Here is a 57671-nt window from a genome sequence, read left to right on the forward strand (position 1 = left end):
GAAATATCAGCCAGGGTCAGGGGCTTAACAGCAGCAAGGGAACTGCCGGTCAGGCTGCCCCTGGGCGGTCGTTACCTGCCCGTTGTGCTGGAAGAGCAGCGGGCAGCTGAATATTCGTATTATGATCTGCTGAACCGAACTGTTCATCTCGACAGAACAAGGGCCGTGAAATTAGGAGGGCTGGGCGCCGCCGGATACAGCAATACGTTGAATAGCATTTATAAGGAAGACAGGCAGTACGTTCGGGTGGTAGGATTCGAGTTTAACGGAACGGCGGCATTCGGTAATTCCTTCACGAAAGATCTCGTAAAGGAGGTAGCCGTTGAGTTGCCCCTCGGCTATTCGATCGAACAGCAAAACTGGAGCGGGATACAGGATATGGCTAGCAGCTTTTGGGTGGTATTGTTGGCGCTGGTTGCCGTGCTTTTCTTTATATATAGTGTAATGCTGGAGAATTTAAGGAAGCCTTTCTTTATCATTATCATGATCCCTGTCTCCTTCATTGGTATATTGCTTACGTTCTCTTTGAACAGCTTTTGGTTTGATCAGGGGGGCTATGCAGCATTTGTGATGGTTGGGGGGCTGGTTTCCAATGCAGGTGTTTTTATTGTGAATGATCTCAATAAACTGAAGAAGGCCGGCGGGAAACGGAATGAGAACAAGCTTCTCGTCAAGGCGGTCCTGCACAGGTCAGGCGCCATTTTGCTTACCATTCTTTCCACCTGTTTGGGTTTATTGCCTTTTCTTATGGACGGGCCTGCCGAAGCATTTTGGTTTTCCCTTGCCGCGGGTACCATTGGGGGATTGCTGTTCTCTCTGCCGACAGTTTTCGTCATTTTGCCCGTTTTGCTTTGGAAAAAAGTCCAGGCCAGCGGTGAATTTTACCCATAATTTTTTTCAATGTCATACGACAATCAGAACTTTATTGCCAGATCTATTGAGAAGTTCCTTGTTGGATAGTAGATGCCGTAAGAATCCCAGTATTGCGCATCTCCGATGTTGTTCAGCTTAAAACCTGCGCGCCATTTGGTATTTTCATAAAATAGCGTTCCGTTCACTACGGTATAAGCCGGTATTGTCAACGTATTGCCATCGTCAAAAAAGCTTTTGCTTACGCTATTGCCGCCGGCTCCTATGCCCCAGTTTTGCAGTACGCTGTTGTGAAATTTATAGCTAACCCAGTAAGTGGCTATATTACGCGGCGCGCCGGCAACTATGTTGCCCTGGTTTTTGGCAGCTTTAACGATCTTGTTTTCATTATAACCGTAACCCAATATCACGTTAAGACCTTCCACCGGGTTAGCCAGCACATCCAGCTCAAACCCGCTGCTTTGCTGCTGCCCGTCCTGCCTTGTAAATTGCTTGTTATCGATGATCTCATTGCGCAGGGCATTGTCTATATTGATTGTATAATAGCTAAAGGTTGTATTGACCTTCCCATTCAGCAACTCGCTTTTTATACCCACTTCCCATTGATTGGCATAAACGGGCTGGACATTCAGAACAGATCCATCCGGCTGTTCTATCTGCGGATTGTTGTTCTGGAAGCCGTTCATATAGTTGCCAAACAGGGATACTTTATTTTTAACTACCTGGTAAACCAGTCCTAATTTGGGAGAAAGGGAGTTTTGCTCATATCCACCCGGATTAAAACCGCCCGTTTTCTGTATGAATCTGTCAAAACGGAGGCTGAGCATAGCATACAAGCGGTCGCTTATATTCAGCACTTCCGATACATAAGCGCCTATATACTGATTTTGCGAAGTGCCGCGGCTGGAAACCCGCTCCGGTTGCAACAGTATCTTGTTTGCATGTTCCTTGGTGATGAGCTTGTAAGTATTGTGAATGTTGATCGTGTCAAAATTCGGAGCGCTCTTGCTCATACCATTTGCATAGTAATCGGTATAGCTTACCCCCAGCAGTAAAGTATGTTTCAGCGCGCCCGTATTGAACTTACCGACAAAATTCTGTTGTGCGTTGGTGAATGTATTCTTTATTGGTCCCCATATACCTACATATCTCGCCAGACTATCCTTGGCAACCCAGGTATTATACGTTTGATAGCTATATTCTGTAAGCTCGTTTACATAGGAAATATTGGTGGATGAGGTCCACTGATCGCTGATCCTGTATTTAGCTTCTACAAAGTATTTCTGGGATTGCGTTTTGGAATCAAGATCATTGTCGTATACCGAGGCGCTGTATGGCAAGGGAATGTCTTCAAAGCTGGTATAGCCGGTTTTGGCAACATTCACGGTAGTATAAGTTGGTCTTGATGAATTTGCGTTAAATATTTCCGCATCAAACAGCACCGTCAGCTTTTCATTCACTTTATACAATACACTCGGCGCAAATGCAAAACTGCTCACCCGTCCGAAATCGCTAAAGCTGTTTTGGCGTTGAATCGCCGTGTTGACACGTGCCAGCACGGTTTTGTCTTTATTCACAGGCGCATTGATGTCGGCCGTTAGCCTTGAAAGCCCGAAACTTCCTACCGTTAACCCGGTAGTACCGAAGAAGGTTTCGCCGGGCTTTTTCGTTACCAGGTTTACCACACCGCCAAATGATGATGCTCCGGTACCGAACAATGTTCCGGAAGGCCCCTTTATAAATTCAATACGTTCAATATTGGACACGTCGGCGCTGGACCGGCCCAGGTCTGAGCGTAATCCGTTACGGGCGCCAATACCGGTACTAAAGCCGCGGGACATTGTACCAACGCCTCCGCTGGGATAGGAAACAGGCACTACGCCGGGAGCGGCCTTCAGAGCATCCTGCATGTTCGTCACCACCTGTTCTTTCAGCAGCTCGTTACTCACAATATTATACACCTGTGGGTTTTCGAGATTATTGATGGGCATTCTTGCCACATAATCCGTCTGCTTATCCACTATTTTATGGCGACCGCCTGTAATCACAACTTCATCCAGCTGCTTTTTGGAAATGGTCAATTCCATGGTAACGGCAACCGTTCTGTTATTCTCTACAGTTACGCTACGGGTAATGGTCTCATAGCCTGGCAACGATATTTGCAGTTCATAGCTTCCTTCATTTATATTGCGCAGCGTGAATTTCCCTTTCTCGTCCGTTAATGTGCCGCGGTTGGTTCCCTTTAAGGCTACTCTAACACCGGGCGCGGGGTCACCATCGACCGTAAATACCTGTCCGGTTACTATGCCCTTTCCGTCTTCAGTATTGGCAAAAGAGAGTACTGTAGCTGATATACAGCATAGCAATAGTATAAAAAATCTCATGTTGATATATTTGGCACGAAAGTATACAAGACTCCGGTAGATGGTTTACGAGATGCGGAAAAAAAAGTTTCATAGCGGGGGCGACGCGGGGATGGGGTGGGAGCGGGATTTACGAGATGCGGAAAAAGATTTACATAACTGGATAGGTGTATTTTTGATACTGGTTCTGATTCCTTTCGGAAGTCGTGAACCGACCCTGGTTTATAAGGGAGTTGCCAACTTTGTTTATTGATGAGTTTGTCTATATCTAAATGGGGCGTTTGGGCATGAATCGCTCTAAATAAAACATATTTGATTGGCTTTTTCATTTGAATTTGTTATATTTGGTTAGCCCATAATATATGTCCATGCTTCAATAAATCCCTATGAAAAAGGTCATTTTATCACTGTTTGTTTTATCCGTTATCGTGACAAGTTTACATTGTAAAAAGGAGAGAGGTTCCAAGCCTCCGGCTGGGGATCAGCTTCCTCCTATTACCCAGGAAGGTAAACATACAATCGGATTTAAGATAGGTGATGAAGTAATAATACCAAAAGGCTTTACGGGAGTCAGTAATCCAACTGTGATCTACGATCCTACCCTCGAAGGCGGGTCGCTTAGTATTAGCATGTACCATATTAATAAGAAAGATTCCATTGAACAGTTCCTTATCATCGGTGCCAAGAACCTATATAAAACAGGAACCTATCGGATTGCCTCCCCCATGGAAGATGTAGGCATCAAGTTTTCAAAGATTTTCGTTAACACAAATACAGGCTGCGATTACAATTTCCGGGATGATGATGTTAAGCAAACGGGTAGTTTGAAAATTACACGCCTGGACCTTTCTGCGCAGATTATTTCAGGGACCTTTTCCGTTGTGATGATCAAAAGTGGGTGCGATACTATATCTATTAAAGACGGCCGCTTTGATCTCAGACTATAAATGCTGGCAATTTTCATTAACTAAATAATATTTTTGCCATGACCCGAAAATTTACCCTTTTCGTATGCCTGATTGTGTACGCAAAGATCGCTTTATCCCAAACCTCTGCTGACTCTCTGCGCCAGGACATTAACCGGATTGTACAGCCGCTCGACAAGTCCCAGGTACCCTTTGGGATGCTTGAAGAATATGGCCTGGGACTACTCCCACTGGATGTATTTAAAGGCACGCTTACTGACAGTACCGTGGCAGATATCAAAATCTGGCGCGGTTTGTATGCGAGCCTGTATACCAGCAGAATTTATGGAGCGAATCCGATGGCTACCTTGCAGGCAGTCAATACTACATTGCAAACGGAGTTGCAGTCGGACAGTACCTCAATTCCGGTAGCCATCATGGATTATAACTATAGCGCATTTCGACCTGATGCCATCAGTGCTGGCTTGATATCGTCACAGAATGGACAACTTTTTGATGTTCCCAACAGACCTGTAAGCCCATATTTACAAAGGAACTGTTTTGCAGCGGCACCTCTTAAATACTGGAGTAGTGGACAACCTTCCCTTCTTTTTAAGCAAAATTTATACTATAGTAATCGTGGAAAAACGATATCGACTATCAAAGTCAATTTTGGAGACGGAGGCGGGCTACGTACCGCTTCATTTGGAGTGCCTTTGACGGCAAATTATGCTAATAATGGAACCTATAATATCGCAGTGCAGGTTACTTATACCGACAACTCTATCATGCAATGTTATGCCAAGCTTGAAGTAGTAGACGTAGGAATAGGAACCGCACGGTATAATCAATTTCCAGATGACCAACAGTTTTTCTTTGGGACGGTAAATCATAGCGGAGCCACCGTTTCCATTGCCTATAGCCAAAGTAATACAACATGGCAGATCAGGAAGCCGCTGATCGTTGTGGAGGGATATGATGTAAGTGCCATTGCGCCAAACGTACAAAGTAATTATGAATATCGCCATTTTATAGCTGCCTTAGAGGGACCGGGAGCCACTTATGATTTCAATGATGAGCTGGATATGGCAGACTACGACATTGTGTTTGTTGATTTTTGGGACGGCACTGATGATATCAGGCGCAATGCAGTTTTGGTGGAGGAGGTAGTTACCTGGGTTAACCAACAGAAAGCACTTGCCGGCAGTACGGAGCAAAATGTTGTACTTGGACTCAGCATGGGCGGTTTAGTAGCCAGATATGCGTTGGCAAATATGACAAAACAAAGTATCAATACGGGCACGCGCCTGCTGATCACACATGATAGTCCTCATAGAGGCGCTAATGTTCCTATCGGGGTACAGCACCTGATCTCCATTCTGAATTTGGCTGATTTCTTGCCGGACGGTATGAAAATCACCGACTTGGTACCCGAACTAACCGAAGCTCAGGCGGTAGCAGATGCGCCTGCTACGCAACAGCTGCTGCTATTGCGATCAGAGATCACAGTTCCCGGTTTTTATAGTGTTGCGTTTAATACCTTTTTGGATAATGAGTATCGTACGATGATCACATTCCCGACTACTGGTCCGCAACCAACCTACCGGATGATAGCAACCAGCCTTGGATCACAATGCGGTAACCCAATACTTGCACCCGCAACAAAATTACTGGATATAAGAGGTAAATTTCGTTTATCTGTCCTGATATTTAGGTCGAACTATTATCTGGATTTACAAGCATGGGCGTTAAATGGTACCAATGGGCTGTCTGATGTAACGGACATCAGGTTTCATACGAATAAGACACTATTATTTCTACCGATTAGCCGCACTCTTTACCACAGAAATATAAAATGGGATCCGGGAGCTAATAATGTCCCTGCCTGGGATATTCTCCCCGGGGGAACACAAAGCACACTATCGCAAGTAGGGGGCGCCCCATCACAGATACCTGACCATAGAAAGAATGTTTTTTGGTTTATCTGGGCTAAGGTATCTTCAGAGGTGAATGTGGCATTGGGGGAGAGTTTTTGTTTTGTACCGGTTGTTAGCGCGTTGGATGTCTCGACAATTACTTCCAGTAGCTTGAACGGCAGGTATATTAATGGCTACACCCAATACACTTCAAGGATGAGCACCTTTATTGCGCAGGAACAATTCTCCGGAGGAGGTAGCCAACATTTTAATCAAGAACATTTGGCTTTTACAGCGAGGAATGCCAGATGGATGTTTAATGAAATGGAGGGGCTTTCCAATGCAGAGAATTGCGCAACGGAATGCACAATGGAGGTTGCCTCTAATATTACCGGCCCTGATGAGTTCTGCACTACCGGTAGTTACCAGGTAGGAGGATCCATTCCGCCTGGTTCGTCTATTACATGGACGGCCTCTCCTGTGGGTGTAGTCACTTTTTCCCCAAGCGGAAACAGTGTCAATGTCACAAAGGTTGCAAGCGCATTCGGGCAGCCGGTAACGATCAATGCATTCCTGAATAATTCCTGCGGGAATCACCGTATATCTACGAGAAACATTGATGTTGGGGCGCCTTCTGTGTATGATGGTGTATCTGTCCTGGGAGGAAATGTCAGCGGGGCGATTATCAACATGGACAATACTTTTGGGACAATTACATTAGCGCCCGCAAACTCATACACTTCAGCTACCTGGACCCAGGTATCGGGCAGCTATCCTCAGTTTAGATTTTTCCCTGGGAATAGTGGCCGTTATGTAAACATTGATTTTAGATTTAATGCTCCTACCGGAGCTGCGGCATATCTTAATGTAGTGGCTAATCATGCATGTGGACAATCGTACGGTCAATTTAATATTTATTACAATGGAAGTGGGGGACTTATGGTAGCGCCGAATCCTGCCATTAATTCTGTTCGGGTGGAATTGGGCGGAATTCATAACAACGGGGAAACCAGTATTGCGCTTGGATCCAATACTTACAAGAACGGTATTCAACGAATTCAGATGGTAGATAAAATGGGAAATATCGTTATGGAAAGATTGTATTCGGGAAACGTAAATGCCACGACATTGGACGTGTCGTCCTTGCGTAACGACATATACATTATTCGTGTATTCGATGGGCAGCAGTGGGTTTCAAGGCAAATTGTCGTGCAGCATTAGCTAACGTCAACTAGATGATGCAATCTCGAAACGTCTAAAAATCCGTTTGGCTTACTTTTAAAACGGATGGCTAAACCGATTCTTTAGTTTCTTAATTTGGTCACTTACAAATTCTCCTATAGGTCAAGGTGTTTAATTCATCTAGTATAGTACTTTACAACAAACGCCCCGGGACCCCCCGGGGCGTTACGTTTTCCTATTCTTCACCTTTCACCACCGCCTGGCTCACGGCCGTCATCACACTGCCGGCAACGATCAGGTATCCGCCGATGCGGATAACGATCTCCGGCAAAGCTTCGGGTGTAGTGGCCAGTACACCGCCCGCTGCTACTAACGACAGGCCGATGGCGCGGAGCTTACGGAAGAATGGGGGCGTTTTTGACATGAATCGCTCTTTGATGCCCATAGTGTTCCGTTTTAGGAGGTGAAAGATCAGGCAACGTTGTCAGACACCGCTACGAAGGCAAGCGCATTGCTCTGTTTGGCGCCCACTGCATAGTCCTTTCCGTTGGTGTGCTGGTAGAAGGAAAGTCCCAATGCGAGGATCAGCGTGTTATCGCCGATCACCGGCACCTGTACCTCCAGTTCCAGCTGCGGGTTCACTTCGTTCGCGATCACCAGCATGCCCGATTCGAGCGTTGCGGTAATATGATCGCGGTTGCCGAAGTTGATCGCCGCGCCCGCAAGTGTGAACTTGTAGTGCGTAGCCGCTTCGCTGCTTTCGATCAGTTTGGACGGGTTGAGGGCGGGGACCACCACCTTCATGTTCCCGGTTTCCCGGTCGATCGTAGTTGTGTACGGCACTTTGAGCGCGGTGCTGAGGGCTTTGTTGTCGTTCAGCTCAAAGCCTTCCAGCAGTTCCATGTCCGCCTCCACGAAGTTGCGCAGGCCGCGCGGGCTCACGGAGTCCGTTTTCAGGATCATGCCCAGTTCGGACGAGAGCCGTTTGGTGAGGGCCGGCGCATCGATGTCGTTGATGATCGATGCGAAGGAACGGCGGATCAGCTTGCCCGCTTGTGCGGCGCGTGCGAACTCGCTCAGGTTTTCCGTTACGCGCTCGCTGATGGTTTTTCTGCCTGCAGGTTTCTGGCGGGCGAAGTTGCCGTCTTTGGTGTGGTAGAACACCACGTTGCCAAGAGCGCCTTCCAGTTGCATCAGGCCTATTTGTTTAGCCATTGTAGTAAGTTTTAAGAGAAGTAAATGGACGCTGTTGAAGGCCAGCATCCGTTCAGCCTTTCATCATAACATCCCGGCGACGTCTTTCCGGTCTGTTATGTTCCGGTACCGATGATGCAAAGCTCGCACGCAAACTGATCGTTTCAAAATCACCGTGCCGGATGTGCCGAATATGCCGAATATGCCGTTTTTGCCGCATGAAAACAGGAAATTTCGTATATTCATCAACCATATTTGACCCTGTTCCAAGCTTAACCCTACAAATCCCTGCATATGGAAATCTCTATGCATTTGCTTATGACAATCATGGAATGTTACTTCCTTGCAGCTGCAAAGCTGGTCATCCACGCAAAAGAAGTCGCCCAGATCGCAGATGTGGCGGAACGCACCGCCAGGAAGATCCTGCACCAGATCCGTGTAAAGCTGAACAAGACGAAGGATATGTTCGTCACCATCGAGGAGTTTTGCGCGCACAAGGGTTTGAACGCCGATGAAGTAAGGCGGCAGCTCCGGGGTTGACCCGTATCAAACCCGGGGATTACCGGGGGATTATCCATGGATCATCCATGGCATATCCATGGTATACCCATAGATACGAAAAGTAGCCGGTACTGATTTAACACGGCTGAGGGAATCGTATATGCTTTCCGGTTTATTTTCTATTGGAGCTGAGGATGATCATCAGGATGATGATGAGCGCATACCAGATAGGGGTGATCTGTTTCTTTTCCTCTCTTTTGCGAATGATGAAAATGGGAGAAACCGCGATGGTACACAAAAATGTTTGTGCGATGATGGGGAAGTTTGCTTTTCTTCTTTTGTGAAAGTGTTTGTTGACCTCCAGGAACAAACAAAAAGGGCCTGAAGGAACCATGATGTTCAGGCATAGTACGAGGATGATTTTCTTCATCTTTTCTAATGGATTTTGGTTTACAGGGTTAACAGTAAATGCAGCCAGATGTTTAGCATGCGGCGGGATTTTTACTTCAAAATTTGCTGCAATCGATTTTTTGTGATGAAAGCTTCTATAACGGCGAGGATGTGGTGGATGTCTTCGGTGGGGAGTGTTTCTATTTCGTGGAGTTTGGTGGTGAGGGGGCGGGAATCGTTGCGGAGGTCGATGCCGAATACGAGGCTGTCGAGCGAGGTGTTGAGGGCTTTGGCGATTTTGGCGGCCATGTCTATGGAGGGGCTGATGGCGTCGCGTTCGTAGCGGCTGATCATGTCTTTACTCGTACCTACGGTATCTGCGAGGTCTTGCTGCTTGATGTCTTTACTTTTTCTGATTTGGGCGATTCTGGTGCCGAATGTCATAAGGTGTGTTTTATGTTCATCGAAGGTAGACAAAATTATCTTTCCGTCATTTCTATTAGTAGCTATTTAAATATAATACTAGTTGTATTAATCATTTATTTCTATGTTAAATAGATCAAAATATCTTCTTTGATGGTAAATATGACTTGCTTGATTGTAGATTAATAAGTATCTTTATTATACAAATATTCTAATTATGATAGACAATAAAGTAAAGCGGCTTATTACAGTCGGACGTAAAGTTGAAAACAAATATGGTAAGCTTGTAGGTGTTCCTTTTCTGCGGATTGCGGGCAGGTGGTTGGAAAAGGCGGGGTTTTGCATCGGGGATATTGTGGAGGTGGATATAGCGGATGGATGCCTTGTGATCAGGAAGACGAAGAATACCTGGAGGGTTGAGAGAAAGATAGCAGTGGAAGTAGAAAAATTTATGGTGAATGAGGCGGGGGAGCGAATTGCATAACCCCGCCATTTTTTTTATGCGAAAATGATTCGCAGTTGCGATCTTATTTTTATATTGCGATATGTTTGAACCTCGTTAGTGCCCTAAGACCACGTGTAGAATTTTCTTGAAATAAATATGTGCATAACAAAATGAGGGGTTCACCCTCAATGATAAATTATTAATCTTTTTAAGGTACACCAAGTGATCTTATTTGTTCACCTAAAATATCGTTATGGGAAAATTTATCATTTCTACCCGCAGTAATGGCGAATTTCAGTTTGTTCTGAAGGCCGGTAATCATGAAACTATTCTGACCAGTGAAGGTTATACTGCCAAAGCAGGTTGCCAGAATGGAATTGAGTCTGTAAAGAAGAATTCCACGAATGAGGGGAATTATGATAAGAAGGTTTCTGCCAATGGGAAGCATTATTTTACGCTGAAGGCGGCAAATAGCCAGGTGATCGGGACCAGTGAGATGTACGAATCTTCCAATAGCAGGGATAACGGGATTGCTTCCGTTATGAAAAATGCGCCGGGGGCGGAGGTGGAGGAGAAACTATAATCCACCAATTTTTTAGTGAAACTTGATGAAAACTATTCTAACAGTAACTTTCAATTCCATTGCAAAGTCACAATTTGGAATTCATAATCCACCTATTTTCCCACATGAAGGGGGAAAGTGGATTCATTAAATACTTATGTATAAATTTATCGCAATTCAATCAAAATCAATTGCCCCATATGCAGCGATCCTGTGCCAAGTTATGTACCGATGGTTATAGAAGTGGCAAATTGAAGTATTCGAGTCACCCGATTCCGCTGTCTGATCGTCTTTATGTTCAGAAAGCCCAAATCCAAAAGAAACTTGGAATGTAAAGGGAAATCCCAATATTACGAGGTAAATGAAGTCGTCACAGTGATATTATTAAAATTTTAGAATAGAGAACGATGGAAGCAACCCAGAAAGCAATTTGTTATAACTGTTCCAAACCTCTAGGACTGACCGGGTATTTTTGCGGTGGATGCCTGACACAAGTTAAGTGCAAATCTTGTAGTTCACCATTGGAAAAAGATGATGCAGGCTGTGTCAATTGCGGAGTTCCCAAAGAGGTTAAAACCAATGCCACATCAAATACAAACACATTTCGAATGCATGAAAGCGCTGGAGAAAGAATCATAGATGCAACATTTAGTGATAATGCAGCCAAAGAATTAGCAGGCATAATAAAAGAAAATTATGCTGTAAGATTAGGGAGCCAGCAGATTGGTAATTTAACTCAGTTGCCTACAACCAATGAAATCAACCCACTGGTTGACACTTTTCAAAATGCAGAAGTTATAACACCGGAATCAAGTGTTCCGTCTCCAACCGATAGTTCAGAGTTATTACATATTGATGACGTAGAACGTTCACTAGATTGTTCAGAAAAACATTGGATTCTTATTTACGCTTTTTATATAAGTGAGTATGGTAAAAACACGTTCAATAAGGGATCTGTACAAAAACGATATAAAGAATCAAGAGATGCTGACTCAAGAATGTCTAACTTCTCTAATAGATGGAAAAGTCTGTTCCCTGACTTAATTAAAACCATAAGAACCGATGAGTTGAGATTAACTGACAAAGGAATAAACACAGCAAAGGACCTTATTGCGGGTAAATGGGTTTCGCAAGCAAGTACGGCCACAGGTGGCAAAAAATCCAAGGGAAAAAAGGAAGAAGATGAAGGAGGAAAAAGACAGGTTGTCAGAAAATCATCCAATAGCTCAACTGGCTCAAAAAGATTAACCAATATTGATTTCTATCCTTCAGGACAGGAAAGTCTTGAAGTTTTTTTCAAGAAATTTGCAGTGAAAAATGACAATGAGAGAAACTTGCTCTTTGTGTATTATTTTCAAGAAATATTAAAAAACGCTAATATTACTTTGGATCATCTATATACATGCTATGACCATCTTAATCTCAGGATTCCCGAAAATATGGATAAAAGTATAGGCAACACCAAGTCAAGAACTGGTTGGGTGGAAACAAAAGACAGGTTGAATTTGGCCTTAACAACCGCAGGTAGGAATAAAATGAAGTTTTGGGATAAAAAGAGTTAAATATGACCTTAGATCAATTTATTCGTAAAGTACCTGAATTTGATGCCCTTTCTGCTGGAAACAAGATTGAATATTTTACATACTATTTAACCGTATCGAAAGGTGCAGAAGGTATTAAAGCGAAAGATATTGACGATTGCTTTGATGTTTTAAAAACGCCCAAATATTCAAATTCCCGTCAATACCTGGCGACACATTCAAAAAAAGCGAAGGGCAAAATACCTAAGTTCATCTTTCAAAAGGGACTTTATCATTTAGAAAGAAGAAGAAGGACTGAAATTGATAAAGTATTGGGGACGCCTAAGCCCATTGCGCCAAGTGACAACTATTTTCCGTTAGAACTATTCAAAGGTACACGTGGTTATTTAGAAAGTATTGCCGGGCAAGCCGCAGCCTGCTATGATCATGGTCTTTTCGATGCCTGCTCGGTAATGACCAGAAAGTTGCTTGAGGTATTAATTATAGAAGCCTTTGAACGACATGGGATATCGGAAAATATAAAGAATGGTGCAGGGAACTTTTATTATTTGAGTGACCTGATAAATCATTTCATAAATGAAACCAACTGGAATATTGGCCGAAATGCAAAGTCCTCTTTACCTAAACTAAAGCAAATGGGCGATTTGAGTGCGCACAATAGACGTTTTTTTGCCAAAAAAATAGACGTTGATAAACAAAAGGATGATTTAAGAATTGTGCTTGAAGAGCTTATTCATCTTATTGATTATACTAATTGGGAAAAATAGTTTTTACTGCTTATTAGCATTCGAACCGATATTAAGTAGTGTTTTTACGCGAATGTAGAGCCATGAACAGCGTTTCGGAAGAAGAATATATTTATACTTGTAACCTTTGCCAGCAAGGCAAAAGCTACTAACTCCTAATCTCAATAATTATGTATACGTACTCTCCCCAGCATTCACCCTCTATCTATTTCAATTGCCGAATTAACAAAAAAGCCGTATTAATCTCACAACAGATCAAAATACCTTATTCTACGCCTTCTACTTTTTACTCGGTTCTAAACTGGAACGCGGGTGAATCATATTCTAGTGGATATGCGGGATTTCAGCAATTGGAGAATGGAGATAAAACGGCCCATTTCTCATTATGGAGCTTGGAAGAAGATCATCCGCAATTCAAACCTGTTAGACAAGTTGAGGGTGGAATTTTTGACCCTTTTACAAATGAAAAAAGGGGAAGAAAATTTGTTGCCCCCTTTGATTTTATGGAAAATGTATGGTACAAATTTGATATAGAAATAACACATCCTGATGCGAACAACACAATATACAGTTTTGTAATAACTAATGTGCAAAACGGAGAAAGCATTCAAATCGTAGAAATGAACTACCCTGTGCCTATTTCTGCATTCTTACGGTGCGTTTCTTGAGGATTTTGGTTACAATAATTATTCATCGCGCGAAATGCACATCAAGCAAGGAATGCTTAGAGAATCGAAAAATGGCGATATTATAAATTGGGGACAACAAGAATTGAGTTTCAGTAGCGAAGGCGAAATGAATTTAAACGGAGGTGCGACAGATAGTTATCTATTTCTACAAAGTGGCGATGGCATAGAACTGTCTACGCCTAACTACACAACTTTTCGGGATCCCAGCTACACTTAACAGCTTTCACTAGCAATGCTTCACAAGTGCTTTTATCTCCAAAACTAAGATAAGAACCTGCTACACAAAAAATACTATACCGTGTTTAAAGCAACAGATATTCACTGGGTAAAAAATGTAAAGCGCAATGGCGGAACAGACTGGGCATATTACGAAAATGCAGACGATACAACCATTCACTTAAACTTCTCCGACGATCAGCGAAAAGGGGCGGCTTTGGTTAGTCCAGGGGAAATTATATTATTATTTCAGCGTGTAGACAACCTCCCTGGCGTACCTAAGAGAACCTATCTGACACATCTCGTTACGCCGATAGATTCCGTCCTATACAAGGATTCAAATTCAAACCATCGCTTCCAATATATACGAAATGTAGCAATTATTGCAAGAGCAGAGCCCAGAACTGCAATATCTACAATCCCTAAGGAACTCAACTTCTACAAACCCCAATGGGGAAAGGTTTGTGATATACAACTACTTAACTCACTTAAACCCAGATATTCGATTCAGCAAGACGTCTGGACATACTTTTCTCAATACTTAAATCCCAACTTGGGGTCGCTACTGGACCAAGTGGAAATACCTGAAGAACTAATAGATGAGGATATATCAGTGAAGGAAGGTTCAGAACGCATTATATTGCTACAGCACTTAAGCCGTGAGCGAAACAAAATGATTGTAGGGCTCGCTAAATCTCGGGCCTTACGTCAAGGCGCAGGTTATATTCAATGCGAATGCTGCGGATTTGACTTTGCGCGACGGTACGGTTCCCATGGATCTAAATTTATCGAATGTCACCACGGCATACCTATTGCAAGTGGCGGAGAGCGAATGACAAAAATTGAAGATTTGCATATGGTTTGCAGCAACTGTCACCGAATGTTACATCGTAAGACTGATCAAGGAGTTTATCTCAGCATACAAGAACTTAAGACCTTATTACACTTGATCTGACGCTGCCCCTGAATCTTTTTCCTTTTGGAATGCCTTTCCCTGCCCGGAGGACGTTTAAAAAGGAATGTAAAGATTCATATTTTTTTATGACGATGGTTCAGATGCAGTCCTATAGATATTGTAAGATCAAATAGTAGCAACTACAATTTATATGGATAAACTGTCTGCATTTATCGACAATAGCATTTGTTCAAGGCTATTGTAAGCATCAATTCGAATTCCTTCATTGCTGAAGGAATTGCGACGGTATTTTCCGTCTATACCAATAAAACCATAGTCGGTTTCTTGTTTTTGTCCAGAAAACAGGAAGGGTTGCTTAAGGAATTCTTCAGCATCAACAGAAGTGCGGATGGGTATTACTTGATAGTTCCTTTCAATCCAGTTGTTAAGCACGTCCCAATCATTTTCATTTAATACAAACTTACCCTTATTTAACATAGGTAATAATAATAATTCAAAGGCACCATACTCTATAAGCATGATTTTAACATCTTCGAGATACGGTAAAGTTAATTTGTTAATAACAGTATTAATCCCAAAAGGAACATGGCCTTTTAATAATCGTAATTTGGGAAGGAGGTCGTGAAGCTTCTTATTTCTTAATTGGCTATAAATAGGCTCTGGCCCGTCAATTGAAATTCTAACGAAAGATACATAATCTTTAATTTCCTCAATAAATTTCTCATTTAGATGATGCCCGTGCGTTGTTATGCTAATCCCCATGCCAGTTTCGAGCCAAATTTCTCTACATATGCTCACTATATCTGGATGCAAAGTTGGTTCTCCACCGCCTAATGCGACATCAAATGTACCCAACTTGTCTAGTTGCTTGCAATATTTTATAATATCGTTTTTGGAAAGAAACTTATCCTTTAGATTTACGTAACAATATGAGCAGGAAAAATCGCATTTATCGGTGATTGCTATGCTAATAGTACGTGGTGCTATACTGAACGCGGATTTCTCTATTTTAACTTCATCAAATAATATATGCAATCCACTTCTTCGACAGTAGTAGTGTAGTCCTTGTGGCTCAAACCTTAGTTTCATATAATTGTGATTCTGCATTTTCCTGCAAATCTTAATAGCTTTATAATTCCTCCAAGATTATCCATTCTGAGCTTGGATATTTTCAAATTCCCGTCTTCTATTTTGATGTCTGGATCGTTATCAATGCCTATGAAATATTCATCGTTAGTAATTCCAATATAACGGACATTCGGATCAAATTCTTTTGCCCAATGATCATTAAAATCCTCTATTGATGCGTGACGCTCTTCCCAAGCTCCTAGAATGAAATCCTGGATCATTTCATAGTGCTTTTCTAAATTTTTGGGCTCACTGAATTCTCCTATAATTGTTATATTGGAGGAATGCGAACTATTGAACTCTCGCCAGATTTTCATATTATTTGATTTAATTTATAGTAATTATTTGAACAATATAGTTTCTTCTGGGTTCCTAATTGCTGAAAGTATATTCTCGGCAACTTTATCAATTAGCTTTTGCCCCCAAAATGGATCGTGTACATCGTAATATATCACTCTTATATGCTGCAAATCGAATGGTACATCTCCCTCATTTGATGATATTAAAACTACAGGCTTTTTCAATGCATGGGCAAGACCAAGCTCATAAAAAACATTAGCATTTCGTCCTGTCAATTCACCAATTAAAACCTTTGCAGTGTTTATTCCCTCCCATATTTGGTCAATTATTTTTCCGACTCCGAAAATTTCATTGTCGGCACGAATTGGCTTTAGCCCAGCTTTTTCTATAGCAGGTTCGTATATTTTTTTATAGTAATCTCCGATAGGACTAGCAAATGGCATCATAACAAAGCAGCTGTCATCAGCAGAAAGACTCGTATTTCTACTAAGTTTTCTTATTTCTGAATCAGTATCAACAAGGGTCTTATCTCCTTCACTTGATATATCTAGTAATCTATACTTATCACCAGTTTTTTCTACGAGTCTAGCAGTTGTAAGCGATGCTAGAAATATATCAATAAATTCAGTCAGTTTCTCCTGAGGAACTTTAAACGTCTCAATTAGAGCATTCTCGAAAAAAGTACGGTCAGGTAGATTCTCTCCCCGGTAATGTTTATATACCTCACTGATTACAGGAGCATTTAAGATCGCTTGCCGATATCCTTTAACCTCATCATCTTGTGTTTGTGGTCTTAAAATTCTTTTCGATAAATCGGTCAGTTTAAACTGCTTCTGTCCTGTGCGCTCAAGAAAACCGTATTTAATTGCCGAACTAATCTCCACTGCAGGAGGACCTGATGAAACTCCTTTTACCCCAATATATTTTGAAACTTCAGCTTCTGATGTATCCTTACCTGCGTTTTGCTCTAAAATCGTTCGAGGAATTCTTAGCGATTTCTCAACCTCATGGCGAGGAAAATTGGAAGTTGGAGCCGGATTTTTTGGTCGATTGTTTTTTGAAGAATTATTCTTTTTTACCGTTTTTTTTGCTGCACTTTTCCTTCCTGCCTTTTTTGAAATTGTGTTTTTTGTAGTCGCTTTGTTAATTAATGCATTTTTATCCTTTAAATTTTTAGTTTCTACCATAAATGCCTTTTTACAATTTATAGATTTGGAATATATAATCAGCATTGCCTCAGAGTATCGCCTATCAAATACACATGCAAAGTAATTATAATGAAATGAATCCTGAATTAGGAAATCCTGTTAGCGATATTTGTAGCTAATAATATTAAGGAAAACTGGCTTATGAGGAGGATGAATCTCGTAAAGGTATAAATTCAGTTCGTGAAAGCTGATATTTGATCAGTAAATAATTGTAAGCGATTAAATTGCCGCACTGACCTTAATAACCGATAGTGCATAATGCCATCATCCTTCCGTTGCCATGTCCTCTGGCCGGCGACATTCCTCTCGGAACGCAACCAGTGTTTTTGATAGGCAAGGGTTAGGGTTCTCGGCCTCGTCCCGCTGGGGCTCATAAAAGTGGACCGGAAGCCATTCCGCGATTCCCGTCTTGCTGATGTCTACATTGGGACCCCGGCAAAGTTCTCATCGAAGACAAGTATTTTGTACTAGAGATAATAGACACAACCACTTATCAAAAGCTAGGAGTGAAATATAGAGAAGAAGTGTGAAATACTGGCTTCGATGGAATACTGGTCAGAAATACTTTGATCCTAATGAAATTGAAGGAACTCATCTTGGTAATTTCCCGGTAACTAGCTACCGTATAGGCTTCCTGCGATATGCACAAAAGGAAACCCTGCAAAATGAGTATGCTATAGTTAGGAAAATGAGGCATTTCGAAGTGGAAAAATAAATAAGACGTTTTCGCTGACTTCGAGCCTGAATGCCGTTTCAGGCGAAAATGAAAAAGGACGGGATAGCTTTGAAACTATCCTGTCCTTTAAAGTCGGGATGACTGGATTCGAACCAGCGGCCTCTTCGTCCCGAACGAAGCGCGCTACCGGGCTGCGCTACATCCCGAATGGGCTGCAAATTTACTCTTTGCTTCCAAATTTCAAAAAATTATTTCCAAACCGCCCCTCCATCACTTCCCCAGGAACTTCAAATTCCGCCGTATCCCCGCATATTTACTCCGCTTCAGCGGCGATTTCGCAAAGATCCGCCTGAATTCCTCCTCCGTCAGCTCCTCCCACTGTGATGTCGTAAAATTCAGCACCTCAGGTATCGGCGCGAACTCCGGAACGGTGTTAGGCCGCGAAAACCGGTTCCACGGGCACACATCCTGGCACAGGTCGCATCCGAACATCCAGTTATCAAATTTCCCTTCCATCCCGGAAGGTATCAGCATATCCTTCAGTTCTATCGTATAGTAGGAGATGCACCGGCTGCCGTCTACCACCGTGGGGGATACCAGCGCCTCCGTGGGGCAGGCGTCCAGGCAGCGCGTGCAGGACCCGCAGTAGTCGCCGGTGGGAGGGTCGTATACCAGCGGAATGTCCACGATCAGCGTGGCGATGAAAAAGAAAGACCCGGCCTGCTTGTGTATCAGGTTGCCGTTCTTGCCGATCCAGCCCAGGCCGCTTCGCTGCGCCCAGCTGCGTTCCAGCACGGGCGCGGAGTCCACGAACCCCCGTCCCTGTATCTCCCCGAATTCCGCCCGCAACTCCGCCAGGAAGGAATTTAACCGGGCGCGGATCACCTCGTGGTAATCCTGCCCGTAGGCGTATTTGGCTACTTTGGGGGCGTCAGATACCTGCGTTGCGGCGGGGTAGTAGTTCAGCAGCAGCGTGATCACGCTCTGCGCCCCCTCCACCAGCAACCGCGGGTCTATCCGCTTGTCGAAATAATTCTCCATGTACTGCATGTTACCGTGCATGCCTTGCTTCAGCCATTGCTCCAGCCGGTAAGCGTCTTCCGTGAGCTGCTCCGCCTTCGCAATGCCGCAATGGTCAAAGCCCAGTGCGCGGGCCTTTTCCTTTACCAGCAGGGTATTTTTGTCCAGTAACTGCATATCGCCGCAAAGTTAACACATTCCGGCCCGCCACCGGCCTCATTTTATAACGGAAAATTTATACATTTACCCCGAAAACTAATCCCTGACCTGATAATTGACCCGCATGCCTACTAGAAATATCTGCCTGGGAACTGCCCTGATGCTGCTTTCCTGCACCACGTTTGCACAGGACAAAAGCCCGGCCCGCTTCGGCAAGGTTTCCGCCGAAGACTTCAAACAGACCCGTTACGACCTCGATACCGGCGCCAGCGCTGTTATTATGGCGGACATCGGCTCCACGGCCTTTGATTCCGGCAGCGAATGGTTCGAGCAGGTGTACAAACGCTATAAACGCATCAAAATACTCAACAAGAACGGGTACGACCTGGCGGATGAAGAGATCTACCTCCACCAGCAGGGCAGCAAGGAAGAATCCCTGCAGCACCTCAAAGCCGTGACCTACAACCTGGAAAACGGCAAGGTGGTGGAAACGAAGCTGGAATCCAAAGCGGTGTTCACCGAGAAGCTGGACAAAAACACCATCATCAAAAAATTCACCCTTCCCAACGTAAAGGAAGGCTCCATCATCGAAATATCGTATACCATCAATTCCGAATTTCCCTATTACCTGCGCTCCTGGGCTTTCCAGGGCCAGCATCCGGTGCTGTGGAGCGAATATGAGGTGGAGCTGCCGGAGTATTACGAATACATCTTCCTGAGCCAGGGCTATAATCCTTTTTATATCAAGGACAGCGAGAATTCCCGGAAGACCTACAACCTGCGTGTCCGTTCCCAGACTGGTTACGGTTACAGCGGCGTGAATTCGGAGAACGTGTCCGTATCGCCGGGCGTTACGCGGCACCGCTGGGTGATGAAAGACGTGGCGCCGTTGAAGGAGGAGGGTTTTGTGACCACGCTCCGCAACCACATTGCTTCCATCGAATTCCAGCTGGCGTCTATCCGCTATCCGAACTATCCCGTGCAGCCGGTGATGAGCACCTGGCCGAAGTTCATGGAAGAGATGATGAAGGATGAGGAGTATGCGGGCCCGCTGACCAACAATAACGGCTTCCTGGTGCGTACGGTGGATGAGGTCGTCAAAGGCGCGTCAGATCAGCTCGACAAAGCGAAGCGCATCTATGCTTTTGTGCGCGATAACTATACCTGCACGGATTTCTCTGCCGTGTATGCGAAGCAGTCTCTGAAAACCACGTTCAGCAAGAAAAGTGGCAATGTGTCCGAGATCAACCTGCTGCTGGTGGCCATGCTGAAGGTGGCGGACCTGGATGCGGCGCCGGTGTTGCTGAGTACGCGCGATCATGGCAAGGTCTATGCCCTGTATCCGATCGCGGCGCGCTTTAACTATACCGTGGCGAATGTGCATATTGCGGAGCATGATTACCAGATGGATGCTACCCGGCCTTACCTCGGCTTCGGAAAGCTGCATGCGGACTGCTATAACGGTCACGCACGTATGGTGAATGCGGAGGCTGTGCCGCTGGCCTTTGAGCCGGATTCGCTCCGGGAGATGGAGGTGACGGGCGTTTTTATTTCGCCGGATGAAAAGGGCGGGTTTACAGGCCATTTCCAGCAGCAGGCGACCTATCTCAATTCTTACAGCCTGCGCGAGAAGGTCCGTCAGAAAGGGGAGGATGCGTATTTCAAAGAACTGGAAAAGGATTTTCGCGCGCCCATCAAGCTGAGCAATGGCAAGATCGACAGCCTGGACAGGTACAGCTTTCCGGCGGTGGTGGAATATGATTTCAAACTGGATATGGAGGATGAGAATGGCATGATCTACCTCAATCCCATGTTCTCCGAAGCCATGCGCAGCAATCCTTTCAAGTCGGCCGTCCGCCGCTACCCTGTGGAAATGCAGGCGGTGCCGGATGTGAACTATACGTTAAGCATGCAACTCCCCGAAAACTACACGGTGGAAGATATGCCGAAGTCCACCATCGTGAAGTTCAACGACGGCGAAGGCGTTTTCCAGTTCCTCACCGGCCAGCAGGGCAACATGCTGCAGATGCGCTCCCGCCTGAAGCTGAGCCGCGCTACCTATAGCCCGGAGGAATATGAAAGCCTGCGCCAGTTCTTCGACATCGTGGTGAAGAAACATGCCGAACAAATTGTTTTAAAGAAGAAATCATGATGAAGCGACTGATCTTCCTGCTTCTGGTAGGTGTACAGGCATCGGCGGCTGACCCGGAATATCCGGTAGCGGCCATCCCGCCGGCGCTGCTGAAGAATGCCAACGCGGTAGTCCGCGTACAGGAATTGCATATCGATATGAAAGGATTGAAGGATATGCGGATCGTGACCCGCTATGCCGTGACCATCCTCAACGAAAGCGGCAGCAAACATGCGGCCTTTTATGATTATTACGATCAGTTAAGGGAGATAAAAAGCATCAAAGGCGCACTGTACGATGCGTCCGGCAAGCAGATCCGCAAGCTGAAGCAAAGCGAGATCAAGGATGAAAGCGCCGTGAGCGATTTTAGTTTGATGGAAGATGACCGCCTGAAGCGCCACGACTTCTATCACCGCACCTATCCCTACACGGTGGAATATGAAACGGAAGTCCGCAGCACGCAGACTTTCTACTTCCCCCGCTGGATTCCGCAAGACGATATCCTGCTGTCCGTGCAGGAAAGCCGCCTGAACATCACCGTGCCGGCGGATTACCTGCTGCGGTACAAACAGTTTTCCTATAAAGGCGAACCGGTGCAGACGCCCGGCAAAGGCACTAAGACCTTCAGCTGGGAAGTAAAAGAATTGCCGGCGCTGGAAGATGAGCCCATGGCTGCTGCTTTGCGTTACCGTACTACCGTGGTGTACCTGGCCCCGAGTGATTTTTCATACGGTACATATACCGGGAAGATGAACAGCTGGGACGATTTCGGCAGGTTCGTAGGATTGCTGAATGCGGGCCGCGACGTATTGCCGGAGAAAACGAAAGCTGAAATACATGCGCTGGTAGACGATCTGAAGGAAGACCGTGAAAAGATACGCCGCCTCTACAAATACATGCAGGAACGCACGCGCTACATCAGCATCCAGCTGGGCGTCGGCGGCTTCCAGCCTTTTGATGCCACCTACGTATCCACCAAAGGGTACGGCGATTGCAAGGCGCTGAGCAATTACATGTACGCCCTGCTGAAGGAAGCGGGCATCCGTTCGCATTATGTGCTGGTGCAGGCAGGGCAGGGGAAGAACGACCTGGTGGAAGATTTCGCCGTGAACCAGTTCAACCATGCCATTCTCTGTGTGCCTTCCGCAAAAGATACGATCTGGCTGGAATGCACCAGCCAGATATCGCCGTTCGGCTATCTCGGCCAGTTCACGAACAACCGCCCCGTATTGCTGGTCACCGAAAACGGCGGCAAGCTCGTGTACACCCCGGATTACCGGATGGAAGTGAACCAGCAGAACCGCCTGATCAAAGCCGTGATCAATGAACAGGGCCACCTGGCTGGCAGCTCCCGCACGCAGCTCACGGGCATGCAGCAGGACTGGTACCACGGCTTCGTGCACAGCATTTCCCCGGAAAAGCAGCTCGAAATACTGAAAGAAAGACTGAACCTCCCCAGCTACGACATCAAAAAATTCCACTACAACGAATTCCCCGATGCATCCCCCGTACCGTCCATGGATGAACTGCTGGACATCACCGCCCCCAACTACGCCTCCATCAGCGGCAAGCGCCTCTTCATCGTTCCCAATGTGCTGAACCGCTCCGGTGCAAAGCTGGACGAGGCCCCCAACCGCAAGGCGCCCATCCGCCTGAGCAATCCTTACCGGGACGTGGACACGGTGGAGATCGCTATCCCCAACGGCTACACGCCGGAATCGATATTTAAGGACGTAAGCCTGGAAAGCCCTTTCGGAAAGTACGCCGCGAGTGCAAAAGTGGAGGGGAATAAAATTACCTATATCCGGGTGATGGAAAGGAGGGAGGGGCTGTTCCCGGCAACGGAATATGCGGCGCTGGAATCGTTCTTTAATTCGGTTTATAAGGCGGACAGGAGCAGGATTGTTTTTGTGAAGGGGGAGTAGGGTTTAAAAAATCAGGGGGTTCATTTTTGTATGCCGCACACGCACGATGCGGATTTCTTTCCCTTTATAGCGATAAGGTAATTCTGCAGCGATGCAGTTCAAAGGCGCGGAAACTGCCATCATTTTCCGTTTTGTATTTATCAGGAGGGCATTGTTCGGGATGAGATAGCAAACCATCTATTTTTAGCAGGATTGCACGACTTGTTTTTGCAGCATTAGCTGGTGAATCTTTCTCGATATGACGGATCAGGGTTTCAAACTGATGGAGCGCATGGCGGTCCCATTTGATATGCAATGCCATGCGTTAGTGCTTTAATCCATAACGTTTCATTATGTCTTCATGTGCAACAAAGTTACCGGCTTCAATATCCGAATCGGCTTCCTCCACCTCACTATTATATTCTTCCAGCGTCTGTCGCGCAACACCCTCTTTACGCCCTTTCAGGAACGTTTTCAACATCTGAATCACAGACTTTTTCTCTGCGTCATTTAGTCGCGTAAAGTAGTCCTGCATCTCCTGATCTAAAGCCTTCGCCATTTGAGTTCATTTTATACAAATTTAAGGTTTTCTGATCAGTTCCCGTCACTTCTCCCTAACCCCCACCGAAATCCTCCGATCCAGCTTCCGCTCCTCATTCGGCGCATCCGCCGCCGCCTTCGCGAACATCGATCCATACCCTTCCGCCCCCATCAACTGCACCGGCCGCACATTCCCCGCCTGCAAAGAACGCAGCACCGCATCCGCCCGTTCCTGCGACAGCCGCATGTTCGCTACGCTGTCGCCTACACGGTCCGTATAGCCGCCTATTTTCACCTTCGTTTTGGGAAATGCATGCAGGATAGCCACCAGGTTCTGCACCTGCAGCTGGCTTTCTTCCGTCAGCTCCGCGCTGCCGGTCCTGAAATTGAGATTATCGAAATCAAACCACTGGTCTTTGCCGCCTTTGGTATCCGGGTCTTTCAGAAAGGTGACCAGCTGATCTTCAATGCCGCCTTTATAAGCTTCCAGCACTTTGCCGTCCGGCAGGGTCACTTTGATGGATTCGCGGGCGGGTGATTCCTCCATCACGGCATCAATGGCGGAGTCTTCCATCTGGCCGGTGGTCACGGAATCCATCGTATTCGTATTGCCGCCGGTGTTACATCCCCGCAGCCAGTACCACAACAATAGCAGCACGGCCACCAGGAAGATCAGCATCCATATCCATCTCGTCCGTACCCTGCTTTCTGCAACGCCGGTGACATCACCCGGGCCGGTTAGTTTACGGCTGATATCACCGAGGTTGCCGATGCCCAGCACGTCTTTCAACCCCAGGCCGGCGGGCACGGCATGCAGTATAGCTTCTTTCTGGTTGTTGAGAAAAGACAGCAGGCTGGTGGCGTTGAGGTCTTCCCCGCCGGCTTGCTGGCCTACTACGCCCACAGTGGCGGGCGCTGCGGTTTGCAGCAGGGTGTCCGCGGAAGATTCTTTAATGCCTGCATACCTGGCAATGGTGCCCGTGACCTGGCCGGCCCTGTTACCGAAAAGCGACCGCAGGATGTCCGCACCCTTACCCGGAAGATTACCGGCCAGGCTTATTTCCTTCACCATATCAGCCAGGCCCCCCGCATCCGTGGTAGTGCCCGCCTTGTGCAGCAGGCCGGTGAGAATGGCGGGGATAATGCCCCCGAGCGCTTTTTGTACGCTGGACTCGCTTTCGCCCAACTGGGTGGCTGCTTTTTGGGAAAACTCTTGGTTGAAAAGGTTTTTCAGGGTGTCAAGCAGATCGAATGCCATAACAGTGGATTTGAGGTTATAGAATCATGGTAACAAACGAAATAACAATGTAAACATCAGGAGGGTTGACTTTTCCGGAAATAATTACAGTCGTTTCCCTTTTTTCCTGAAAATTGAGCAGTCCGGCACCATTTTTCCTGTCATAATTGCTGCATTTACCAGTTGGATCAACATTTGCAAAACTACCGTACAAGGAGAAAAGATTAGCAAAATGAATCTGAATAATTTTACCATCAAATCACAGGAAACGCTGCAGCATGCGCAACAGCTGGCTTTCAATGACAAGAATACCGCCATTGAAACGGGCCACCTGCTGAAGGCATTGCTGGCGGACGAAGATAACAGCATCGAATACCTGCTGAAAAAGAACGGTGTAAATACGGCGTTCCTGGAAAGCAAGGTGGACGAGCAAATCAAAAAATATACCGTCATCGTCAACGGCGAAGGCGGACAAACGCTCAGCCGCGATGCGAATAACGCGCTGCTGCGGGCGGGCGCAAGCATACAGGAATTCAAGGATGAATTCGTGAGTGTGGAACATCTTTTACTGGGACTACTGGGCGGAAGCGACGACACGGCCAAATTGCTGAAGTCGGCCGGCCTCACCGAAAAAGGTCTGAAAGCGGCGATCACCGAACTGCGGAAGGGAGGTACCGTTAATTCACAGACCGCGGAGGCGCAGTACAACAGTCTTGAGAAATATGCCAAGAACCTCAACGAACTGGCCCGCGCGGGCAAGCTCGATCCGGTGATCGGCCGGGATGAAGAGATCAGGCGCACCCTGCATATTCTGTCCCGCCGCTCCAAGAACAACCCCATCCTCGTGGGGGAACCGGGCGTGGGTAAAACGGCTATCGCGGAAGGGCTGGCGCATCGTGTAGTCAATGGCGATGTACCGGAAAACCTGCATAACAAGATCATTTATGCGCTGGACATGGGTGCGCTCATGGCAGGCGCCAAATACCGCGGCGAGTTCGAGGAAAGGCTCAAAGCGGTGGTAAAAGAGGTGTCCGACAGCAATGGCGGCATCATCCTCTTTATTGATGAAATTCATACCCTCATCGGCGCGGGCGCCATGGAAGGCGCGATGGACGCGGCCAACATTCTGAAGCCCGCCCTGGCGCGCGGTGAGCTGCGTGCGATCGGCGCTACTACGCTGAACGAATACCAGAAATATTTTGAAAAGGACAAAGCGCTGGAGCGCCGCTTCCAGAAAGTGCTGATCGACGAGCCGAGCGTGGAAGACGCGATTTCCATCCTGCGCGGTCTGAAAGAAAGATATGAGAACCACCACCATGTGCTGATCAAGGACGAAGCGATCATTGCGGCGGTGGAGCTTTCCCACCGGTATATTACCGACCGCTTTTTGCCGGACAAGGCGATCGACCTGATCGACGAAAGCGCGGCCAAGCTGCGGCTGGAAATGAACTCCATGCCCGAAGAGCTGGATGAGCTGGAACGCCGCATCCGCCAGCTGGAAATCGAAAAAGAAGCGATCAAGCGGGAAAATGATGAGGACAAATTGCGCGAATTAAGCGCGGAGATCGCCCGCCTGAGCGATGAAAGGAATACTTTCAAATCGAAATGGAAAGAGGAAAAAGAGCTGGTAGACAAGGTGCAGAACGCCAAAGCGGCGATCGAAGACCTGAAGCTGGCGGCAGAACAGGCGGAAAGGAACGGTGATTACGGAAAGGTAGCGGAGATCCGCTACGGCAAGATAAAAGAACAGGAAGAACAGGTGCTGCAGCTGACCGTGGAACTGAATGCAATATCTGCCCAACATAAACGTCTTCTTAAAGAGGAGGTAGATGCGGAGGATATTGCGGAGAATGTGGCGAAGGCTACGGGCATCCCGGTGTCGCGCATGCTGCAGAGCGAACGCGATAAATTGCTGACGCTGGAAGATGAGCTGCATAAAAGGGTAGTGGGACAGGATGAAGCGATCACCGCCGTGGCGGATGCTATCCGCAGAAGCCGCGCCGGGTTGCACGACCCGAAGCGCCCCATCGGTTCGTTCATCTTCCTCGGTACTACCGGGGTGGGTAAAACAGAACTGGCGAAAGCGCTGGCGGATTTCCTTTTCGATGATGAAAGTATGATGACCCGCATAGACATGAGCGAATACCAGGAGAAACATGCGGTCAGCCGCCTGGTCGGCGCGCCTCCGGGATACGTGGGATATGATGAAGGCGGGCAACTCACCGAAGCAGTTCGACGTAAACCTTATTCCGTAGTGCTGCTGGACGAGATCGAAAAAGCGCATCCCGATGTGTTCAACATCCTCCTGCAGGTGCTCGATGACGGCCGCCTGACGGACAACAAGGGACGTGTGGTGAACTTCAAGAACACCATCATCATCATGACCAGCAATATGGGCAGCCACATCATCCAGGAAAACTTCGAAAAGATCAACGAAGGCAACCGGGATGAGATCGTGGACGGCACAAAAGAAGAAGTAATGAACCTGCTGCGGCAGACCATCCGCCCGGAATTCCTCAACCGTGTGGACGAGGTGATCATGTTCCAGCCGCTGCTGCGCTCCGAAGTGAGAGGAATTATTAACATACAATTACAACAACTGAAGGAGCTGGTCGCTAAAAATGGCATGATATTGGAATTTTCTGATTATGCGCTGGACTACCTGGCGGAACAGGGTTACGATCCGCAGTTTGGCGCCAGGCCGTTGAAACGCCTGATCCAGAAAGAGATCGTGAACCTCCTGAGCAAGAAGATACTGGCCGGGGATGTGGACAAATCGAAACCCGTGCTGGTGGATGTGTTTGATGGCGTAGTGGTGATCAGGAACAAATAAATTTTTCTACATAAATACGACGATATACAGTTACAGGTAATACCCGGATGATTCTTCATCCGGGTTTTTTTATTCGTATCTTGGTAAATAAACTGCAATCTTATGTACCCGATCGGTGAAAGAGAAAAGAAATTCATGGCGATGGCCGTGGCTTTGTCCGAACGTGGCATGGCGGCCGGTGATGGCGGGCCTTTCGGTTCGGTCATCGTAAAAGGAGATGAAGTGGTGGGAGAGGGATGGAACCAGGTGCTGAAGCTGAACGACCCCACCGCGCATGCGGAAGTGATCGCTATCCGCGACGCCTGCCAGCGGCTGCAAACCTTCCAGCTGAACGATTGCGAGATCTTCACTTCTTGCGAGCCCTGCCCCATGTGCCTCGGCGCTATCTACTGGGCGCGCCCGGCCCGTGTGTTCTACGCCAACACCAAGGAAGAGGCGGCGGCCATTCATTTTGACGATTCTTTTATTTACGAGGAGATCAACGTGCCGCATGGGCAAAAGAAGATACCTTTCATTGCCTTCCCCAATGAAGCGGCCAGGGATGTATTCCGCGTCTGGAAAGAGAAAGGGGATAAAACACTGTATTAACGGGCGGTGTTGAAGATATGCACCATCCAGAACAGCGCCAGCGCCAGGAAAACAATGATCAGCGCCACCACGGCGATGTAGAGATAAAAGTTCACCTTCCTTTTTTTGTGCGTTTTCCGGCGGAGCTGCTGCAAAATGTTCCACTTGGCCTGCCGCAGCCACGCGGGGATCTGTTCTTTCTGACGGATCGCCATCAACCCTTCCACTGCTTCACTGCACATTTCACAGTCGGCCAGATGCGCTTCCACCTTGTGCCGCTCTTCAGGGCTCAGCTGGTCCTGCACATACGCCATCAGCTGCTCCTGGGAGGGGCAGGCTGTTTCCGTGAATATGTCAGAAAATTGTTCGTTCATAATATTGCATTCGCTAATGCAAGTTAGCGTTTATTTTTACTGTACTTTTCCAATAATAGCTTCAGGTTGCGTTTTCCGTTCTGGATGTAGCTTTTTACCTGCAGCAACGTATATCCCGTGATGTCCGCCACTTCCTGGTATGATTTCTTTTCCAGGTAGAACAACCGCACGCAGGCGCCCTGCTCCGCATTCAGCTGGTCCATGGCGAGTTGCATGTTTTCCAGCATCACGTCTTTCCGCACATGCGCCGAATGATCTTCCTGCTCGGCGGCTTCGGGCATGTGGCTTTCCTTCAGCTCTACGTCCTTATGATGCCGCAGCTGCATCAGGCAATGATTGCGCGCTACCTGGTAGATCCAGGCTTTGAAAAAGATCACATCGTGTTTATGAATGTCAGACAGCACCTTCAGGAAGATCTGCTGCACACTGTCCCGCGCGTCTTCTTCATTCTTCAGGTATTTCATGCATAAACCCAGCAGCAGGATGGCATAACGGTCGAACAGTATGCCGATCCAGTCGCTGTTGCCATCGGTTTTATACCGTTGCAGCAAGTCCTGGTCCGTATAATTTTGATCGCTCGGAGAATTCACGGTGTAAAGTTAGCGTTCTGCATTAAAAGATGCGTACGCAGAGGGATTCCATAAATGCGAAGTATAATTAATTCATATTGTCCAGCTGCGCCTGCGCCTTGTCTTTCATATTGCCTTCCATCTTCACGATCTCCTTCAGCAAACGGCGGGCTTTACCGTTCTGGCCTTTTACGCGGTAGCAAAGGGCGAGCTGGTATTTGGCGCGCTCGGAATATTTGTAGTTGCTGGAAAGTTTTCTGAACTGGTCGATCGCTTCGTTGATATTGCCCTGCTGCTGGTACTGCATGGCGGCGCGGAATAAGGATTCATCGCCGGAAACAGTGGGTGTTGACGGTTTGGGCGTTTCTTTTTCCTTTTCTTTTTCCTCGGCCGGTTCGGGCGCCGGCTCTTTGGGCTTCTCTTCCTTAGCAGCTACTTTGGGCGGCTCTTTTTGCGCGGTATCCGGTGTTTTGGGTGCGGGCGGCGGTGTTTTTGCCACGGTACGTGCAGCCGTGTCCGTTGGTGGCTTGTGTTTGATGGTGTCTTTTATAATTTTTTTCACTGCCGCGGCGGAATCATTCCGCAGCGGAGTTGCTTTCCTAATCGTATCCCTATGCGCCACAGCGGCGACGGGGGCGCGGCTGATGCCCGGTTTTCCTGTGGGTTCTTCATGATAGTTGCTGTCCATATGCACGGCCGGCGTCTGCAATGCCACAGCATCGGAGGCTTTCGCCGGCAATATCATCAGCGCGGGGCGGTTCTTCAGGTGCTGCCGCAATAAAAAGACGCTGCCGCCGCCGATCACAATGAACATGACCACCCAGAAGGAGGAGAGCAGGCCGTCTTTTGCGCGGGCGTATTGCTGCGTGCGGTGCTGCTTCTTTTGCACTTTGGGCGGCGGTGCATATTCCCGGTGTAAAAAGTTGCTCAGCTCGGTGCTGTACCGTTCAAACGGCTCATGATGGCGCAGGTCCTGCAAGGCCAGCACGGCGGCGCAGCAGAGGTCGCAATCCACGAGGTGCTGCTCTACGAGGTGTTTTTCCACTTCCGTCATATTGCCTTGCACGTAACGGGGAAGCTGGTCCCTGTTCATGCAGCGAACGGGTGTAAAGATCTTGAAGATCCTTTCCTGTCTGTTGTTGGGATGATTGTTCATAAGCCAGGTCCATCAATTTGCGCGGCAAGTTTCTTTTTGGCTTTACTTAACTGATTCCTGATCTTCTCTGCCGTACTGTTATGAATACGCGCCAGTTCGCGGAGCGAATGGTGCTCAATGTAAAATTGTGTGATCAGTTTCCGCTCTGTGGCATCGAGCTTTTCCAGCGCTGCTTCCAGCTGCCGGGCGAGTGTTTCCCTTTCTATCGGGTTGGTGCCGGCATGCTCTACGCGGGCTTCCAGGTGCTGAACGGCCTGCGCGTGGCGTGGTTCGTAGGGCGTGGTATGCAAAGCGCTGCCGGTGGCAAAATAATTCAATACCAGTGTGTGAACGGCCTGGTTAACTTTGCCGTACAGGAACTGGAAACGGGCATATAACTGTTGGGTAATGGCCGGGAATACAACTTCGGCCCGTTGTTCCTGGTTCAGCCGGGGAAGGCAGGCAGCAACGAGCAGGTGACTGTACCGGTCCAGCAGCACACCGGCCGCTTCACGGTCTTCCAGCTTCCTGATACGGTACAGCAATTCTTTGTCACTCAGGTTATTTAGCAAAAGGTGCATAAGCCTTATTAATTATATTTACACATCCGGGTAGTAAAAGTTCGATGCCGGTTCATATTATTTAAACAATTAACATGCCATTTGCAATCACAGTCGTGCCGGTGATGCCCCTCCGGGCGGAACCGGCCCATAAAAGCGAAATGATCTCCCAGGCGTTGTTCGGGGAATGCGTTGAAACCGAGGAGGTTAATGCGGATGGTTGGGTGAAGGTCAAATTACAGTTTGATGGATATGAGGGCTGGGCCACGGCTTCGCACCTGGAAACCATTACGTTGGAGCAGTTTGAAGCGCCGGCCACGCACATGGCTACGCAATGGGCATCCCGGTTGACCGTAAATGGCCAGCCGATGTATATTCCCTATGGCTGCCTGCTGAAAATGGGAGCGGGGCCCTGGGGGAATGTAAAGGTGACGGGAGAAACGGGCATTGAGCCTTTTGCGGCGCCTCATTCGCCGCGGACGGCCTGGCGGGCCATTGCGCATACCTTCCTGAATACGCCTTATTTATGGGGCGGGAAATCGGTGTTCGGGATTGACTGTTCCGGATTTACCCAATCCGTGTATAAAATCCTCGGTATCCCTTTACTGCGCGACGCTTACCAGCAGGCGACGCAGGGTGAAACGGTGTCCCTCCTGCAGGAGGCCGCGCCGGGCGACCTGGCGTTCTTCGATAACGAGGCGGGCAGGATCACGCATGTGGGATTGATGCTGAGCGATCACGAGATCATCCACGCCGCCGGAAAAGTGAGGATAGACCCGATCGATCATCTCGGCATTATGAATGCCGATACCGGCCAGCGGACGCACAAGCTGCGCATCATCAAAAGAATGTTATAAAAGAATGCTTAATCTGTCTTCATCCGGTATCCGGATAAAAAGAGGCTGACCGCTGGATGTGGTCAGCCTCTGATGTTGATGCTCCCGCCTTCCTGCCACGATGCGGCCGGCTGGCAAGGTAGTGAAAGGTCATTGCTGACCGCCAAATGTCTTGTTATACAGCTCAAAGCTTTCCAGGATGATCCTTTCCGCTACGGCCTTGTTCTGGAACTCCGCTACTTTCACGGTCTTGTTTTCCAGTTTCTTGTATTCCTCGAAGAAGTGACGCATTTCATGAATGAAGTGCGGCGGCAGTTCGGAGATGTCGTTGATGTGGTTCACGCTCATGTCGTGCGCGGCCACGGCAATGATCTTGTCGTCCGCTTCCCCGCTGTCGATCATCTGCATCACGCCGATCACCTTGGCGTCCATGATACAAAGCGGCACACAGTCTATCTGGGAAAGGATGAGAATGTCCAGCGGATCATGGTCATCGCAATATGTTTTCGGAATGAATCCGTAGTTGGCCGGATAATACACGGAAGAATACAGTACCCTGTCCAGTTTCAGCAGGCCGCTTTCCTTGTCCAGTTCATATTTCGCACGGGAGCCTTTCGGTATCTCTATGATGCCGGTTACTTCGTGGGGAACGTTCTCACCGGGACTAACGCTGTGCCATGGGTTTGTTGTCATAACTAAATACTTGATTTTTACGCTAAAGGCGCAAAATTAAGGAACAAACACGTAATACCTGTAAAAATGTGAAAAGGCGTTACTGAACGGGTATGGAATCGGGCAGCATGCTGCTGGAATCCGTGACGGCTCCGGGGGCCATGGACTTCATGTCTATTCCGGGCGGCGCTACATATGTAGGGAGGATGCTTTCAAGTGTCAGGGATATTTTCCAGTTTCCGCTTTCTTTAACCAGCTGCAGGGTTTCCTGTTGCTTCGCCGAGGAGTTCAGGATGGTAACGGTCGCTTTGTCACCTTCCTCTGCATGGTCCACTACTTCCAGCTTGGCGTTCTTGATCTTTTCACGTTCGTTCTCGTTGCGCTTGCCGTCGAAAATGGAATATAGCAGGATGACCTGTTGCGATTCCTTGGTGGCGTATTCTTTAGCACGCTCGAAGTTCGATTCCTGTATGGCGTGCATAAATTCCAGTGCAACCTCTTGTGGCTCAGGTCTCTTTTTACAGCTGATCGTGAAAAATAATCCGGATACGCACATCAAATATACAATTCGCCTGTAATAGCTCATGTGGTTGATAGGTTAAAGTTATAGTGTCATTAACAAAATTAACAGGAATCATTTAATTGCGCAACTTACAATAATGGCTGTTAAGATCGTGTTAATTGTGATCTTCGCTGGCCGCGTCGTAAGCCTTGATGATGGCTTTCACCAGGCGGTGGCGCACTACGTCTTCTTCATCCAGTTCGAGGTAGCCGATGCCGTCTATATTCCGGAGAATACGTGTTGCGCGGCCTAATCCGCTTTTCTGGTTTTTCGGAAGGTCGATCTGCGTCAGGTCGCCTGTGATGATGGCCTTTGCAGATGCGCCGATCCTCGTGAGGAACATTTTCATCTGCAGGTCCGTGGAGTTCTGCGCTTCATCCAGGAGAATGAACGCATTGTCCAGCGTACGGCCACGCATATATGCCAAAGGAGCTATTTCAATAATGCGGTTGGTCATGAAATAATTGAGCTTGTCCGCCGGGATCATATCGTCCAGCGCATCGTAAAGCGGACGGAGGTAAGGGTCGATCTTCTCCTTGAGGTCGCCGGGCAGGAAACCCAGGCTTTCGCCGGCTTCCACCGCGGGGCGGGTAAGGATGATCTTTCTCACGGCCTTGTTCTTCAGCGCCCTTACGGCCAGGGCCACTGCGGTGTAGGTTTTACCCGTACCTGCCGGCCCGATCGCAAAAACGATATCATTCTTGTCCGCCAGCGCCACCATTTTCTTCTGGTTGGCCGTTTTCGCCCGTACGGTGCGCCCGTTGGGGCCGAATACCAGCACTTCATTGGGGTTGCGGTCCTGGAAATGATCGATGCCGATGCCTTCTTCTTCGCCCAGTATCTGCTCAAAATAATTTTCGGTAAGATGGCCGTTCCTTTCCAGGTAACTCACGATCTGCCCGATCTTCTCTTTTGCGGTGGCCACTTCTTCCGGTGCGCCGGACAGCTTCAGCTGCGTGCCCCGGGATAAGATCTTTAATAATGGGAACTTCTTTTTCAATAAGTCCAGCTTTCCGTTATTCACCCCGAAAAACTCAATGGGGTTCACGCTATCAAGGTTAATGATCGATTCTGTCAATGCGGTTCGATTTATGATTTCTGCATTTCGGACTGGACTTCAAATGAGGACCGGCCGTTGCCCGCCGGTCCCCGTTCGCATGTCTTAGATCCGGTATCCGTTCTGTTTGAACGCTTCTACACGTTCTGCTGTTTTTTTGTTGCTCAGCGCAATGATCCTTGCCGCCAGGATGGCTGCATTGCGGGCGCCGGCCTTGCCTACCGCCAGGGTGCCTACCGGCAGCCCCGCGGGCATCTGTACGATGGAATAGAGAGCGTCTATACCGCCGGGCAGGCCGCCGTCCAGGGGCACACCCAGTACAGGTAGGGATGTGTAGGCGGACACAACGCCGGGTAAGGCTGCCGCCATACCAGCTGCTGCAATAATCACACCATAACCCTGCGGCTGTGCGTTGATCACCAGCTCTCTCACCTTGTCGGGATTCCGGTGCGCGGAAGCCACGATCAGGTCGCTTTCAATATCAAAGAACTGTAAATACGTTTGAGATTCCTGCATCACCGGCTTGTCGCTCTCGGAGCCCATGAGAATTAATACTTTCATCCTGCGATTTGATTTTTAATCTACTATAGTTTAACGTTAAAAAGAAACTATTTGTTTCGTGGTTCAAAGATATTTAAAAGTAGTCACCCTACCGCATGAATGCCCATGTGAATTTTTTATGATCTGCCCGATATCCCTGTTTACCATGATAATAGCAATAAATTGTATAATATAATGAGTACATTTGACGGATCGCAACCGCCTATGCCAAATTGAACCGTCTAATGAACAATGCTTTGCTGAACCAGGTGGTCGAAGCCTTCCCGGATGCGGTAGCAGTGTTTGACACCGACCTCAGGTTCGTATCCTGCAACCGGGTTTTCGCGGCAGATCATATCCGGTACCTGGGCACTGAAATGAAGCCGGGAGACAGTATGTACAAGCTTTGCGAAGCCTGTTGTCCCGAACTTTTACAGCAATCCCTCTACAACTGGGAGCGCGCCATCGCCGGCGAACGCCTTACCTTCGCCGTGGCCGTAGGTGAGCCGCCCGTGCATTTCCAGATCAGCCTCAGCCCCCTCTTTAACGAGCAGCAGGTGCAGGAGGCCGTGATCATGGTATGCCGCAACATCCAGCCGGAGCTGGATGCCCGCGAGAACGAACGCTTCTTCCGGAGCGTGCTCGAAAACCTGCCCGTCGGCCTCCAGCAGTTCTCGCCGGACGGCTGGAGCAGGGATATCAACGAAATGCAGCGCCAGATACTTGGGGAAACCCATCCCGCCGTCAATAACCTTCCTTATAATGTGCATGAAGACCCGATCAACCGGCGCAGCGGCCTGAACGAGCTGCTGGGAGAGGTGGTGCGCCGGAAAGCGCCGGTGAAAAAGGAAATGCTCCTGAAATACAAGGAAGAGAAGGAGGAAGGACAGGACGTGACCCGCCTCGTGCCGCTTTACTACGAGGGTACCGGCTTCCCGGTGATGGGCATGAACGGCGAGATCGCCTACCTGTTCCTTATCCTCAGCGAGATCACCGAAAAGAAGCTGGCGCAGATCAGCCTTGAAAAAAGCGAGCGCCTGCTGTACAACATCGTGGAAAATCTTCCCGTTGGATATATCCAGTTCGATAACTTCGGCTTCATCCACCGCGTGAACCAGACGCAGCGCCGGTTCTTCGCCCATTCCGGGCTGGAAGAGCAGCCGGAAGCTTATAATATGATCAGCGATCCTTTCGCCCGCCTGTTTGACATGGAGGAGCTTTTCATGCAGGTTTTGCAAAAAGGCAAAATGATGCGGGCGGAGAAAAAGCTGGAATTTGAAATGGACATCGCCGGCGGCAAAATGAACCGCGAGGTTTTCCTGGACGTGACCATGTTCCCGGTGGAAGACCCGGTGGATAAAGACCAGATCGTGGTGGCGCTGGTGAACGATATCACCGAAAAGAAAAGACAGGAGCTGGAGAACGCCAAGGCACAGGAGTTCCTGCTGCAAACGGGTGAAACGGGCAAGATCGGGGGCTGGGAATACGATATGACCACCGGCCTCCTGCGCTGGAGCGCGCAGACCTACAAGATCCATGAGCTGCCGCCTTTTGCCACCATCACCCTCGAAAAGGCGCTGAGCTTTTACACCCACGAGTCCCGCAAGAAAGTGAGCCAGGCCGTGAACGCCTGTATTGAACGGGGCAAGGCGTTCGACCTGCCGGTATCGCTGAACACGGCGCGGAACAACCTGCTGCAGGTGCGCGCCATCGGCAAGCCGGAGTACCGCAATGGCCGCATCGTGCGGTTATATGGGGTGATACAGGACGTAACGGAACAGTTCAAGATACGCGACCAGCTGACCCGCAATACGGAGCTGATGCGGCTTTTCTTTGATACGATAGACATGGGGTATGCGGTGATGGACAAGGACGGCAAGGTGAACTTCATCAACCGCAAGGCGCAGGAGATCGTAGATCACGGCAAGGTGATCGGCAAGAACATCTTCGAGGTGTTCCCCATGCTGGAAGGCTCTACCTTCCATGCCCGCGTGCGGCAGTGCATGCAGCTGCAGGCGCCGGTTTCGTTTTCATATTACCTTCCCGCGCCGGACAAATGGTACGAGTTCCTGCTGGCGCCGATGCAGGACGGCAATATTTCCATCTTCACCCGCAACATCACGGACAGTAAAAAGATGCAGCGGGAGCTGAGAAAGGCGAACGACCAGCTGTCTTCCCTCAACAAATACCTCGTCAACCAGAACAAGCAGCTGGAAGACTTCGCGCATATCACCTCCCACAACCTCCGCGCGCCGATCGCCAACCTGAAAGCGCTGATGCAGATCATGAACGAAACGGACAGCGAGGAAGAAAAGGAGCTGTACAACAGCATGTTCCAGGAGGTGATCCGGAATATCGACGAAACGCTGAACGACCTGATCGAGATCGTGCAGATACGGAAAGACCTCAACGTGGAGCGGGAGCGCCTTTCCTTTGAAGAACGCCTGCAGAAGGTGAAAGACATTCTTTTTGTGGATATCGAAACGAGCGGCATTGAGGTGATAACGGATTTCGGGGAGGCGCCGGACATTGTGTACCCGCGTATTTACCTGGACAGCCTGCTGCAAAACCTGCTCACCAACGCGATCAAATACCGCCGGCCGGGCATCCGCCCGAGCATGCGCTTCCGGAGCCGCCTGGAAGATGGCGCGGTGGTGCTGACGGCGGAGGATAACGGGATAGGGATCGATATGGAGCGGTATGGCGCCAAGCTTTTCGGGTTCAGAAAAACATTTCACAAGAATAAAGACGCCAAAGGCATCGGCCTGTATATCACCAAAAGCCAGATCGAAGCGATGGGCGGAAGTATACAGGCGGAAAGCCATATAGGTACAGGAACCAAATTTATCATTACCTTCAGCCCCGAATAACAAACTATGAAGCCGTTGCATTCGATCTTTATAGTCGACGACGATCCCATTCACCAGCAGATCACACAGATCATGCTGGACAGATTGAGCATCTCTAATGACGTAACCAAATTCTCCGACGCACAAGACGTGCTCGAACATCTCCGCACCCATACCAATGATGCGGCAGCTTTGCCGGACGTGATCCTGCTGGACCTTAACATGCCTATTATGGACGGTTGGGAGTTCCTGGAAGCATTCTCGCTCCTGCGGCCGCAATTGTGCAAAGACATTAAAGTCTATGTGCTCACATCATCGATCGATGATACGGACAAGGAAAGGGTGAACAAATTCGATTTCGTGGCGGGGTATCTTACCAAGCCGCTGACGAACGATGTGATCATGAAACTGGGACGATAAAACCGGGGTGTGCTGCCGCTGGCGTTTAACGGGCGGGCGGCTGTTATTGTTTTAATGCTTTGATGGTGGCTATCGGGTCTTTGGAAGCAAAGACGGTATTGCCGGCCACCAGGACGTCTGCACCCGCATCCAGGATGGACCTGGCATTGTCCAGCGTAACACCGCCGTCTATTTCGATCAGGGCGGAAGAGCCGGTCTGATCGATAAGCGCGCGCAGCGCGCGGATCTTCGCGTAGGTCTGTTCAATGAAATGCTGCCCGCCGAAGCCAGGGTTCACGCTCATGAGCAGCACCACGTCCGCATCGCGGATCACGTTTTCCAGCAAACCGATGGAAGTATGCGGGTTCACCGCAATGCCCGCTTTCATGCCCAGGGAGCGGATCTGCTGCAGGTTGCGGTGCAGGTGCACGCAGGCTTCTATATGCACGGTGAGTATCTGCGCACCCGCTTTCTGAAATGCTTCGGCATACTTTTCCGGCTCCTCGATCATGAGGTGCACGTCGCAGACCTTCTTCGCTATTTTACTGATCTGGGAGATGACCGGCAGCCCGAAGCTGATGTTGGGCACAAAGCGCCCGTCCATAACGTCCAGGTGCAGCCAGTCTGCTTCACTGTTATTGACCATTTCCACCTCTTTTCCTATTTCGAGGAAGTTGGCGGCAAGCAGGGAAGGGGCGATGAGCGGTGTTTTCATGATCCTTACTGATGATTGATGAACAGGTGCAAACCTACTGAAAATTGTTGGCCTTCGCGGAATCGAGCAGCGCTTTTGCTTCGGGATAATCTTTGCGGAAAGACAGGGCTTTGGTGAGATCGTCCAGCCCCGCGGGTTTGTTGCCCAGCTGCAGGAAGGTCCTGCCGCGGAAGTAAAAGGCTTCCGCATCGGTAGGGTCCGCTTTGGCGGCGAGGTTGTAGTACCGGAACGCTTCTTTGATATCCTTTTCTCTTTCAGCGAGCTGGCCGAGACGGATATATGCCGGGCTGAACGAAGGGTCCAGGCGGATCGCCAGCAGGTACCGGTCCGCGGCCATCCTGCGGTCCAGCAATATTTCCTGCGTGCGCCCGAAGCCGTATTGCGCTTCGGCGGAGGTGGAGTCCAGCTTTTGCGCCAGCAGGTAATAGGCGGCCGCTTCTTTAGGTTGATGTTTGGCCAGCAGCAGGTCCGCGTTCATCATCACGGCCTGGTATTCGCTGCGATCGCCGGCCTGTGCGATCGCTTTGGTAAGATGGGCGATCGTGGCGATGGTATCGTTGCGGTTCAGCGCGATGAGCGCTTTGATGTAAAAAGCTTTGTCCAGCGACGCGGAGTCTTTGGCGAAGATGATCGCCTGGCTGTCCGCCGCCGCGTATTGCCCGCTTTCGATGAGCGCATTGGCCAGGTACATGCGGATATTATCGTCCTGCGGCCTTTCTTCCAGCGCCACCCGCATGTCGCGGATAAAAGTGGTCAGGGAATCTTCCACGGCCTGTACGCCGGCTTCCCGCGCGGGTTGCTGGCAGGCGGCGAATAATATCAGCAGAAAACTTACCGGTAACAGTTTCATCTTTCAAACATAGACAAGATATTCTGTATATCAAAAACAGGGAAGCGATGCATTTTGCCGGCCCTGTCTTATTGCATCAGCCATTCCTTCATCTGCCCGTAATCAGCGTCCATTTTCACGGAGACTTTTTGTTTGCCGGACAATTCCTGCACCTGCTCCGGCGCCGTTACCTGCTGCTGCAGGCTTTCCGGCATGGTGTTGAGGAACTTCACCGGATGCGCTGTTTCCAGGAATATGCCGGTGTTGTTGGGATGCTTTTGCTGGTATTGCTTCAGGCCGAGGTAGCCTACGGCGCCGTGAGGGTCCATCAGGTATTCGTGTTTCGCAAATACTTCTTCCATGGCGGCAACGGTCTGTTCGTCCGTAAAGCGGTAAGCGGTGAGGCTTGCTTTCAGCGCGCGTTCGTTCTGCGCGAACATCTGCAGGATGCGCGCGAAGTTGCTGGGGTCCGCTACGTCCATCGCGTTGGAAAGCGTGGCTACGGCCGGCTGCGGCTCATAGGCGCCGTTCCTGAAATAGCGGGGTACGGTATCGTTCACATTGGTGGCGGCTATGAAATGATGAATGGGCAGTCCCATGGCGGCGGCCATCATGCCGGCGCAGATATTGCCGAAGTTGCCGCTGGGCACGGACATCACGGTTTCTTTCTTCCACTGTTTCGCTTCGCGGTAAGCCATGAAATAGTAGAACATCTGCGGCAGCCAGCGGGCTACATTGATGGAATTGGCGGAGGTCAGCGGGCGGCGGGTTTGCAGCTCGTCGTCCAGGAAAGCGGTTTTCACCAGCCGCTGGCAATCGTCGAACGTGCCGTTGATCTCAAGCGCGCTGATGTTGCCGCCCAGGGTGGTGAGCTGCTTTTCCTGCAGGTCGCTTACTTTTCCGGAAGGGTAGAGAATGACTACCTGCACACCGGGTACATTGTAAAAACCATGGGCCACAGCACCGCCGGTATCGCCGGAAGTGGCTACCAGCACGGTCACCGGCTTGTCTTCACCTCTGCGGAAATACCCGAGGCAACCCGCCATAAAATGCGCGCCCACGTCCTTGAACGCGAGGGTAGGGCCGTGAAATAACTCGAGCGCATACACGTTTTCTTCCACTTTGCGTAAAGGAAAAGGGAAGGAGAGCGTATCGGCGATGATCTTTTTAAGGTCTTTTTCAGGGATGTCGTCGCCAACAAAGGGCTGTATGGCGCTGAGGGCAATAAATAGCGGATCGTACTCTTCAATCGTGTCTTTCAACCGCTTCTCCAGCTTCGGTATCTCGGCGGGAAAATACAATCCCCTGTCCGGCGCCAGGCCCTGAATAACGGCTTCCCGGAAGGAAACCCTGTGCTGATGATTCTGTAAGCTATAATACTGCATGTGTAAATAAAGTAAAATTTAACGGTTTATGCCAGCTCAATCTATCACGCGCACACCGGCGGTGCTGATGCGGCTGACGTGGATCCTGTAGTCTACGCCCAATGGCGCGTAGATGCTTTCCATCATGGCTGCTACGGCATTAGCATTGTCTGCGCCCTTGCTGAGCATGAATACGGAAGGCCCGCTGCCGGAGATGCCGCCGCCGAGCGCGCCTGCTTCCTTGCAGCGGAGCTTCAGGTCGTGGAAGGCGGGGATGAGGATAGAGCGGATGGGCTCTACGATCACGTCTTCCAGCGCGCGGCTGATGAGGGCGTAGTCTTCGCGGTAAAGCCCCGCTACCAAAGCGCCTACGTTGCCCCATTGCCGGATGGCGTCGCGGAGCAGCACCTGTTGCTTGAGGATGCCGCGGGCGTCGGAGGTTTTCACTTCTATCTGCGGATGGATCACGGTGACCCAGAGATCTTCCGGTGTGTGCAGGCGTATCACGTCCAGCGGCTGATAGCTTCTCACGAGCGTGAAACCGCCCATGATGGCCGGCGCTACGTTGTCCGCATGCGGAGTGCCGCAGGCGAGGCGTTCGCCTTCCATGGCGAAGCGTATCAGTGATTCCGGCGGGAAGTGATCGTTCAGCAGCTTGTTGGCGCCGGCTACCGCGCCCGCCGCGCTGGCCGCGCTGGAACCGATGCCACTGCCGGGCTGGATGTTCTTTTTGATGGATACTTCAATGCCCAGCTCCGGTTGCCCGTATTCCTGCAGCATGGCCATCAACGCCACGCCGGCCACGTTCTGCGCTGCTTCCAGCGGAAGGTCAGCGCCTTCTATGGCGGTGATGCGCACGCCGGGCTGGTCGCTGATCCGCAGCTCCATTTCATCGCCGGTGCCGTCCATCGCCAGACCTATCACGTCAAAACCGCAGGCCACGTTGGCAACGGTGGCGGGAGAAAATACTTTTACGGATGATAATTGTTGCTTGCTCATATATTGTTTTATCGTACGGTCCTGATAATATCTGCAAATATGCCCGATGCCGTTACGTCCGCGCCGGCGCCGGCGCCTTTGACGATCAGCGGTTGCTCCGCGTACCGGCTGGTGGTGAATAACACGATGTTGTCTTTCCCCTCGAGCTGATAGAAGGGATGCTCACGCCCGACCGACTGCAGGCCCACCGACGCTTCGCCATTGTGGTAACGCGCCACGAACTTCAGCCTTTCCCCTTTGTCCGACGCATTTTGCAGCAATTGCTGGAAATGCGCGGCATGTACATCGAGCTGTTCATAAAAAGCATTTACATCTTTTGCGTGCAGCGCTTCGTCCGGCAGGAAGGAATGATTGACGATGTCTTTCATTTCCAGTACGGCGCCGCTTTCCCTGGCGAGGATGAGTATCTTGCGCATCACGTCTTTCCCGCTGAGGTCGATGCGCGGGTCCGGCTCCGTGTAACCTTCGTCCTGCGCGGCTTTCACCACTTTGCGGAAGTTGGCGCCGTTCACGAAGTTGTTGAACACGAAGTTAAGGCTGCCGCTCAGCACCGCTTCGATGGTATTCACCTTGTCACCGCTGCGCACGAGGTCGTTCAGGGTGTTGATCACCGGCAGGCCGGCGCCAACGTTGGTTTCAAAGAGGAAGGAGGCGTTGAATTTGCGGGCCAGGTCCTTCAGCTTTTTATAGTTCGCATATTCGGAGGAACAGGCGATCTTGTTGCAGGTGACTACAGAGATGCCGTGCTGGAGGAAGGTACTGTACAGCCCTGCGACCTCATCGCTGGCGGTGTTGTCTACAAACACGCTGTTGCGGAGGTTCATGTCCCGCACGCGCTGCGCGAACTGGGTGAGGTCCATTTCATGACCCGCTTCCAGGTCTGCTTTCCAGTTATCCAGGTGGATGCCGGTTTCGGAGAAGCGCATTTTGCGGCTGTTGGCGATGCCCATGATGCGCACCTGCAGCCCCAGTTCCTGCAGCAGGTAGCTTTGCTGCGATTGCAGCTGCTCCAGCAGCTTGCCGCCTACGTTGCCGGTGCCGGCGACGAATACGTTCACCTGCCGGGTTTCGGATTCGAAAAACACTTCGTGTATAACGTTCAGCGCTTTTTTTACGTCCGCTTTATTGATCACGGCGGAGATGTTCTTTTCGGTGGAGCCCTGCGCGATGGCCCGCACGTTGATGGCATTGCGCCCGAGCGCGCCGAAGAGCTTGCCGCTGAGGCCGTGGTAATTCTTCATGTTATCGCCCACAACGGCTACGATGGCGAGGTCCCTTTCCACCAGCAGCGGTTCGATGCGTTTGTCGTGTATCTCCTGCGCAAATTCACTGTCTATCGCCGCTTTCGCCTTGAGCATGTCGCTTTCATGCACGCCGGTGGTGATGGAGTGTTCCGACGAGCTTTGGGTGATGAGGATCACGTTGACCTTTTCGCGCAGCAATGCGTCGAACAGGCGTTTGGAGAAGCCGGGGATGCCTACCATGCCGCTGCCTTCCAGCGTGAGCAGCGCTATTTTCTGGATGCCGGAGATGCCGGTTACAGGGAAGGGCTTTTCGCCGTTGTCCTGTATCAGGGTGCCGTAATCGTCCGGCGCAAAAGTATTTTTGATCCAGATGGGGATGCGGCGGTTCATCACCGGCTGAATGGTGGGCGGGTAGATGACTTTGGCGCCGAAGTGGGACAGCTCCATCGCTTCCTCGTAGGAGATGCGGGGGATGGCGATGGCTTGCGGCACAAGGCGCGGGTCGGCGGTCATCATGCCGCTTACGTCCGTCCATATTTCCAGTACGCTGGCGTCCATGGCCGCTGCCACGATGGCGGCGGTATAGTCGGAGCCGCCGCGCCCGAGGGTGGTGGTTTCTTTGTCCGGGCCGGATGCGATGAAGCCGGGGAGTATCACGTATTCGGAGGGCTGGTGCTGGAAGAAGCTGGTAACCTGGTGGTCGGTGACCTCAAAGTCCACCAGCGCATGACCGAACTGGGCGTCGGTGGAGATCAGCTCGCGGCTGTCTTTCCAGCCCGCGGGCAGTCCCATCTGCTTCAGCTTCTCCGCCACGATCCAGGAGGAGAGCAGTTCTCCGAAGCTCATGAGCTTGTCCAGCGACCGCCTGCTCAGCTCACCTACCTGGAAGATGCCGTCGCACAAAGATTCCAGCTGGTTGAGCTGTTTCTTGACCTGGCTGAGCAGGCTGCTTTGCACGGTAATGGGAAAGAGCCCCCGGATGGCTTCCAGGTGCCTGTTTTCGATCTCCTGTAATATCGTCCTGTATTGTTCCTGCCCTTGCCCCGCCTGCTGGCCGGCTGCAATGAGCTTGTCGGTGACGCCGCTCATGGCGGATACCACCACCGCCATCCGGCCTTTGCGTTTGTAAGATGCTATAATGCTGCAAACCTGTTCTATAGCTTGTGTACTGCCGACTGAAGTACCGCCGAATTTTAAAACCTGCATGTAAATGATAGATGTTAATTGAGGAAATGGGCAAACCCTGCCTGAAGTGTACCAGTAACTGGTCGATGGGACGATATGTGAAAATTAACCCCGCGATGGGGTTGTGGTTGTTGTGGTAATAATAGTGCCGTGCACTCCGGAAGAGAGTGGAGCTATACGGATAATATGTGAGTTAAATAAATGCACTATTATTTTGTGACTTTTGTATTACAAAGGTGTAAAAATTAAAACGAAAATACAAATGGTATTGTCAAAATTTAGAAAAAATCTAAAATAGCGGCTGGTAAAACTTTTCTTTACAATCGTAAAAATAACCGTAATTTTAGGCGGTTAACGAACATGCATTCTTTACGCACATACAAGTATCAGCAAAGCTATTGCTACCTCATGGCAACCCTGGCCATGGATTCTGCCGTCTAACCACGTTCCCGCTTCTTCGTAAATTCGTATTGGTTTATTATTTGCACGACTATGCCTGTCTCAGGGCTGGTATTGTTTATTATAATTAACTTTTTTTATGCCACATTATCATACGCTCGGGCAGATCCCACACAAGCGGCATACACAGTTCCGCAAACCGGACGGCAAACTGTATTCCGAGCAGTTATTTTCCACGGAAGGCTTTTCGTCCCACTACTCCCTCCTGTACCACTGTCACCCCCCTACGGAGATCGTAAAGGTGGATGAGCCGTACAGCGTAACGCCGGTGGTGGCCGAAGAGAAGATGCTGAAGCACCGCAGTTTCCAGGGTTTCAACATCGTGCCGGAAAATGACTATCTCAAAAGCCGCAAGGCCGTGCTCGTCAATAATGATTGCCATATTTCCCTCGCCGCGCCCCGGCAGAGCATGAAGGAATACTTCTATAAAAATGCGGATGCGGACGAGATACTTTTCATTCACGAAGGCAGCGGGGTGCTCCGCACGCAGTACGGGCAACTGGAATTCGGATATGGCGATTATGTGGTGATCCCCCGCGGAACGATCTACCAGGCGGAGTTTTCCAATGCGGACAACCGCCTTTTTATCGTGGAGTCGTTCAGCCCCATCCGTTTCCCGAAACGTTACCTGAGCCATTACGGGCAGCTGCTGGAAAATTCACCTTTCTGCGAGCGGGACATCCGCCAGCCGCAGCACCTGGAAACCATCGACCAGGCCGGTGATTTCACCATACTCATTAAAAAGAAGGGCATCATGTATCCCATTCATTACGGCCATCATCCGTTTGATGTGGTGGGATGGGATGGATGCGAATACCCGTATGCTTTGTCCATTCACGATTTTGAACCCATCACGGGCCGCGTGCATCAGCCGCCGCCGGTACACCAGACCTTCGAAGGGCACAACTTCGTGGTCTGCTCGTTCTGCCCCCGGCTGTTCGACTACCACCCGCAGGCCGTGCCGGCACCGTATAACCACAGCAACATTGACAGTGATGAGGTGTTATATTATGTAGACGGGGATTTCATGAGCCGCAAGCACGTGACGCGCGGCATGATCACCCTGCATCCCGCCGGTATCCCGCATGGCCCGCACCCCGGAGCGGTGGAAAAGAGCCTCGGTGCGAAGGAAACGAAAGAGCTGGCCGTGATGGTGGATACCTTTCATCCGTTGCAGATCACCAGAGACGCTTTGATCATCGAAGATGAAAAGTATGTGATGAGCTGGGCGGAATAGATATTTTTGGGAAAAATTAAAGCATGGAATACAGACAACTCGGACAAAGCGATTTACAGGTTTCTGCCATCACTTTTGGTGCATGGGCGATTGGCGGATGGATGTGGGGCGGCGCGGAGCGCAAGGATGCGAGGGAGGCTATCAGGGCTTCGATTGATGAGGGGGTGACCTCCATCGACACCGCGCCGATATACGGACAGGGCACCAGTGAAGAGATCGTGGGTGAAGCATTGCAAGGCGTTAACCGGGACAAAGTGCAGATACTCACAAAGTTCGGCATGACCTGGGAAGGCACGAAAGGCGCACTGGCAATGAAAAGCAAGGATAACAACGGAAAAGACATCGATGTTCACAAATACGCCGGCAAGGAAAGCGTGATAAAGGAATGTGAAGACTCCCTGCGCCGCCTGCGTACGGATTACATCGACCTGTACCAGATCCACTGGCCCGACGTGACAACGCCCATCGAAGAAACTTTTGAGGCGGTGCTGCGGTTGAAGGAGCAGGGGAAGATCCTGGCGGCAGGGGTTTGCAATTACAGCATGGACCAGATGAAGCAGGCGGACAAAGTGATCCCGCTCGCTTCCAACCAGGTGCCTTTCAGCATGGTGGAAAGGACCATCGAAAAAGAACTGGTGCCTTACTGCATCGAAGCGAAGAAGGGCATTCTGGCGTATAGCCCCCTGCAGCGCGGCATACTCACGGGAAAGATCAAACCGGGACACGCATTTGGTGAAGGTGACAGCCGCTCGTCCAACAGGTTCTACCAGGCGGACAACATCGCCCGCATCAATGCATTCCTGGCGCTCATCAAGCCGCTGGCGGAATCAAAGAACGCCACACTGGCACAGCTCGTGATCCGCTGGACGATCGAACGCCCCGGCATTACCGTAGCGCTTGCAGGTGCGCGGAACGCAGGCCAGGCAGTACAGAACGCACAGGCGATCAATGTGAAGCTCTCTTCCGAAGAGATCGACTTCATCAACAAACACCTGTATGCGCTCAGTTTAGTATAAAAAATCAAAACCAACCATACCAAACAATCTTTTATGAATACAGCAGAAGTTAAGCCGAAGACGGCTCAGGACCAACCCGATTTTCTGCCGCTGAATGGTACTGACTATGTGGAGTTTTACGTAGGTAATGCCAAGCAGGCAGCGCATTTTTACAAAACAGCATTCGGTTTCCAGTCGCTCGCCTACGCAGGTCCGGAAACCGGCGTGAAAGACCGCGCATCCTATGTGCTGGTGCAGAACAAGCTCCGCTTTGTGCTCACCACGCCGTTGCGCCCCGGCAACGAGATCGCCCGTCACATTGATGCGCATGGCGACGGTGTGAAAGTGCTGGCGATCTGGGTAGACGATGCGCGCTCCGCCTTCGAGGAAACCGTGAAGCGCGGCGCAAAGCCTTACCTGGAGCCGGTAACGGAGAAAGATGAATTCGGTGAAGTGGTGCGCAGCGGTATTCACACCTACGGAGATACCGTGCATCTGTTCATCGAACGGAAAAACTACAACGGACCGTTCCTGCCCGGGTACAAAGCATGGGCCAGCGATTATAACCCTTCCGATACCGGTTTGCAGTATGTGGATCACTGCGTGGGAAATGTAGGCTGGAATGAAATGAACACCTGGGTAGATTTTTACGCCACAACGATGGGTTTCCGCAACCTCGTGTCCTTCGACGACAAGGATATTTCCACCGAATATTCCGCGCTGATGAGCAAGGTGATGAGCAACGGCAACGGCCGCATCAAATTCCCCATCAACGAGCCCGCTGAAGGCAAGAAGAAATCCCAGATCGAAGAATACCTCGATTTTTACGGCAGCCCCGGTGTGCAGCACGTCGCCATCGCGACCAATGACATTGTGCAAACCGTCAGTGAATTGCAGCGCCGTGGCATCGAATTCCTGAAGGTGCCCGCATCGTATTATGAAACGCTGCTGGACAGGGTGGGCAAGATCGACGAAGAGATCGCACCGCTGCAGCAGCTCGGCATCCTCGTGGACCGTGATGATGAGGGTTATCTGCTTCAGATCTTCACCAAACCTCTGCAAGACAGACCTACCGTGTTCTTCGAGATCATCCAGCGCAAGGGCGCAAAATCATTCGGCAAAGGCAACTTTAAAGCCCTCTTTGAATCTATTGAGCGCGAACAGGCGTTAAGAGGCAATTTGTAAATGATACGGATTGAATGTTACAATAAGATCAACCTCGCAAGGCCGCCTTTTCAGGCGGTCTTTTTTTGTGCGGATTAATTTATGGCCTATATTTAACCAATGTTTTTTTAAACATTTTGTTAACCTAAACAACGAACGATATGCCAGTAAAAAAGCCTTCTCTCAAGGCGTTGCCAGCGAAGACCGGCAAACGGCGCAAACCGCTTACACCGGAAGAAAAGATCATCAGAAAGATCGTAGTACTGCGAAACGAGAAAATTATGCTCGACGTTGACCTTGCAGAGCTCTATGGTGTTGAAACCAGAGTTTTGAAGCAGGCTGTACGCCGCAATGCTGACCGTTTTCCGGAAGATTTCATGTTCGAACTCCGCGCTGATGAAGTGGATGAGCTGGTATCACAAAATGTGATACCAGACAAAAAGCAGTTGGGTGGCGCATTTCCGTTCGCGTTCACTGAAACAGGCATCGCCATGTTGTCGTCTGTTTTGAAGAGCGAACGGGCCATCGAAATGAACATTTTCATCATGAGAACCTTTGTGGCACTGCGAAAGATGTCGATCAACTATGACGAGGTCATGAACGCTTTGAAGTCCATGCGCATGCAGTACGACAAACAATTTGAGGATATATTCCGCGCTTTGGAGCTACTGATAAGGCCTCCGGAGTCTCCGCGTACATTGATAGGATTTCGAAAGCCTTGATGGTGGCTGGTTTGGCCTGGTATCACAACTTGTGATACCAGGCCAAACCCCGTACTACAGTGCCTTACAGCCGTTTCATTTTTAACTTTTCCAGTGTTTTAGGCACTTTCAAGCGAAAATCTTACACTTTCCCCACTAAAATCGTTAAATTTGACGTTTATATCTATGGAACTAAAAGAACTCTTCGGATATTTATTCATCCTTGCGGGGCTTTTACAGCTATTGACCGCTTACCTGATTTTCGCCGGAAATCACCACTATGTGTTACGTTTCGCCAAAAGAAAGGTAGGTATGGTAATATATATTATTTTTGCATTTATACTATTTTACCTGGCATATTATTTCCTGGTATGAAATCTGGAAAGCATAAACATATGAAGCGTATCGTATTTGGCATGTTGCTTTTGGCAGGCGCATTGAACGCACAGGCACAGCAGTCCTTCCTCGAGAATCAGAAGTTGTACCCGAGGGTGGGAGAGGCATTCCGTGAAAAAGAGGAAGCGCTGAAAAAAGAATTCGCTAAAAAAGGGATCAGCTATCCCGCCAAACAGATGTATATCCGCTCCTTCAAGCTGGACAGCGAGCTGGAGATCTGGGTACGGAACAACGTAACCGATACTTTCACCCTGCTGAAAACATACCGCGTGTGCTCCCTCTCCGGTAAAATGGGGCCGAAGCGCAAGGAAGGAGACCGGCAGGTACCCGAAGGCTTCTATTATATCAATGATTTTAACCCGAACAGCAGTTTCCACCTGTCGCTGGGTATCAACTATCCAAATTACTCAGACAAGATACTGAGCGACCAGAAAAAGCCCGGTGGCGACATCTACATCCACGGCAGCTGCCTCACCATCGGCTGTATTCCGTTAACAGATGATTTTATCGAAGAAGTATATATTCTTGCAGTAAATGCCAAGAACAACGGTCAGGATTTTATTCCTGTGCATGTTTTCCCGGTACGTTTCGGGAATACCCGCTCCCTGGACTATCTCGGCAGCATTTCCCTGACGGATAATGAAGCCCAGAAATTCTGGGTCAACCTGAAAGAAGCGTACGACTATTTCGAAAAGACACGCAAAATCCCTGTAGTGATGGTGAACAGCCAGGGCAAATACGTGTACACCGGCCGCGGCGCTTCCGGACAGGCACTGGCGCAGGCCAGGTCAGAAAATGCCACAGGTTCCGGCAAATAGCGATACATATTATAAAAATACACCAACATGGGGCGCAAACAACGGCGCCCCATGCTATTTTAGCACAACATCGTGTTAATTTTACACATTCTTGCTCCGCTTGGCCTAAATAATTTTGGAATCTCGTTTTTTTTTCGAAACTTTCCGGGAAGGTCAAATTAATTTACGTTTATGAATAGAAGAGATGCCATCAGGAATGTCGCGATCCTTATGGGAACAGCGCTTTCCGCTTCCACGTTAGCCGCACTCGAAGGCTGTACCTCCGGTACGAAGAATTACACGCTAGAAACACCCGAAACCAAAGCTCTGCTGGCAGAAATTGCCGAAACCATCATTCCCGAAACTTCTACGCCCGGCGCAAAAGCTGCCAAAGTAGAAGAATTCATCCTTGTAATGGTGAATGACTGCTATGATGAAAAAGCGCAGAAAGTATTTGTGGAAGGTTTGAGCAAAGTCAACGAGGAAAGCAAAAAACGCTTCTCCGGGAAAGACTTCATGAGTATCACACCGGAACAGCGTACCGAGCTGCTGACGGCTGTTGATCAGGAGCGGATAGATTACAATAAGCGTAAGGACAAGAAAAAAGATGATCCGGCTCACTACTTCCAGTACATGAAGGAATTAACGTTGCTCGGATACTTCACTTCCGAGCCCGGCTGCACCAAAGCGCTCCGCTATGTAGCGGTGCCCGGCCGCTTCGATGGCTGCGTCCCCTATAAAAAAGGAGACCGGGCCTGGGCTTAAACCAATCTTTCTTTATCATCTTTAAACACTTCTCTAATGAACCTGAATATAAAAGCACAGGACCAGAACACCTATGACGCCATCGTAATCGGCTCAGGGGTGAGCGGCGGATGGGCAGCCAAGGAACTCACCGAAAAAGGTCTGAAAGTATTGATGCTGGACCGCGGCAAGAACCTCGAGCACGGCAAATACGAAACCGCCACCATGGACCCCTGGCAATTCAAACACCGCGGCAAGATCACCCAGGAGCAACGCAAAACCCACGAAAAGCTCAGCCGCGACTACCCATACAGCGAACACAACGAAAAATACTGGATCAACGACAGCGAAAGCCCTTATAAAGAAGACAAACGCTTCGACTGGTACCGTCCCGATATCGTAGGTGGTAAATCCATCATGTGGGGCCGCCAGAGCTACCGCCTGTCAGACATCGACTTTTCCGCCAATGCCAAAGACGGTATTGCGGTTGACTGGCCGATCCGCTACGCGGACATCGCGCCCTGGTACGACTATGTAGAACGCTTCGCGGGCATCAGCGGCCAGAAAGAAGGTCTGCCGCAGCTGCCGGACGGCCAGTTCATGCCGCCGATGGATATGAACTGCGTGGAGAAAGACGTAAAGGCAAAGATCGAATCAAACTTTTCAGGCCGTAAAATGACCATCGGCCGTGTAGCCAATATCACGCAGGACCTGCCCGGCCGTACCAAATGCCAGTTCAGGAACCTCTGCAGCAGAGGCTGTCCCTTCGGCGCTTACTTCAGCACCCAGTCATCCACGCTCCCCGCGGCAAACGCAACCGGCAACCTCACCCTTCGCCCGGATTCCATCGTGAACTCCCTCATCTATGATGATGCAAAAGGCAAGGCCACCGGCGTGCGCGTGATCGACAAACATACCAAGGAAGTGATCGAATACTATGCAAAGATCATTTTCGTAAACGGCTCCACACTCGGCTCCACCTTCGTACTGCTCAACTCCATCTCCAAACGTTTCCCCAACGGATTCGGCAACGACAGCGGCGTACTGGGCAAATACCTGATGGACCACCACTTCCGCACCGGCGCATCCGGCATCGCGGAAGGCTACGATGATAAATACATGTACGGCCGCCGGGCGAACGGCATCTACGTTCCCCGCTACCGCAACATCGGTTCGGACAAACGTGATTACCTGCGCGGCTTCGGCTACCAGGGCGGCGCCAGCCGCGGCGGCTGGAGCAGGGGCGTTGCCGAAATGGGCGTGGGCAAAGACTTCAAGGAAATGCTCACAGAGCCCGGCGAATGGAGCATGGGCCTCGGCGGATTCGGAGAATGCCTGCCGTATGAAGATAACTACGTAACGCTGGACAATTCCGTGAAAGACGCATGGGGCCAGCCGGTATTACGCTTCAACGCGGAGTTCAAGGAGAACGAAGCGAAAATGCGGAAAGACATGGCGAACGATGCCGCGGAAATGCTCGAAGCAGCAGGTATAAAAAATGTGAAGACGTACGACAGAGGCTCATGGCCCGGCATGGCGATCCACGAAATGGGCACCGCCAGGATGGGACGCGATCCGAAAACATCCGTGCTCAACTCATTCAACCAGGTACACGCCGCGAAGAACGTTTTCGTGACAGACGGCGCCTGCATGACCTCCGCGTCCTGCGTGAACCCTTCGCTCACCTACATGGCGTTAACGGCGAGAGCGGCCGACCACGCGGTGAAAGAACTGAAGAAAGGAAATCTCTGATCCTATCGGAGCACTACACACATGAACCTAAACATTAAAGCAGAACAGGAGCATACATACGACGCCATCGTAGTGGGGTCGGGCATCAGCGGCGGCTGGGCAGCCAAGGAGCTGTGCGAGAAAGGGCTCAAAACCCTCGTGCTGGAAAGAGGCCGCAACGTGGAGCACATCAAGGATTACCCCACCGCCACCATGGCCCCCTGGGAATTCAAATACCGCGGCTGGCATTCGCGCGAAATGAAGGAAAAACACCCCATCCAGAGCCGCTGCTATGCTTTTGAAGAGGCCACGCAGCACTTCTGGGTGAATGATGTGGAGAATCCTTACAACGAAATAAAACCCTTCAACTGGCTCCGCGGATACCACGTAGGTGGCCGCTCGCTCATGTGGGGCAAGCAATGCTACCGCTGGAGCGACCTGGATTTTGAAGCGAATGCAAAAGACGGGCATGGGGTGGACTGGCCGATCCGTTATAAAGATGTAGCACCATGGTACACGTATGTGGAATCGTTCGTAGGTATCAGCGGTCAGGCCGAAGGGTTGCCGCAGCTGCCGGACGGCGTATTCCTGCCACCGATGGAAATGAACTGTGTGGAAAAACACGTGGCGGCGCGCATCAAAGAAAAGTACAAGGACCGCATTATGACGATCGGGCGCGCGGCGCATCTGACCAAGGGACTGCATGACCGCGGCCCCTGCCAGTACCGCAACATGTGCGCGCGGGGTTGTCCGTTTACCGGCTATTTCTCCAGCAACGGCGCCACTTTGCCCGCCGCGGCGAAAACCGGGAATATGACGCTTCGCCCGTATTCCATTGTGCTGGACGTGATCTACGACGAAAAAACACAAAAGGCCAAAGGCGTACGCATCATGGATGCCGAAACGAAACAAACGATGGAATACTTCGCGAAGATCATCTTCCTGAACGCATCCACACTCGGCACCGCCGCCATCCTCCTCAATTCAGTGTCCAGCCGCTTCCCCACTGGGCTCGGCAACGACAGTGACCAGGTAGGCCGCAACCTGATGGACCATCACTTCGGCGTAGGCGCCGGTGGTATCATGGAAGGCTTCGAAGACAAATATTTCTTTGGCCGCAGGCCCAACGGCATTTACATCCCGCGCTTCCGCAATACCAACGCTTCCACGAAACGCGATGACTATGTACGCGGATTCGGCTACCAGGGCGGCGCCAGCCGTGGCCGTGGCAACGGCAGCGAAGGCATCGGCATCGCGCTGAAAGAATCACAGAGCGAAGCGTCCGGCGAATGGAGCATGTGGATCGGCGCCTGGGGCGAACATCTGCCGTATGAGGATAATACAGTAAGGCTGAATAAAGATAAAAAAGACAAATACGGATTGCCCACGCTGGACATCGACTGCAGTTTCCGCGATAACGAGCTGGCCATGCGGAAAGACATGCTGGACAGCGCGAAGGAAATGCTTGAATCCGCGGGACTGAAGAACGTGGGTGGCAGTGATGACATGCCGCCTCCGGGGCATTGCATCCACGAAATGGGTACCGCACGCATGGGCCGCGATCCGAAAACATCCGTGCTCAACGGCTGGAACCAGATGCATGCCGTAAAGAACGTCTTTATCACAGACGGCGCCTGCATGGCCTCCTCCGCCTGCCAGAATCCTTCCATCACCTACATGGCGCTAACAGCAAGAGCAACGGATTATGCCGTGAAAGAACTGAAAAAACAAAATATCTGACGTTTACAGTAGCGTAAAAAACGTAAAATGTAACGTACGTAGAATAAAAGGGAAAGAGAAAATAGCTGTTACGACGCTTTCTTTTTCCCTTTTACTTTTTGCTTTTATAAGAAAATAAGGCTAACTTAAAGTAGGTTTTTCACATTATTCGTCAACTCAAAATTAGCTTACCATGGGAAGAGTCAGAAATATCTTGGTGGGCAAAGGAAATGAGGTTTATTCCGTACACCCGGACAGTACGGTGTATGAAGCCCTGAAGGTTCTTGTAGACAGGAACGTAGGTGCGCTGGTAGTAATTGAAAACAACAAATTCCTCGGCATTTTCTCAGAACGTGATTACGCACGCAGGGTTATCCTCAAAGGCCGCGCATCCAAAGAGACCACTATCCGCGAAATTATGACGGAGCATCCGATCACTGTTACAGAAGATGAAACCATAGAAACATGCATGTGCAAAATGACCGATAAAAGAATCCGGCATTTACCAGTAGTAAATGATGAAGGAACATTAGTCGGCTTGATATCCATTGGTGACGTTGTAAAGTTCATCATGGATGAGCAGAAGGAAATTATTGAGAACCTCGAATGTTACATCCACGGCACTCACCACTAGCTAGGCATTTCCACGACCAACACACAACCCATTGAATTTGTTTTATTGTTAGATCTGACAAGGACGTTCAGTAATGAAGCGCGCGTTAAAGCTAGTTTGGATATGCAATAAAACAAGCCTCAGCAAAGGATCAAACAGATCTGAATAATAAAACGTACAGCCATGAGTCCGATGTGGCCTTTCCTTGTTTTTGCCGGCATCATAATGGTGCTCGTCCTCGTCATCCTTGGACTGTCCTATATATTGGGGCAGCATCATAAAGACCGCGCTACCGGCGAGGCTTACGAATCCGGTATCCTCTCCACCGGCTCCGCCCGCTTGCGCTTTCCCTCCCAGTTTTACCTCGTTGCCATGTTGTTCGTCATCTTCGATATTGAGACCGTTTTCGTGATCTCATGGGCCATTGCGTTTGGCGAACTCGGATGGGCGGGCTTCATCGGCGTATCCGTATTTATTTTGATCTTGTTGGTTGTATTGATTTATGAATGGCGCAATGGCGCGCTGGACTTCGGTCCCGACGGAAAGAAGATACTCCGCGCCTACAAAAAGATGCGCAGGAAAAGCAGTTCCATTTCCATCATCAAAAAACAGCAGCATGAAGTGGTGGCTCACTGAACCGAAAGACGCAGCGCCGGACCGCAACGGCCATTTCTCCATTGAGGAAACAATGGGGCAAAGCGTAATGCTCACGTCCGTGGACCGCTTGCTGGCCTGGGGCCGGAAGAACTCGATGTGGCCTTTCCACTTCGGACTATCCTGCTGTTTCGTGGAAATGGCCACCGGCATGACGCCCAAATACGATCTCGCGCGCTTCGGTGCGGAAGTGATCCGCGGCACGCCCCGCGAAGCGGACGTGATGGTCATTGCCGGCACGGTATTCATCAAAATGGCGCCCATCATCAAACGGCTATACGAACAAATGATGGAACCCCGCTGGGTCATCTCCATGGGCTCCTGCGCCAACTCCGGCGGCATGTACGACATCTATAGCGTTGTGCAGGGCGTGGATAAATTTCTGCCGGTGGATGTATATGTGCCCGGATGCCCGCCGCGGCCGGATGCCTTCATGCACGGGCTGGTGCTCTTACAGCAGTCCGTAGGCAAGGAAAAGCGCCCGCTCAGCTGGGTGATCGGGGAACAGGGCGTTATCAGGCCGGAGAAGATTTCCATGAAAGACGTGAACCGCGGGAAACGCCAACAAATGACCGATTTCAAAACAACGGATGAAATATGAAAGTGAAAAGGATCACAGCAAACGTATATGAGATACCGTTAGGTCGTGTGAACAGCTTCCTCTTGGAAGATGACGAGCTGACGCTGATCGATACCGGCGCTCCCGGCCAGACCGGCCGTATCCTGGACGCGGTGCGGCAGACAGGGCGCGGGGTGGAGGAGATCCGCCACATCCTTTTAACACATAGTCATCCTGATCATAGCGGCAATGCGGCGGAGCTGAAGCAACTCACCGGCGCCAGACTCTATATGCATCCCGCGGAAGTGCCGCTGGTGCGGCAGGGAGACGTGCCAAAGCCGGACGATCCTTATTTTCCCGGCCTTGTGCAAAAGCTGATGTATAATCTCATGATCAAAAATAGTCCCGGCGCCATCCGGCCGGTGGAAGTGGACGAAGAGATAGGGGATGGCGACTGGCTGCCGCTGGCCGGCGGCATTCACGTGATACATGTACCCGGCCACAGCGCGGGACAGCTGGCTTTCTTCATGCCGGGACAAAGAAATGTGCTCTTTGCCGCGGATACGGCGATGAACATGTTCGGCCTTGGCTATTCCGTCTTTTATGAAGATGAAGAAATGGCGATGCATAGCCTGGAAAGATTATCGACTTTTGATTTTGACATAGCCTGTTTCGGTCACGGCCGCAGTATGCTGCATGAGGCCGCGGAACGTTTCAGGCACAAGTTCCTGAAGCCCCCGGTGCAGAGCGCCGGCAGGCAACCGCAGTATCTTGTACTGCAGGAAGATGATATCATCCGGCTCCAGGAACCGGAAGAAAGAATTTAAACTGGTACAGAAGCTCATGTAAGCAAGGGAAAAGTTCTACAGCATGGCGCATCGATGAACGCAGTAAAAACGTGATCATGCCCGCGAGTATCTTTAACACCCTCTGCTCCCGGTTCGGTGAGAATATTTTCCACGAACAGCTCACCCGGGATGAGACGCCCACGATCTGGACGCCGTCGGGAAAGATCATTGCCGTGCTGGAATACCTGCGTTCCGAAGCCGAACAGCCGTACAACATGCTCTACGACCTCACGGCTGTCGATGAACGCGCCCTCAGCAGCAAATACAACGGCACAGGAGATTTCACCCTCGTTTACCACCTCTTTTCATTTGAACGCAACGAATTTGTCCGCCTCAAGGTCGCCCTCCGCGGAGAATACCCTTCCGTTCCCAGCATCACCCACCTCTGGCCCTGCGCCAACTGGTACGAACGCGAAGTGTTCGACATGTTCGGTATCCGCTTCGATGGGCATCCCTTGCTGAAGCGTATACTCATGCCCGTTACATGGAAAGGGCATCCCCTCCGCAAGGAACACCCCGCCCGCGCCACAGAGATCGGCCCCTTCCAGCTGTTTGACGAGAAAATGGACAGGGAACAGGAAGCCCTGCAGTTCTCACCCGAAG

55 protein-coding genes and 1 tRNA gene (2 of these 56 running past the window's edge) are annotated in these 57671 nt (G+C 49.9%); 30 read left to right on the plus strand and 26 right to left on the minus strand.

All coding sequences use genetic code 11. The features are described 5' to 3' along the window. Positions 1–891, plus strand: the end of a protein-coding gene (locus tag CCY01nite_RS22070) for an efflux RND transporter permease subunit (RefSeq protein ID WP_146866310.1). It extends 2265 nt beyond the left edge of the window; the window shows 891 of its 3156 coding nt (coding positions 2266–3156); its start codon lies beyond the left edge, outside the window; it ends in the stop codon at positions 889–891. A 23-nt stretch (positions 892–914) separates the two neighbouring features. Here the strand turns inward: CCY01nite_RS22070 and CCY01nite_RS22075 are convergent, their stop codons facing one another. After that, complete coding sequence (locus tag CCY01nite_RS22075) at positions 915–3254, minus strand: TonB-dependent receptor (protein ID WP_146866312.1); 2340 nt, start codon at positions 3252–3254, stop codon at positions 915–917. A gap of 365 nt (positions 3255–3619) precedes the next feature. Between CCY01nite_RS22075 and CCY01nite_RS22080 the strand changes: the two genes are divergently transcribed. Both CCY01nite_RS22080 and CCY01nite_RS22085 read left to right on the plus strand, forming a co-directional pair. Then, positions 3620–4180: a Riean_0653 family protein gene (locus tag CCY01nite_RS22080; protein ID WP_146866314.1), complete on the plus strand. Its 561-nt coding sequence runs from the start codon at positions 3620–3622 to the stop codon at positions 4178–4180. A gap of 38 nt (positions 4181–4218) precedes the next feature. Beyond that, a complete protein-coding gene (locus CCY01nite_RS22085; protein WP_146866316.1) occupies positions 4219–7275 on the plus strand; it encodes a T9SS type A sorting domain-containing protein in 3057 nt (1018 codons plus the stop codon). 196 nt (positions 7276–7471) lie between these two features. Here the strand turns inward: CCY01nite_RS22085 and CCY01nite_RS22090 are convergent, their stop codons facing one another. Both CCY01nite_RS22090 and CCY01nite_RS22095 read right to left on the minus strand, forming a co-directional pair. Beyond that, entirely contained in the window at positions 7472–7660 is a 189-nt protein-coding gene (locus tag CCY01nite_RS22090; protein ID WP_246130005.1) for a hypothetical protein, read from the minus strand. 47 nt (positions 7661–7707) lie between these two features. Continuing rightward, a complete protein-coding gene (locus CCY01nite_RS22095) occupies positions 7708–8451 on the minus strand; it encodes a hypothetical protein (RefSeq protein WP_146866320.1) in 744 nt (247 codons plus the stop codon). A gap of 297 nt (positions 8452–8748) precedes the next feature. Here CCY01nite_RS22095 and CCY01nite_RS22100 point away from each other — a divergent pair, with 297 nt between their 5' ends. After that, complete coding sequence (locus tag CCY01nite_RS22100) at positions 8749–8970, plus strand: hypothetical protein (protein WP_146866322.1); 222 nt, start codon at positions 8749–8751, stop codon at positions 8968–8970. Positions 8971–9103: 133 nt separating this feature from the next. Here the strand turns inward: CCY01nite_RS22100 and CCY01nite_RS22105 are convergent, their stop codons facing one another. Next, positions 9104–9361, minus strand: coding sequence for a hypothetical protein (locus CCY01nite_RS22105; protein WP_146866324.1), 258 nt, complete (start codon positions 9359–9361; stop codon positions 9104–9106). A gap of 71 nt (positions 9362–9432) precedes the next feature. After that, positions 9433–9765 carry a helix-turn-helix domain-containing protein gene (locus CCY01nite_RS22110; RefSeq protein ID WP_146866326.1) on the minus strand — a complete coding sequence of 111 codons (333 nt, stop codon included), beginning with the start codon at positions 9763–9765 and terminating at the stop codon, positions 9433–9435. 196 nt (positions 9766–9961) lie between these two features. Here CCY01nite_RS22110 and CCY01nite_RS22115 point away from each other — a divergent pair, with 196 nt between their 5' ends. The 6 genes from CCY01nite_RS22115 (at position 9962) to CCY01nite_RS22140 (ending at position 14898) form a co-directional block, all read left to right on the plus strand. Then, a complete protein-coding gene (locus CCY01nite_RS22115; RefSeq protein ID WP_146866328.1) occupies positions 9962–10228 on the plus strand; it encodes a SymE family type I addiction module toxin in 267 nt (88 codons plus the stop codon). Between the two features lie 214 nt (positions 10229–10442). Then, complete coding sequence (locus CCY01nite_RS22120) at positions 10443–10772, plus strand: YegP family protein (RefSeq protein ID WP_146866330.1); 330 nt, start codon at positions 10443–10445, stop codon at positions 10770–10772. A 386-nt stretch (positions 10773–11158) separates the two neighbouring features. Then, positions 11159–12313, plus strand: a complete 1155-nt coding sequence (locus CCY01nite_RS22125) for a zinc ribbon domain-containing protein (protein ID WP_146866332.1) — start codon at positions 11159–11161, stop codon at positions 12311–12313. 2 nt (positions 12314–12315) lie between these two features. Then, complete coding sequence (locus tag CCY01nite_RS26790) at positions 12316–13059, plus strand: hypothetical protein (RefSeq protein WP_222614465.1); 744 nt, start codon at positions 12316–12318, stop codon at positions 13057–13059. A gap of 149 nt (positions 13060–13208) precedes the next feature. Next, positions 13209–13706, plus strand: coding sequence for a DUF3472 domain-containing protein (locus tag CCY01nite_RS22135; protein WP_146866334.1), 498 nt, complete (start codon positions 13209–13211; stop codon positions 13704–13706). Positions 13707–14025: 319 nt separating this feature from the next. Then, positions 14026–14898: an HNH endonuclease gene (locus CCY01nite_RS22140; RefSeq protein WP_146866335.1), complete on the plus strand. Its 873-nt coding sequence runs from the start codon at positions 14026–14028 to the stop codon at positions 14896–14898. 147 nt (positions 14899–15045) lie between these two features. Here the strand turns inward: CCY01nite_RS22140 and CCY01nite_RS22145 are convergent, their stop codons facing one another. The 5 genes from CCY01nite_RS22145 to queG all read right to left on the minus strand — a co-directional run bounded on the left by CCY01nite_RS22145 (position 15046) and on the right by queG (position 19368). After that, positions 15046–15948: a radical SAM protein gene (locus CCY01nite_RS22145; protein WP_186831205.1), complete on the minus strand. Its 903-nt coding sequence runs from the start codon at positions 15946–15948 to the stop codon at positions 15046–15048. Further along, positions 15945–16304: a hypothetical protein gene (locus tag CCY01nite_RS22150; protein WP_146866339.1), complete on the minus strand. Its 360-nt coding sequence runs from the start codon at positions 16302–16304 to the stop codon at positions 15945–15947. The genes CCY01nite_RS22145 and CCY01nite_RS22150 overlap by 4 nt, the downstream gene beginning before the upstream one ends. Positions 16305–16328: 24 nt before the next feature. Next, positions 16329–17474, minus strand: a complete 1146-nt coding sequence (locus CCY01nite_RS22155) for a hypothetical protein (protein WP_222614466.1) — start codon at positions 17472–17474, stop codon at positions 16329–16331. 829 nt (positions 17475–18303) lie between these two features. Continuing rightward, positions 18304–18377: transfer RNA gene (locus tag CCY01nite_RS22160), tRNA-Pro, on the minus strand. Between the two features lie 64 nt (positions 18378–18441). Further along, the gene (gene queG, locus CCY01nite_RS22165) at positions 18442–19368 is read right to left on the minus strand and encodes a tRNA epoxyqueuosine(34) reductase QueG (protein WP_146866341.1); all 927 of its coding nucleotides are present in this window, start codon (positions 19366–19368) and stop codon (positions 18442–18444) included. A 106-nt stretch (positions 19369–19474) separates the two neighbouring features. Here queG and CCY01nite_RS22170 point away from each other — a divergent pair, with 106 nt between their 5' ends. Then, on the plus strand, positions 19475–21502 hold the full coding sequence (locus CCY01nite_RS22170; RefSeq protein ID WP_146866343.1) for a transglutaminase family protein: 2028 nt from the start codon (positions 19475–19477) through the stop codon (positions 21500–21502). After that, the gene (locus CCY01nite_RS22175; RefSeq protein ID WP_146866345.1) at positions 21499–23406 is read left to right on the plus strand and encodes a DUF3858 domain-containing protein; all 1908 of its coding nucleotides are present in this window, start codon (positions 21499–21501) and stop codon (positions 23404–23406) included. Before CCY01nite_RS22170 ends, CCY01nite_RS22175 begins: the two co-directional genes overlap by 4 nt. 64 nt (positions 23407–23470) lie before the next feature. On the opposite strand, the gene CCY01nite_RS22180 is transcribed toward CCY01nite_RS22175, so the two are convergent. From CCY01nite_RS22180 to CCY01nite_RS22190, 3 genes are read right to left on the minus strand one after another with little or no spacing between them, the layout of a single operon-like run. Beyond that, positions 23471–23707 (minus strand): type II toxin-antitoxin system RelE/ParE family toxin, encoded by a 237-nt coding sequence (locus tag CCY01nite_RS22180; protein ID WP_146866347.1) that lies wholly within the window; start codon positions 23705–23707, stop codon positions 23471–23473. Positions 23708–23710: 3 nt separating this feature from the next. Next, positions 23711–23944: a hypothetical protein gene (locus CCY01nite_RS22185; RefSeq protein WP_146866349.1), complete on the minus strand. Its 234-nt coding sequence runs from the start codon at positions 23942–23944 to the stop codon at positions 23711–23713. A 45-nt stretch (positions 23945–23989) separates the two neighbouring features. After that, positions 23990–25183: an OmpA family protein gene (locus CCY01nite_RS22190; RefSeq protein ID WP_146866351.1), complete on the minus strand. Its 1194-nt coding sequence runs from the start codon at positions 25181–25183 to the stop codon at positions 23990–23992. 211 nt (positions 25184–25394) lie between these two features. Here CCY01nite_RS22190 and clpB point away from each other — a divergent pair, with 211 nt between their 5' ends. After that, positions 25395–27995, plus strand: a complete 2601-nt coding sequence (gene clpB / locus CCY01nite_RS22195; RefSeq protein WP_146866353.1) for an ATP-dependent chaperone ClpB — start codon at positions 25395–25397, stop codon at positions 27993–27995. 102 nt (positions 27996–28097) lie between these two features. Then, on the plus strand, positions 28098–28583 hold the full coding sequence (locus CCY01nite_RS22200) for a nucleoside deaminase (protein WP_222614467.1): 486 nt from the start codon (positions 28098–28100) through the stop codon (positions 28581–28583). On the opposite strand, the gene CCY01nite_RS22205 is transcribed toward CCY01nite_RS22200, so the two are convergent. The 4 genes from CCY01nite_RS22205 to CCY01nite_RS22220 form a co-directional block, all read right to left on the minus strand. After that, positions 28580–28936, minus strand: a complete 357-nt coding sequence (locus tag CCY01nite_RS22205; RefSeq protein WP_146866355.1) for an anti-sigma factor family protein — start codon at positions 28934–28936, stop codon at positions 28580–28582. The two genes, CCY01nite_RS22200 and CCY01nite_RS22205, sit on opposite strands and share 4 nt — an antisense overlap. 23 nt (positions 28937–28959) lie before the next feature. After that, complete coding sequence (locus CCY01nite_RS22210) at positions 28960–29526, minus strand: RNA polymerase sigma factor (RefSeq protein ID WP_146866357.1); 567 nt, start codon at positions 29524–29526, stop codon at positions 28960–28962. A 67-nt stretch (positions 29527–29593) separates the two neighbouring features. Further along, positions 29594–30661: a tetratricopeptide repeat protein gene (locus tag CCY01nite_RS22215; RefSeq protein WP_146866359.1), complete on the minus strand. Its 1068-nt coding sequence runs from the start codon at positions 30659–30661 to the stop codon at positions 29594–29596. After that, positions 30658–31221 (minus strand): RNA polymerase sigma factor, encoded by a 564-nt coding sequence (locus CCY01nite_RS22220; RefSeq protein ID WP_146866361.1) that lies wholly within the window; start codon positions 31219–31221, stop codon positions 30658–30660. The genes CCY01nite_RS22215 and CCY01nite_RS22220 overlap by 4 nt, the downstream gene beginning before the upstream one ends. A gap of 74 nt (positions 31222–31295) precedes the next feature. Between CCY01nite_RS22220 and CCY01nite_RS22225 the strand changes: the two genes are divergently transcribed. Next, positions 31296–32057, plus strand: a complete 762-nt coding sequence (locus tag CCY01nite_RS22225) for a C40 family peptidase (protein ID WP_146866363.1) — start codon at positions 31296–31298, stop codon at positions 32055–32057. Between the two features lie 129 nt (positions 32058–32186). Here the strand turns inward: CCY01nite_RS22225 and CCY01nite_RS22230 are convergent, their stop codons facing one another. The 4 genes from CCY01nite_RS22230 to purE form a co-directional block, all read right to left on the minus strand. Next, complete coding sequence (locus CCY01nite_RS22230; protein ID WP_146866365.1) at positions 32187–32729, minus strand: inorganic diphosphatase; 543 nt, start codon at positions 32727–32729, stop codon at positions 32187–32189. Between the two features lie 79 nt (positions 32730–32808). After that, positions 32809–33294: a DUF4878 domain-containing protein gene (locus tag CCY01nite_RS22235; RefSeq protein ID WP_146866367.1), complete on the minus strand. Its 486-nt coding sequence runs from the start codon at positions 33292–33294 to the stop codon at positions 32809–32811. Between the two features lie 91 nt (positions 33295–33385). Further along, a complete protein-coding gene (locus tag CCY01nite_RS22240) occupies positions 33386–34348 on the minus strand; it encodes a PhoH family protein (protein ID WP_146866369.1) in 963 nt (320 codons plus the stop codon). A gap of 84 nt (positions 34349–34432) precedes the next feature. Next, entirely contained in the window at positions 34433–34888 is a 456-nt protein-coding gene (purE, locus tag CCY01nite_RS22245; protein WP_146866371.1) for a 5-(carboxyamino)imidazole ribonucleotide mutase, read from the minus strand. Positions 34889–35112: 224 nt separating this feature from the next. Between purE and CCY01nite_RS22250 the strand changes: the two genes are divergently transcribed. Together CCY01nite_RS22250 and CCY01nite_RS22255 are read left to right on the plus strand one after the other, a co-directional pair. Beyond that, complete coding sequence (locus CCY01nite_RS22250; protein ID WP_146866373.1) at positions 35113–37737, plus strand: PAS domain-containing protein; 2625 nt, start codon at positions 35113–35115, stop codon at positions 37735–37737. Positions 37738–37743: 6 nt separating this feature from the next. Continuing rightward, complete coding sequence (locus CCY01nite_RS22255; RefSeq protein ID WP_146866375.1) at positions 37744–38136, plus strand: response regulator; 393 nt, start codon at positions 37744–37746, stop codon at positions 38134–38136. 43 nt (positions 38137–38179) lie between these two features. On the opposite strand, the gene rpe is transcribed toward CCY01nite_RS22255, so the two are convergent. The 5 genes from rpe to thrA all read right to left on the minus strand — a co-directional run bounded on the left by rpe (position 38180) and on the right by thrA (position 44472). Continuing rightward, a complete protein-coding gene (rpe, locus tag CCY01nite_RS22260; RefSeq protein ID WP_146866377.1) occupies positions 38180–38830 on the minus strand; it encodes a ribulose-phosphate 3-epimerase in 651 nt (216 codons plus the stop codon). 34 nt (positions 38831–38864) lie between these two features. After that, positions 38865–39680, minus strand: coding sequence for a tetratricopeptide repeat protein (locus CCY01nite_RS22265; RefSeq protein WP_146866379.1), 816 nt, complete (start codon positions 39678–39680; stop codon positions 38865–38867). A gap of 68 nt (positions 39681–39748) precedes the next feature. Further along, positions 39749–41044: a threonine synthase gene (gene thrC / locus CCY01nite_RS22270; protein WP_146866381.1), complete on the minus strand. Its 1296-nt coding sequence runs from the start codon at positions 41042–41044 to the stop codon at positions 39749–39751. A 36-nt stretch (positions 41045–41080) separates the two neighbouring features. After that, a complete protein-coding gene (locus CCY01nite_RS22275) occupies positions 41081–42022 on the minus strand; it encodes a homoserine kinase (protein ID WP_146866383.1) in 942 nt (313 codons plus the stop codon). Positions 42023–42030: 8 nt separating this feature from the next. Next, positions 42031–44472 carry a bifunctional aspartate kinase/homoserine dehydrogenase I gene (gene thrA / locus CCY01nite_RS22280; RefSeq protein WP_146866385.1) on the minus strand — a complete coding sequence of 814 codons (2442 nt, stop codon included), beginning with the start codon at positions 44470–44472 and terminating at the stop codon, positions 42031–42033. 517 nt (positions 44473–44989) lie between these two features. Between thrA and CCY01nite_RS22285 the strand changes: the two genes are divergently transcribed. From CCY01nite_RS22285 to nuoC, 13 genes are all read left to right on the plus strand, one after another. Next, positions 44990–46147 (plus strand): homogentisate 1,2-dioxygenase, encoded by a 1158-nt coding sequence (locus CCY01nite_RS22285; protein WP_146866387.1) that lies wholly within the window; start codon positions 44990–44992, stop codon positions 46145–46147. 23 nt (positions 46148–46170) lie between these two features. Then, entirely contained in the window at positions 46171–47163 is a 993-nt protein-coding gene (locus tag CCY01nite_RS22290) for an aldo/keto reductase (RefSeq protein ID WP_146866389.1), read from the plus strand. 33 nt (positions 47164–47196) lie between these two features. Then, complete coding sequence (gene hppD, locus CCY01nite_RS22295) at positions 47197–48327, plus strand: 4-hydroxyphenylpyruvate dioxygenase (RefSeq protein ID WP_146866391.1); 1131 nt, start codon at positions 47197–47199, stop codon at positions 48325–48327. Between the two features lie 140 nt (positions 48328–48467). Next, positions 48468–49028 (plus strand): ORF6N domain-containing protein, encoded by a 561-nt coding sequence (locus CCY01nite_RS22300; protein ID WP_146866393.1) that lies wholly within the window; start codon positions 48468–48470, stop codon positions 49026–49028. A 374-nt stretch (positions 49029–49402) separates the two neighbouring features. Beyond that, on the plus strand, positions 49403–50221 hold the full coding sequence (locus CCY01nite_RS22305; protein WP_146866395.1) for a L,D-transpeptidase family protein: 819 nt from the start codon (positions 49403–49405) through the stop codon (positions 50219–50221). 171 nt (positions 50222–50392) lie between these two features. Beyond that, positions 50393–50965, plus strand: a complete 573-nt coding sequence (locus CCY01nite_RS22310; protein WP_146866397.1) for a gluconate 2-dehydrogenase subunit 3 family protein — start codon at positions 50393–50395, stop codon at positions 50963–50965. A 36-nt stretch (positions 50966–51001) separates the two neighbouring features. After that, positions 51002–52696, plus strand: a complete 1695-nt coding sequence (locus CCY01nite_RS22315) for a GMC oxidoreductase (RefSeq protein WP_146866399.1) — start codon at positions 51002–51004, stop codon at positions 52694–52696. A 21-nt stretch (positions 52697–52717) separates the two neighbouring features. Continuing rightward, positions 52718–54415, plus strand: coding sequence for a GMC oxidoreductase (locus tag CCY01nite_RS22320; protein ID WP_146866401.1), 1698 nt, complete (start codon positions 52718–52720; stop codon positions 54413–54415). Between the two features lie 172 nt (positions 54416–54587). Further along, positions 54588–55028, plus strand: coding sequence for a CBS domain-containing protein (locus CCY01nite_RS22325; RefSeq protein WP_146866403.1), 441 nt, complete (start codon positions 54588–54590; stop codon positions 55026–55028). Between the two features lie 162 nt (positions 55029–55190). After that, entirely contained in the window at positions 55191–55643 is a 453-nt protein-coding gene (locus tag CCY01nite_RS22330; RefSeq protein WP_146866404.1) for an NADH-quinone oxidoreductase subunit A, read from the plus strand. After that, positions 55624–56262 (plus strand): NADH-quinone oxidoreductase subunit B, encoded by a 639-nt coding sequence (locus CCY01nite_RS22335; protein WP_146866406.1) that lies wholly within the window; start codon positions 55624–55626, stop codon positions 56260–56262. The genes CCY01nite_RS22330 and CCY01nite_RS22335 overlap by 20 nt, the downstream gene beginning before the upstream one ends. Next, the gene (locus CCY01nite_RS22340) at positions 56259–57047 is read left to right on the plus strand and encodes an MBL fold metallo-hydrolase (RefSeq protein WP_146866408.1); all 789 of its coding nucleotides are present in this window, start codon (positions 56259–56261) and stop codon (positions 57045–57047) included. Before CCY01nite_RS22335 ends, CCY01nite_RS22340 begins: the two co-directional genes overlap by 4 nt. 77 nt (positions 57048–57124) lie before the next feature. Then, positions 57125–57671, plus strand: partial view of an NADH-quinone oxidoreductase subunit C/D gene (gene nuoC / locus CCY01nite_RS22345; RefSeq protein WP_146866410.1) — the start only. Its footprint extends 1193 nt past the window's final position; only the first 547 of its 1740 coding nucleotides appear in the window; its start codon is at positions 57125–57127; its stop codon lies off the right edge, out of view.

Source organism: Chitinophaga cymbidii, assembly GCF_007992715.1.
Taxonomy (GTDB): Bacteria; Bacteroidota; Bacteroidia; order Chitinophagales; family Chitinophagaceae; genus Chitinophaga; species Chitinophaga cymbidii.

What these genes read in the sequence shown, in the direction of transcription:
- CCY01nite_RS22075 (WP_146866312.1), bottom strand. Translation starts at nt 3,254, where the DNA reads ATGAGATTTTTTATACTATTGCTATGCTGTATATCAGCTACAGTACTC.
- CCY01nite_RS22080 (WP_146866314.1), top strand. Translation starts at nt 3,620, where the DNA reads ATGAAAAAGGTCATTTTATCACTGTTTGTTTTATCCGTTATCGTGACA.
- CCY01nite_RS22085 (WP_146866316.1), top strand. Translation starts at nt 4,219, where the DNA reads ATGACCCGAAAATTTACCCTTTTCGTATGCCTGATTGTGTACGCAAAG.
- CCY01nite_RS22090 (WP_246130005.1), bottom strand. Translation starts at nt 7,660, where the DNA reads ATGTCAAAAACGCCCCCATTCTTCCGTAAGCTCCGCGCCATCGGCCTG.
- CCY01nite_RS22095 (WP_146866320.1), bottom strand. Translation starts at nt 8,451, where the DNA reads ATGGCTAAACAAATAGGCCTGATGCAACTGGAAGGCGCTCTTGGCAAC.
- CCY01nite_RS22100 (WP_146866322.1), top strand. Translation starts at nt 8,749, where the DNA reads ATGACAATCATGGAATGTTACTTCCTTGCAGCTGCAAAGCTGGTCATC.
- CCY01nite_RS22105 (WP_146866324.1), bottom strand. Translation starts at nt 9,361, where the DNA reads ATGAAGAAAATCATCCTCGTACTATGCCTGAACATCATGGTTCCTTCA.
- CCY01nite_RS22110 (WP_146866326.1), bottom strand. Translation starts at nt 9,765, where the DNA reads ATGACATTCGGCACCAGAATCGCCCAAATCAGAAAAAGTAAAGACATC.
- CCY01nite_RS22115 (WP_146866328.1), top strand. Translation starts at nt 9,962, where the DNA reads ATGATAGACAATAAAGTAAAGCGGCTTATTACAGTCGGACGTAAAGTT.
- CCY01nite_RS22120 (WP_146866330.1), top strand. Translation starts at nt 10,443, where the DNA reads ATGGGAAAATTTATCATTTCTACCCGCAGTAATGGCGAATTTCAGTTT.
- CCY01nite_RS22125 (WP_146866332.1), top strand. Translation starts at nt 11,159, where the DNA reads ATGGAAGCAACCCAGAAAGCAATTTGTTATAACTGTTCCAAACCTCTA.
- CCY01nite_RS26790 (WP_222614465.1), top strand. Translation starts at nt 12,316, where the DNA reads ATGACCTTAGATCAATTTATTCGTAAAGTACCTGAATTTGATGCCCTT.
- CCY01nite_RS22135 (WP_146866334.1), top strand. Translation starts at nt 13,209, where the DNA reads ATGTATACGTACTCTCCCCAGCATTCACCCTCTATCTATTTCAATTGC.
- CCY01nite_RS22145 (WP_186831205.1), bottom strand. Translation starts at nt 15,948, where the DNA reads ATGAAACTAAGGTTTGAGCCACAAGGACTACACTACTACTGTCGAAGA.
- CCY01nite_RS22150 (WP_146866339.1), bottom strand. Translation starts at nt 16,304, where the DNA reads ATGAAAATCTGGCGAGAGTTCAATAGTTCGCATTCCTCCAATATAACA.
- CCY01nite_RS22155 (WP_222614466.1), bottom strand. Translation starts at nt 17,474, where the DNA reads ATGGTAGAAACTAAAAATTTAAAGGATAAAAATGCATTAATTAACAAA.
- queG (WP_146866341.1), bottom strand. Translation starts at nt 19,368, where the DNA reads ATGCAGTTACTGGACAAAAATACCCTGCTGGTAAAGGAAAAGGCCCGC.
- CCY01nite_RS22170 (WP_146866343.1), top strand. Translation starts at nt 19,475, where the DNA reads ATGCCTACTAGAAATATCTGCCTGGGAACTGCCCTGATGCTGCTTTCC.
- CCY01nite_RS22175 (WP_146866345.1), top strand. Translation starts at nt 21,499, where the DNA reads ATGATGAAGCGACTGATCTTCCTGCTTCTGGTAGGTGTACAGGCATCG.
- CCY01nite_RS22180 (WP_146866347.1), bottom strand. Translation starts at nt 23,707, where the DNA reads ATGGCATTGCATATCAAATGGGACCGCCATGCGCTCCATCAGTTTGAA.
- CCY01nite_RS22185 (WP_146866349.1), bottom strand. Translation starts at nt 23,944, where the DNA reads ATGGCGAAGGCTTTAGATCAGGAGATGCAGGACTACTTTACGCGACTA.
- CCY01nite_RS22190 (WP_146866351.1), bottom strand. Translation starts at nt 25,183, where the DNA reads ATGGCATTCGATCTGCTTGACACCCTGAAAAACCTTTTCAACCAAGAG.
- clpB (WP_146866353.1), top strand. Translation starts at nt 25,395, where the DNA reads ATGAATCTGAATAATTTTACCATCAAATCACAGGAAACGCTGCAGCAT.
- CCY01nite_RS22200 (WP_222614467.1), top strand. Translation starts at nt 28,098, where the DNA reads ATGTACCCGATCGGTGAAAGAGAAAAGAAATTCATGGCGATGGCCGTG.
- CCY01nite_RS22205 (WP_146866355.1), bottom strand. Translation starts at nt 28,936, where the DNA reads ATGAACGAACAATTTTCTGACATATTCACGGAAACAGCCTGCCCCTCC.
- CCY01nite_RS22215 (WP_146866359.1), bottom strand. Translation starts at nt 30,661, where the DNA reads ATGAACAATCATCCCAACAACAGACAGGAAAGGATCTTCAAGATCTTT.
- CCY01nite_RS22220 (WP_146866361.1), bottom strand. Translation starts at nt 31,221, where the DNA reads ATGCACCTTTTGCTAAATAACCTGAGTGACAAAGAATTGCTGTACCGT.
- CCY01nite_RS22225 (WP_146866363.1), top strand. Translation starts at nt 31,296, where the DNA reads ATGCCATTTGCAATCACAGTCGTGCCGGTGATGCCCCTCCGGGCGGAA.
- CCY01nite_RS22230 (WP_146866365.1), bottom strand. Translation starts at nt 32,729, where the DNA reads ATGACAACAAACCCATGGCACAGCGTTAGTCCCGGTGAGAACGTTCCC.
- CCY01nite_RS22235 (WP_146866367.1), bottom strand. Translation starts at nt 33,294, where the DNA reads ATGAGCTATTACAGGCGAATTGTATATTTGATGTGCGTATCCGGATTA.
- purE (WP_146866371.1), bottom strand. Translation starts at nt 34,888, where the DNA reads ATGAAAGTATTAATTCTCATGGGCTCCGAGAGCGACAAGCCGGTGATG.
- CCY01nite_RS22250 (WP_146866373.1), top strand. Translation starts at nt 35,113, where the DNA reads ATGAACAATGCTTTGCTGAACCAGGTGGTCGAAGCCTTCCCGGATGCG.
- CCY01nite_RS22255 (WP_146866375.1), top strand. Translation starts at nt 37,744, where the DNA reads ATGAAGCCGTTGCATTCGATCTTTATAGTCGACGACGATCCCATTCAC.
- rpe (WP_146866377.1), bottom strand. Translation starts at nt 38,830, where the DNA reads ATGAAAACACCGCTCATCGCCCCTTCCCTGCTTGCCGCCAACTTCCTC.
- CCY01nite_RS22265 (WP_146866379.1), bottom strand. Translation starts at nt 39,680, where the DNA reads ATGAAACTGTTACCGGTAAGTTTTCTGCTGATATTATTCGCCGCCTGC.
- thrC (WP_146866381.1), bottom strand. Translation starts at nt 41,044, where the DNA reads ATGCAGTATTATAGCTTACAGAATCATCAGCACAGGGTTTCCTTCCGG.
- CCY01nite_RS22275 (WP_146866383.1), bottom strand. Translation starts at nt 42,022, where the DNA reads ATGAGCAAGCAACAATTATCATCCGTAAAAGTATTTTCTCCCGCCACC.
- thrA (WP_146866385.1), bottom strand. Translation starts at nt 44,472, where the DNA reads ATGCAGGTTTTAAAATTCGGCGGTACTTCAGTCGGCAGTACACAAGCT.
- CCY01nite_RS22285 (WP_146866387.1), top strand. Translation starts at nt 44,990, where the DNA reads ATGCCACATTATCATACGCTCGGGCAGATCCCACACAAGCGGCATACA.
- CCY01nite_RS22290 (WP_146866389.1), top strand. Translation starts at nt 46,171, where the DNA reads ATGGAATACAGACAACTCGGACAAAGCGATTTACAGGTTTCTGCCATC.
- hppD (WP_146866391.1), top strand. Translation starts at nt 47,197, where the DNA reads ATGAATACAGCAGAAGTTAAGCCGAAGACGGCTCAGGACCAACCCGAT.
- CCY01nite_RS22300 (WP_146866393.1), top strand. Translation starts at nt 48,468, where the DNA reads ATGCCAGTAAAAAAGCCTTCTCTCAAGGCGTTGCCAGCGAAGACCGGC.
- CCY01nite_RS22305 (WP_146866395.1), top strand. Translation starts at nt 49,403, where the DNA reads ATGAAGCGTATCGTATTTGGCATGTTGCTTTTGGCAGGCGCATTGAAC.
- CCY01nite_RS22310 (WP_146866397.1), top strand. Translation starts at nt 50,393, where the DNA reads ATGAATAGAAGAGATGCCATCAGGAATGTCGCGATCCTTATGGGAACA.
- CCY01nite_RS22315 (WP_146866399.1), top strand. Translation starts at nt 51,002, where the DNA reads ATGAACCTGAATATAAAAGCACAGGACCAGAACACCTATGACGCCATC.
- CCY01nite_RS22320 (WP_146866401.1), top strand. Translation starts at nt 52,718, where the DNA reads ATGAACCTAAACATTAAAGCAGAACAGGAGCATACATACGACGCCATC.
- CCY01nite_RS22325 (WP_146866403.1), top strand. Translation starts at nt 54,588, where the DNA reads ATGGGAAGAGTCAGAAATATCTTGGTGGGCAAAGGAAATGAGGTTTAT.
- CCY01nite_RS22330 (WP_146866404.1), top strand. Translation starts at nt 55,191, where the DNA reads ATGAGTCCGATGTGGCCTTTCCTTGTTTTTGCCGGCATCATAATGGTG.
- CCY01nite_RS22335 (WP_146866406.1), top strand. Translation starts at nt 55,624, where the DNA reads ATGAAGTGGTGGCTCACTGAACCGAAAGACGCAGCGCCGGACCGCAAC.
- CCY01nite_RS22340 (WP_146866408.1), top strand. Translation starts at nt 56,259, where the DNA reads ATGAAAGTGAAAAGGATCACAGCAAACGTATATGAGATACCGTTAGGT.